This is a genomic window from Candidatus Villigracilis saccharophilus, from assembly GCF_016711665.1.
The window spans coordinates 1-43,191 of the sequence record NZ_JADJSO010000012.1; the positions used below are offsets into that span (position 1 = coordinate 1).

General features: G+C 50.8%; 42 protein-coding genes and 4 pseudogenes. 32 read left to right on the forward strand and 14 right to left on the reverse strand.

The genetic code is table 11. From position 1 onward, the window contains the following. Positions 1-296: 296 nt before the first annotated feature. A pseudogene (gene glmS, locus IPL17_RS04785) lies at positions 297-2,143 on the forward strand (glutamine--fructose-6-phosphate transaminase (isomerizing)). Between the two features lie 118 nt (positions 2,144-2,261). Continuing rightward, positions 2,262-2,672, forward strand: a pseudogene (locus tag IPL17_RS04790) (cytidine/deoxycytidylate deaminase family protein); the annotation flags it as partial. Between the two features lie 72 nt (positions 2,673-2,744). Here IPL17_RS04790 and IPL17_RS04795 read toward each other — a convergent pair. After that, on the reverse strand, positions 2,745-3,374 hold the full coding sequence (locus IPL17_RS04795; protein ID WP_345305937.1) for an ArsR family transcriptional regulator: 630 nt from the start codon (positions 3,372-3,374) through the stop codon (positions 2,745-2,747). 205 nt (positions 3,375-3,579) lie between these two features. Between IPL17_RS04795 and iscX the strand changes: the two genes are divergently transcribed. From iscX to IPL17_RS04855, 12 genes and pseudogenes are all read left to right on the forward strand, one after another. Then, positions 3,580-3,789 carry a Fe-S cluster assembly protein IscX gene (iscX, locus tag IPL17_RS04800; RefSeq protein ID WP_345305938.1) on the forward strand — a complete coding sequence of 70 codons (210 nt, stop codon included), beginning with the start codon at positions 3,580-3,582 and terminating at the stop codon, positions 3,787-3,789. A 24-nt stretch (positions 3,790-3,813) separates the two neighbouring features. Then, on the forward strand, positions 3,814-4,410 hold the full coding sequence (gene nuoB / locus IPL17_RS04805) for an NADH-quinone oxidoreductase subunit NuoB (RefSeq protein WP_345305978.1): 597 nt from the start codon (positions 3,814-3,816) through the stop codon (positions 4,408-4,410). Then, positions 4,410-4,706, forward strand: coding sequence for an NADH-quinone oxidoreductase subunit C (locus IPL17_RS04810; RefSeq protein ID WP_345305939.1), 297 nt, complete (start codon positions 4,410-4,412; stop codon positions 4,704-4,706). Before nuoB ends, IPL17_RS04810 begins: the two co-directional genes overlap by 1 nt. A 5-nt stretch (positions 4,707-4,711) precedes the next feature. Continuing rightward, positions 4,712-4,786, forward strand: a pseudogene (locus IPL17_RS04815) (NADH-quinone oxidoreductase subunit C); the annotation flags it as partial. 15 nt (positions 4,787-4,801) lie between these two features. Further along, positions 4,802-4,981, forward strand: a complete 180-nt coding sequence (locus tag IPL17_RS04820) for a hypothetical protein (protein ID WP_345305940.1) — start codon at positions 4,802-4,804, stop codon at positions 4,979-4,981. A 64-nt stretch (positions 4,982-5,045) separates the two neighbouring features. Next, positions 5,046-6,148, forward strand: a pseudogene (locus tag IPL17_RS04825) (NADH-quinone oxidoreductase subunit D). 15 nt (positions 6,149-6,163) lie between these two features. Then, positions 6,164-6,811: a 4Fe-4S binding protein gene (locus IPL17_RS04830; RefSeq protein WP_345305941.1), complete on the forward strand. Its 648-nt coding sequence runs from the start codon at positions 6,164-6,166 to the stop codon at positions 6,809-6,811. Between the two features lie 104 nt (positions 6,812-6,915). Further along, positions 6,916-7,989 carry an Mrp/NBP35 family ATP-binding protein gene (locus IPL17_RS04835; RefSeq protein WP_345305942.1) on the forward strand — a complete coding sequence of 358 codons (1,074 nt, stop codon included), beginning with the start codon at positions 6,916-6,918 and terminating at the stop codon, positions 7,987-7,989. Positions 7,990-8,097: 108 nt separating this feature from the next. Beyond that, positions 8,098-8,352 (forward strand): hypothetical protein, encoded by a 255-nt coding sequence (locus tag IPL17_RS04840; RefSeq protein ID WP_345305943.1) that lies wholly within the window; start codon positions 8,098-8,100, stop codon positions 8,350-8,352. Between the two features lie 36 nt (positions 8,353-8,388). Next, entirely contained in the window at positions 8,389-9,330 is a 942-nt protein-coding gene (gene ricT / locus IPL17_RS04845) for a regulatory iron-sulfur-containing complex subunit RicT (protein WP_345305944.1), read from the forward strand. After that, positions 9,314-10,042, forward strand: a complete 729-nt coding sequence (locus IPL17_RS04850) for a PIG-L deacetylase family protein (RefSeq protein WP_345305945.1) — start codon at positions 9,314-9,316, stop codon at positions 10,040-10,042. The genes ricT and IPL17_RS04850 overlap by 17 nt, the downstream gene beginning before the upstream one ends. Continuing rightward, positions 10,042-10,656, forward strand: a complete 615-nt coding sequence (locus IPL17_RS04855) for a hypothetical protein (protein WP_345305946.1) — start codon at positions 10,042-10,044, stop codon at positions 10,654-10,656. Before IPL17_RS04850 ends, IPL17_RS04855 begins: the two co-directional genes overlap by 1 nt. A 117-nt stretch (positions 10,657-10,773) precedes the next feature. On the opposite strand, the gene IPL17_RS04860 is transcribed toward IPL17_RS04855, so the two are convergent. Genes IPL17_RS04860 through IPL17_RS04870 form a run of 3 tightly spaced genes read right to left on the reverse strand, consistent with a single transcriptional unit; the run spans position 10,774 to position 12,919 of the window. After that, positions 10,774-11,580, reverse strand: coding sequence for an NAD-dependent deacylase (locus IPL17_RS04860; protein WP_345305947.1), 807 nt, complete (start codon positions 11,578-11,580; stop codon positions 10,774-10,776). Continuing rightward, on the reverse strand, positions 11,523-12,224 hold the full coding sequence (locus IPL17_RS04865) for a hypothetical protein (protein ID WP_345305948.1): 702 nt from the start codon (positions 12,222-12,224) through the stop codon (positions 11,523-11,525). The genes IPL17_RS04860 and IPL17_RS04865 overlap by 58 nt, the downstream gene beginning before the upstream one ends. Then, positions 12,221-12,919 carry a hypothetical protein gene (locus IPL17_RS04870; RefSeq protein WP_345305949.1) on the reverse strand — a complete coding sequence of 233 codons (699 nt, stop codon included), beginning with the start codon at positions 12,917-12,919 and terminating at the stop codon, positions 12,221-12,223. The genes IPL17_RS04865 and IPL17_RS04870 overlap by 4 nt, the downstream gene beginning before the upstream one ends. Positions 12,920-12,976: 57 nt before the next feature. Between IPL17_RS04870 and IPL17_RS04875 the strand changes: the two genes are divergently transcribed. The 4 genes from IPL17_RS04875 to IPL17_RS04890 are packed head-to-tail and all read left to right on the forward strand — an operon-like array spanning position 12,977 to position 16,419. Further along, positions 12,977-13,963 (forward strand): ATP-binding cassette domain-containing protein, encoded by a 987-nt coding sequence (locus IPL17_RS04875; RefSeq protein ID WP_345305950.1) that lies wholly within the window; start codon positions 12,977-12,979, stop codon positions 13,961-13,963. Positions 13,964-13,977: 14 nt separating this feature from the next. Next, positions 13,978-14,808 (forward strand): DUF2785 domain-containing protein, encoded by an 831-nt coding sequence (locus IPL17_RS04880; RefSeq protein WP_345305951.1) that lies wholly within the window; start codon positions 13,978-13,980, stop codon positions 14,806-14,808. 33 nt (positions 14,809-14,841) lie between these two features. Further along, positions 14,842-15,636: an ABC-2 family transporter protein gene (locus IPL17_RS04885; protein ID WP_345305952.1), complete on the forward strand. Its 795-nt coding sequence runs from the start codon at positions 14,842-14,844 to the stop codon at positions 15,634-15,636. Beyond that, positions 15,637-16,419 (forward strand): ABC-2 family transporter protein, encoded by a 783-nt coding sequence (locus IPL17_RS04890; RefSeq protein ID WP_345305953.1) that lies wholly within the window; start codon positions 15,637-15,639, stop codon positions 16,417-16,419. It abuts the gene before it with no gap. A gap of 58 nt (positions 16,420-16,477) precedes the next feature. Here the strand turns inward: IPL17_RS04890 and IPL17_RS04895 are convergent, their stop codons facing one another. From IPL17_RS04895 to IPL17_RS04905, 3 genes are read right to left on the reverse strand one after another with little or no spacing between them, the layout of a single operon-like run. Next, the gene (locus tag IPL17_RS04895; RefSeq protein ID WP_345305954.1) at positions 16,478-17,263 is read right to left on the reverse strand and encodes an ABC-2 family transporter protein; all 786 of its coding nucleotides are present in this window, start codon (positions 17,261-17,263) and stop codon (positions 16,478-16,480) included. Positions 17,264-17,267: 4 nt separating this feature from the next. Further along, positions 17,268-18,071, reverse strand: a complete 804-nt coding sequence (locus tag IPL17_RS04900) for an ABC-2 family transporter protein (protein WP_345305955.1) — start codon at positions 18,069-18,071, stop codon at positions 17,268-17,270. After that, positions 18,068-19,051, reverse strand: coding sequence for an ATP-binding cassette domain-containing protein (locus IPL17_RS04905; RefSeq protein WP_345305956.1), 984 nt, complete (start codon positions 19,049-19,051; stop codon positions 18,068-18,070). Before IPL17_RS04905 ends, IPL17_RS04900 begins: the two co-directional genes overlap by 4 nt. A 356-nt stretch (positions 19,052-19,407) precedes the next feature. Between IPL17_RS04905 and rpsO the strand changes: the two genes are divergently transcribed. The 5 genes from rpsO to IPL17_RS04930 all read left to right on the forward strand — a co-directional run bounded on the left by rpsO (position 19,408) and on the right by IPL17_RS04930 (position 24,060). Further along, complete coding sequence (gene rpsO / locus IPL17_RS04910; RefSeq protein WP_345305957.1) at positions 19,408-19,680, forward strand: 30S ribosomal protein S15; 273 nt, start codon at positions 19,408-19,410, stop codon at positions 19,678-19,680. A 209-nt stretch (positions 19,681-19,889) separates the two neighbouring features. After that, the gene (locus tag IPL17_RS04915) at positions 19,890-22,148 is read left to right on the forward strand and encodes a polyribonucleotide nucleotidyltransferase (RefSeq protein WP_345305958.1); all 2,259 of its coding nucleotides are present in this window, start codon (positions 19,890-19,892) and stop codon (positions 22,146-22,148) included. 76 nt (positions 22,149-22,224) lie between these two features. Further along, positions 22,225-22,758, forward strand: a complete 534-nt coding sequence (locus IPL17_RS04920) for a GNAT family N-acetyltransferase (RefSeq protein ID WP_345305959.1) — start codon at positions 22,225-22,227, stop codon at positions 22,756-22,758. Next, positions 22,755-23,291, forward strand: a complete 537-nt coding sequence (locus tag IPL17_RS04925) for a DUF1697 domain-containing protein (protein WP_345305960.1) — start codon at positions 22,755-22,757, stop codon at positions 23,289-23,291. Before IPL17_RS04920 ends, IPL17_RS04925 begins: the two co-directional genes overlap by 4 nt. 25 nt (positions 23,292-23,316) lie before the next feature. Then, entirely contained in the window at positions 23,317-24,060 is a 744-nt protein-coding gene (locus IPL17_RS04930; RefSeq protein ID WP_345305961.1) for a GNAT family N-acetyltransferase, read from the forward strand. Positions 24,061-24,075: 15 nt separating this feature from the next. Here the strand turns inward: IPL17_RS04930 and IPL17_RS04935 are convergent, their stop codons facing one another. The 6 genes from IPL17_RS04935 to IPL17_RS04960 form a co-directional block, all read right to left on the reverse strand. Continuing rightward, entirely contained in the window at positions 24,076-24,837 is a 762-nt protein-coding gene (locus IPL17_RS04935; RefSeq protein WP_345305962.1) for a hypothetical protein, read from the reverse strand. Positions 24,838-24,910: 73 nt separating this feature from the next. After that, positions 24,911-25,669 carry a triose-phosphate isomerase gene (gene tpiA, locus IPL17_RS04940; protein ID WP_345305963.1) on the reverse strand — a complete coding sequence of 253 codons (759 nt, stop codon included), beginning with the start codon at positions 25,667-25,669 and terminating at the stop codon, positions 24,911-24,913. Positions 25,670-25,677: 8 nt separating this feature from the next. Next, complete coding sequence (locus IPL17_RS04945; protein ID WP_345305964.1) at positions 25,678-27,480, reverse strand: protein kinase; 1,803 nt, start codon at positions 27,478-27,480, stop codon at positions 25,678-25,680. A gap of 145 nt (positions 27,481-27,625) precedes the next feature. Further along, positions 27,626-28,798: a phosphoglycerate kinase gene (locus IPL17_RS04950; protein WP_345305965.1), complete on the reverse strand. Its 1,173-nt coding sequence runs from the start codon at positions 28,796-28,798 to the stop codon at positions 27,626-27,628. A 76-nt stretch (positions 28,799-28,874) separates the two neighbouring features. Then, positions 28,875-29,882 (reverse strand): type I glyceraldehyde-3-phosphate dehydrogenase, encoded by a 1,008-nt coding sequence (gene gap / locus IPL17_RS04955; RefSeq protein ID WP_345305966.1) that lies wholly within the window; start codon positions 29,880-29,882, stop codon positions 28,875-28,877. 91 nt (positions 29,883-29,973) lie between these two features. After that, a complete protein-coding gene (locus IPL17_RS04960; protein WP_345305967.1) occupies positions 29,974-31,290 on the reverse strand; it encodes a gluconeogenesis factor YvcK family protein in 1,317 nt (438 codons plus the stop codon). Positions 31,291-31,380: 90 nt separating this feature from the next. On the opposite strand from IPL17_RS04960, the gene IPL17_RS04965 reads away from it, so the two are divergent. Together IPL17_RS04965 and IPL17_RS04970 are read left to right on the forward strand one after the other, a co-directional pair. After that, on the forward strand, positions 31,381-32,316 hold the full coding sequence (locus tag IPL17_RS04965) for an ROK family protein (protein ID WP_345305968.1): 936 nt from the start codon (positions 31,381-31,383) through the stop codon (positions 32,314-32,316). Between the two features lie 52 nt (positions 32,317-32,368). After that, the gene (locus IPL17_RS04970) at positions 32,369-33,691 is read left to right on the forward strand and encodes an acetyl ornithine aminotransferase family protein (RefSeq protein ID WP_345305969.1); all 1,323 of its coding nucleotides are present in this window, start codon (positions 32,369-32,371) and stop codon (positions 33,689-33,691) included. Positions 33,692-33,967: 276 nt separating this feature from the next. Here the strand turns inward: IPL17_RS04970 and IPL17_RS04975 are convergent, their stop codons facing one another. Then, positions 33,968-35,119, reverse strand: coding sequence for an aminotransferase class V-fold PLP-dependent enzyme (locus IPL17_RS04975; protein ID WP_345305970.1), 1,152 nt, complete (start codon positions 35,117-35,119; stop codon positions 33,968-33,970). A gap of 62 nt (positions 35,120-35,181) precedes the next feature. Between IPL17_RS04975 and IPL17_RS04980 the strand changes: the two genes are divergently transcribed. From IPL17_RS04980 to IPL17_RS05010, 7 genes are all read left to right on the forward strand, one after another. After that, positions 35,182-36,432, forward strand: a complete 1,251-nt coding sequence (locus tag IPL17_RS04980; protein WP_345305971.1) for an MFS transporter — start codon at positions 35,182-35,184, stop codon at positions 36,430-36,432. A gap of 58 nt (positions 36,433-36,490) precedes the next feature. Next, positions 36,491-36,952 carry an SsrA-binding protein SmpB gene (smpB, locus tag IPL17_RS04985; protein WP_345305972.1) on the forward strand — a complete coding sequence of 154 codons (462 nt, stop codon included), beginning with the start codon at positions 36,491-36,493 and terminating at the stop codon, positions 36,950-36,952. A gap of 79 nt (positions 36,953-37,031) precedes the next feature. Then, positions 37,032-37,814 carry a hypothetical protein gene (locus IPL17_RS04990; protein ID WP_345305973.1) on the forward strand — a complete coding sequence of 261 codons (783 nt, stop codon included), beginning with the start codon at positions 37,032-37,034 and terminating at the stop codon, positions 37,812-37,814. 103 nt (positions 37,815-37,917) lie between these two features. Then, the gene (locus IPL17_RS04995; RefSeq protein WP_345305974.1) at positions 37,918-39,015 is read left to right on the forward strand and encodes a helix-turn-helix domain-containing protein; all 1,098 of its coding nucleotides are present in this window, start codon (positions 37,918-37,920) and stop codon (positions 39,013-39,015) included. 154 nt (positions 39,016-39,169) lie between these two features. Continuing rightward, complete coding sequence (locus tag IPL17_RS05000; RefSeq protein WP_345305975.1) at positions 39,170-40,540, forward strand: MFS transporter; 1,371 nt, start codon at positions 39,170-39,172, stop codon at positions 40,538-40,540. Continuing rightward, positions 40,537-41,940, forward strand: coding sequence for a sulfatase (locus IPL17_RS05005; protein ID WP_345305976.1), 1,404 nt, complete (start codon positions 40,537-40,539; stop codon positions 41,938-41,940). The genes IPL17_RS05000 and IPL17_RS05005 overlap by 4 nt, the downstream gene beginning before the upstream one ends. A gap of 12 nt (positions 41,941-41,952) precedes the next feature. After that, the coding region (locus IPL17_RS05010; protein ID WP_345305977.1) for a sulfatase-like hydrolase/transferase at positions 41,953-43,191 on the forward strand (1,239 nt) is incomplete at its 3' end.

The window sequence follows — 43,191 nt, forward strand, 5'->3', positions numbered from 1 at the left end:
ACAGGTTTTGGAAACCTGTCAGGTCTCAAGAAAAATCGAAAGATCAGCGGAAGCCTTCCCGGGTACGCCATACCCGTCATTCTTTCCCTCCAAAGAAAAATTTTGCCTACAAAACCCACGTGAGCGACCGCGCGGTCAAAAGGCAATGGGACGGCAAAAATTACAACAATGTCGTTGCGAGGAGGATACTCTCCCTGACGCGGCAACCTCATTATTATTAATCTGGAGGTTGCTTCGGGCGAAAAGCAAGAGCGCCTTCGCAATGAAAAAATCTAACAATCGGAGGACTCCCTATTATGTGTGGAATCGTCGGATATGTCGGCCCGCGTGACGCGGTGTCGATCATCCTCAATGGCCTGAAAAGGCTTGAATACCGCGGCTACGACTCGGCTGGAGTGGCTGTCATTAATGGAAACCAGATCGATGTGCGGAGAGACGCGGGCAAGTTGTCGCAATTAATTGACCTGGTGGGAAAATCGCCATTAACTGGCGCACCTGGAATAGGTCATACGCGCTGGGCAACACACGGCGCGCCTTCTGCGCGTAACGCGCATCCGCATGTCGGCAGCACGGGCAAAGTCGTCGTAGTGCATAACGGCATCGTGGAAAATTTCCTTGAGATCAAAGATAAAATGGTCGCCGAGGGGCGTCAATTTCCTTTCAGAAACCGACACGGAAACCATCGTGCACCTGGCTGAGCATCATCAAGCCGCGGATGCGAAAGGTGATTTTGTAGAAGCGGCACGGCGTACCTTCAAACAGATCGAAGGCGCGAACGTGGTCCTGCTCATGTCGGTGGATGACCCGGATAAGATCGTGACCGCGCGCATCGGCAACGCGGGCGGCGTGGTGATCGGGCTGGGCGAAGGCGAGAACTTTATCGCCTCAGACATCCCCGCCATTTTGGAGCACACCCGCAAAGTGATATTTTTAGTCGCGCCAAATGGCGATCGTCACGCGCGACAGCGTATGCATCGAAACACTCGAGGGCGTGGAAGTCAAACCAGAAATCCACACGATCGCATGGGACGCGGTCGCCGCTGAAAAAGGCGAATACCGCCACTTCATGCAAAAGGAAATCCACGAACAGGTGCGCGCACTGACAGACACACTCGCGGGCCGCGTGGACTTCAAGGAAGGCCGCATCCGCCTGCCCGAGCTAAATCTCACACCCGAACTCGCGAAACGCATTCAGCGCATCTACATCACCGCCTGCGGCACCGCCGCATACGCGGGCATGGTCGGAAAGTATCTGATCGAAAAGATCGCACGCATCCCCGTGGAAGTGGTGATCGGTTCAGAGTTCCGCTACAGCGACCCGATCGTGGACGAAAACACGGTCATCCTGGCCATCTCACAATCCGGTGAAACCGCGGATACTCTGGCTGCCATGGAAGAAGGACGGCGCAAAGGCGGTATCATCTGGAGCATCGTCAACGCGATCGGATCACAGGCGATTCGCGTGGCGAATGGATATATCGCGATGCAAACGGGACCTGAAATTGGTGTGGCATCCACGAAGGCATTTACAGCGCCGTTAGTGGATCAATATATGCTCGCAATCCTGCTGGCAGACATGCGCGGAACGATCGATGAAAAGACCCGCAAAGAATTGGTCGCAGACCTGCGGCTTGTCCCCGACCTCGCGGGGCGTGTTCTGGATAGAGAACCGGAAGTAGAAAAAGTTGCCCACGCTTTGAAGGACATAAAAGACTGTCTTTATCTTGGGCGCGGGATCAACATGCCCATCGCCTACGAAGGCGCGCTAAAGCTCAAAGAGATCTCATATATTCACGCGGAAGGTTACCCCTGCGGGAGAATGAAACACGGTCCCATCGCCTTGATCGACAAGGAGATGCCGGTGCTGTGCATCGCTCCCAAGGACCCGTGGCATGAGAAAATGATCTCACAGATACAACAAGCGAAAGCGCGCGACGGCATTGTCATCGCGGTCGCCACAGAAGGTGATGAACTTGTCAAAGGCATGGCTGACCATGTGCTGTGGATTCCCGAAGCGCCATGGATGCTCTCCCCGATCCTGACCGTGCTCCCATTGCAGTTACTCGCCTATCACATCGCCGCCATCCGCGGACTGGATGTTGACCAGCCAAGAAATTTAGCAAAGAGTGTGACGGTGGAGTAAATCATGTCATTGCGAGGAGGGCATTTGCTCTTTCCGACGAAGCAATCCTTTATTATTTGGAGGCTGCTTCTGCAAAGAACAAGTGCGCCTCGCAGCGACATAATTATACGGAGGAAGCATGCGCCCAGATTGGGATTCCTATTTCATGAAAATCGCATACGCTGTATCGGAGCGAAGCACCTGTGACCGGGCCTTTGTGGGCAGCGTGATCGTGCTTGACAAACGTATCCTTACAACAGGATTCAACGGCTCGCCCGCCGGACAGGATCACTGCGACGAGATCGGGCATCTCATGGTGGATGGACACTGCGTCCGTACGATCCACGCGGAAACAAATGCCATCATCCAGGCCGCGCTGCATGGAGTCTCCACCAAAGGCTCCACCTGCTATGTGACGCATTTGCCGTGCATCAACTGCACCAAGGTGCTGATCAATGCCGGCATCGCGCGCATCGTTTATAGCACAGCCTACCGTACAGACGAAAACGCGATGAATTTTCTCAACGCCGCAAATATTGAGGTGGTGCAAAAGGAATTCAACACGCCTAAACCTAAGGCGGACCTGCGGGATTTTCAACTGACTTCCGCAGGTCCTACAGCCTCACCCAACCCGAAATACAAACGGACACAATCCGCGCGCACTTGATTCGCTTTTGGTAAATTGCGCAATCGGTCTTCCCAGTGATATTTCCAACATAGCCGAATCCATTTTGCACAGCTCGGGGTGAGTTTCAATGATCTTTGCAAATGGACATCTCCCAAAAATTATCCGTGGACCTTCCGCGGCGGCCTCCCAACGCGACTGATAATGCATCTCATTTAATTTATCGACAAGCAAGGACAATCGCTTTGACATAGGTTGATTTGAAAATCCAACCAAACCCTGTGATCGAGCAATGCCTTCCCCTATTGATTCCATATTGACCTTGGCACCTAACAATGCATCCGCCAGAACGGACAAGTTATCTCCCAGCGCAGATTGCGACAGCGAATACATTTTTTCAGGCCTGCCGCGTCCGCCGCGCTGATGAACAGAAGTCACTTCAAGGCGGCCATCAAAAGTCAATATGCCAAGGTGATGGCGCACATTCGGCGCGGACATTTTCAGCGCGCGCGCGATCTCACGCGCAGATGCGGCGCGGGTCTTTTTCAGGTGAGCGAGAACTTTTTGACGGGCTGTGAGCATGAGTGTTCCTTTGTGTGCGCCGACTGACGGATTGCGGAAGTCCACAAATGTCCGCCAAGTGCGCGCACCTTGCGGAAGCGGAAAATTTATTTCGAAACAGAATCAGATAACAGTCAAAAAAGATGCATTTTTGTCATTCAGTGGCCATGATTATACTCACTTCTTTATTTTTGAAAACATATTTTTGCATAATTCCGTTGACTTATCCTCTTCTCCTGCTATAATTCGCATTTGTGATGAAAAATACCAAATGAGTTTAAACTGGGAATCAACCTACGCGATCGCTTTAGAGTTACGCCGTCAGCATCCAAAAATCAATATTGAAGAAGTATCGTTACAGCAAATTTATCAATGGACAATACAACTTAGTGAATTTGAGGATGACCTGTCGCTCGTGAACGACGACATCCTTTACGCAATCTACCAAGACTGGTTCGAGGAGAACATTCATGGAAAATGAAAGTTAAGTTTACCGAACTACAGCATCCCTGAAGATATTCAAAATGTTGTAGCCATCACAACGCTGGACCGCCTGTACAACTGGGGACGGCGTTCATCCGTCTGGCCGTTGATGTTCGGTCTGGCGTGCTGCGCCATCGAAATGATCGCAGCGCAAACCGCGCGCTACGATATGGCACGCTTCGGCATGGAAGTCATGCGCCCCACCCCGCGTCAGGCCGACATGATGCTGGTGTCCGGCACGGTGACGAAGAAAATGCTTCCTTCAATTATCCGCTTGTACAACCAGATGCCCGAACCAAAATATGTTGTGGCAATGGGCGCATGCGCATCAAGCGGCGGCCCATTCAAAGAGGGCTATAACGTGGTCGCTGGTATTGATAAATTCCTGCCCGTTGATGTGTACATCCCCGGCTGTCCTCCCACTCCGCAGGCGCTGATCGCAGGCATGATCAAACTGCAGGAAAAGATCGACAAGCAATCCATCAAGAGCGTCACCTGGTACAACAAGGAAAAGAAGGATGGCAATTATGTACCCATGCCGATCCTCGGACCTGACTTGATCGATGTGCGCCGCAACGCGGAAATTAAACAAGTTTCCGCACAAAAGGAGAGTGCATAATGGCAGCGCCTCTCACTACGACCGTTGATCTGGTCACCCGCTTCCCGGGCATTGTCAGCGCTGATACACGCCCCGGCTACACAGGCTTCATCGTCAACAAAGAGAATCTCGTCGAAGTGGCAACCGCCGTCCGCGACGAATTTGGTTTTGATTTATTGACCGCCGCCACCGCAGTGGACTATCTCGCCGAAAACAAAATGGAAATGGTCTATCACGCCTTCAAAACAACAGGCGGCGCTGGATTGATTTTCAAAGTGCAGGTGGAACGCGTCGACCCGATCGAGTCCCTTCACTGATCGAGATCTGGCCCGGCGTTGATTTTCAAGAACGTGAAGCCTGGGATCTATACGGAATCAAATTCACGGGTCACCCCGACCTGCGCCGCATTTTGATGTGGGAAGGCTTTGAAGGCCACCCGCTCCGCAAGGATTGGAAAGAACCCTTCTTTGAAGAGGAAGTCAAACCGTTCAAGAGCCGCTGGCCTGACGGGCAGCATACTTTCGCAGAAAATAAAAACCCATTCCGCGACAATCTCAATTTCCCCAAAGATTTTGACCCTGAAAAAATATGAGGTCAGGGAAGAAGATCTTTATATGTCGCTTGAACGCGACACCATGAAAGATATTGACGGCAACATGAAGACCGAGCACATCGTGGTCAACATGGGACCGCATCACCCGTCCACGCATGGCGTGCTGCGCGTGGCAGTCCAGTTGGACGGCGAGACCATTATCGGCCTCAAACCGGTCATGGGCTACCTGCACCGCAATCACGACAAGATCGGTGAGCGCAACACATACCTACAGAACATCCCCTACACGGACCGTCTCGATTATTTCAACTCGATGAGCAACAACTTCGGTTACTGCACCACAGTTGAAAAATTGATGAAGATCCCCGTGGCCGAGCGCGCGGAATATATCCGCGTGATCATGGCGGAACTGAGCCGCATCCAGAACCACTTGATCTTCATCGGCATGTTAATGAACGATCTCGGCACCATGTATACGCCTTCGCTGTACGCCTTTGAAGAACGCGAATTGGTGCTCGATATTTTTGAAGCCGTCTCTGGCGCGCGCATGATGTGCAACTACTTCCGCTTTGGCGGCGTGGTGCGTGATATTCCTGATTTTGCGATGCAGAAGATCAAAGACCTGGTCTTTGACCGCCTGCCCGCCAAGACCGATGAAATGGAACGCTTCCTCAACGAGAATGAAATTTTGGTGGCGCGCTTGAAGGGCATCCATGTCTTGAACGCAGAAGACGCCATCAAATACTCCGTCACAGGTCCTGTGTTACGCGCCACTGGTGTTCCATATGACCTGCGCCGCGCCGACCCATATTCAATCTATGACCGCTTCGACTTCGATGTGGCCGTGCGTCACAATGGCGACATGATGGATAACTATCTGATCCGCTTTGACGAGATCAGACAATCGCTCAGAATTCTGGAGCAGGCGATCAAGCAGATCCCCCAAGGGCCGATCAACTCGCAGAAAGCCGCGTACCAGGTTCGGTCCCGGCAGGTGAAGCGTATGGCCGCATCGAGTCACCGAAAGGCGAATTGGGATTCTACATGGTTTCGAACGGCAAGCCAAATCCATACCGTTATCATGTGCGTCCGGCATCTTTCGTCAATCTTCAATGCGTCGAAAGCATGTGCCGCGGCACAAAGATCGCTGACTTCGTTGCCTTGCTTGCCATGCTCGATATCGTCATGGGCGAGTTGGATCGCTAACAGGAGAACTTAAACATGTATGGAAAAGGTATTCTTAAAGGATTAAGCGTCACCTGGAAGCGATTCTGGGATACATATACCGAAGACATCTCGTGGATGCTGCGCGGTAAGAAGCGCTACAACACAGTCGAAGGTGTGGCACACCGCTCCAGCAAAGATACAAAAGGCATCTTCACGGTGCAGTATCCTGAAGAGCAATTGATCGTGCCGGAAGAGTTTCGTTATGTGCCGTTTCTGGTTTACGATGAAGGCACGGATGGCAAGAAGGAAGTGCGCTGTACCTCATGCGGAATTTGCGCGAAGGTTTGCCCGCCGCAATGCATCTGGATCGTGCGCACGAACGATCCCTCCACGGGCCGGCCTGTTCCCGTTCCGACGGATTTCTTCGTTGATATGGACATCTGCATGAACTGCGGTTTCTGCGCGGAATATTGTCCGTTCGACGCGATCAAGATGGATCATGAGTTTGACATTGCATCCTACCAACGCAATGTATACAACCTGGAAAAATTGATGAAACCCGCATCGTACTACGCAGGCATCCGCCCCGAGAACTACACCCGCGAAGAAGACGCTCGCAAAGCCAAGGAAGCCGCCAAAGCCGCCAAGGCTGAAGCAAATGCCGCAGCCGCATATTTAGTCGTCGAGGGCGCCTTTTATTAGCCCGACACCGCGCGCCAGTGCACAGGAAACCATGTTTACCTGTCCACTTAGGTTTGAAGAACACCCTCCTCGCAACGACATCATATTTTTAATAGGTAACCTAAATGACAATCACAAAAGAAGCCGTATTAGCCGCGTTGAGTAAAGTGCAGGAACCTGAGCTGCATCAGGACCTCGTCACCCTGAACATGATCCGCAATTTGGAGATCGAGGGCGACAAAGTCTCATTTACAGTTATGCTCACCACCCCTGCCTGCCCCCTGCGCGGACGCATTGACAAGGAAGTTAGAGAAGCCGTAATGACCGTTGACGGTGTAAAAACCATCGAAGTCAAAATGGATTCAGACGTACCGAATGATGGCCGTATGCGCGGACTGGTCAACATGCCCATCCGCAACGCAATTGCGATCGGCTCTGGAAAAGGAGGCGTTGGCAAGTCCACTGTTTCAGTCAACATCGCAGTTGCGCTGGCTCAAAGCGGAGCGCGCGTCGGCTTGATGGATGCGGATATTTACGGTCCCAATACCCCCACCATGCTCGGCGTGGACAAACTCCCCAACCCTGACGGACAAAGACTTATCCCTGCAGAAGCCTATGGGATCAAAATGATCTCCATGGGACTGCTCGTCAAACCTGGTCAGCCCCTCATCTGGCGCGGACCGATGCTCAACTCTGCCATCCGTCAATTCCTTGGCGATGTAGAATGGGGCGAACTGGATTACCTCATCATTGACCTTCCGCCCGGCACAGGTGATGCGGCCTTGTCACTCGCGCAGGCTTTGCCATTGAGCGGCGCAGTCATTGTGACATTACCGCAACTGGTCTCACTGGAAGATGCCAGCCGCGGCTTGAATATGTTCAAGCAACTGGAAGTGCCGATCCTTGGCGTCGTTGAGAACATGTCCTATCTTGACCTGCCCGATGGCACGCGTATGGATCTCTTCGGCTCAGGCGGCGGTGAAATGCTCGCAAGAGAAACCAACACGACTTTCCTCGGCAAAATACCGATAGACCAAAACGTCCGCATTGGTGGAGACACCGGTAAACCGATCGTTGCCTCATTCCCCGAGTCGGCGGTCGCCAAATCACTGCAAGAGATCTCGCAAAAAATCGCGGCCAGAGTCAGCGTAGCAGCCATGACCGCCAGCAACGCCCTGCCGATCAATATTGTTGAATGAAGTAACTGGTAAAAAAACCAGACCTGATGGGAGCAGGTGTTCCTGTCAGGTCTGGTTTGATGATTCTATAAACCAGCCAACTCACTCCATACTCCGAGGAGATAAATCATGCCCGGCATATTCTCACCCCTTGAACACTACCTGCGCGGATTAGCCGCCCAGCAATTAGAGATCACAATTAATTTTGATGACGCTGAAAATATATTGAACAGCAAATTACCGTCATTGGCATATCAAAATTACGCATGGTGGGCAAATCAAGACGAGAATAGACTGGCAGAGACCCAGCCCTGGCTGGAAACCGGCTGGCGCGTCGAAACCGTCAACTTCCAGGACAAATGGGTCCGTTTCGTCAGAGTATAAGTCTCCAATCCCTTTCCCTACGGTATAATTGCGCCCATGCAAACTAACATTATTGGTGTTCGATTTACAAAAATCGGTAAAATTTACCACTTCGACTCGACCGATCTCCCCGACTTAAAGCCGGGCGAGCATGTCATTGTAGACACATCACGCGGCAAACATCTCGGTGAAGTTGTCCAAGTTCTGGCTGAGACTCCCCCTCAACCTGAAGGCGGATGGAAATCTGTGGAGCGGCGCGCCAATCCGCGCGACTTACTGCTCCAGCAATCCTGGCAAGCCAAACAAACCGAAGCCATGATCAACTGCCGCGCGCGCGCGTCCGAACTTCGTCTGCGGGACGTAAAGATCGTGACAGCCGAATATAACTATGACGGGTCGCGCCTCGCTTTCCTCTTCAGCACGGAAAGCGAAGAGAAGGCCGAGCTCAAGTCCCTCAAAAAAGATATGAGCAACCTCTATCCGAACACGCATGTTGAAATGCGCCAGATCGGTCCGCGGGATGTCGCCAAATTCCTGGGTGGCATGGGCGCGTGCGGAATTGAAACCCGCTGCTGCTCAAAATTCCTAACCGACTTCTCTCCCATTTCGATCAAGATGGCCAAGGAGCAGGGCATCTCGCTCACGCCAAATGAGATCACCGGCATGTGCGGCCGCCTGCGCTGCTGTCTTATCTATGAATACGAGCAATACGTGGAAGCGCGCAAGACCCTGCCCAAACGCAACAAGCGCGTGGTCACACCCAAAGGCGAGGGCAAGGTCATTGACCTGATCCCGATGAGCGACAAGGTTGTTGTGCTGATCGAAAGCGGAACGGACCGCCCTCAACACATGACCTTCTCACGCGAAGAGATCGAACCGTGGGACGAACTCGAAGCCCTGCGGCGCAAATCCCAGGCTCCCTGTGACCGTCACGAAGGCGGCGGATGCACCTGCGGAAAAGCCAGCCCGCTCAAGAAAAACAATGACCGAAATAACTGATACCTGGGAATCCCCACAAAAAATTCTGGTGATTCTGGCTCACCCCGATGACCCGGAATTTTTTTGCGGAGCCACGCTAGCGCGTTGGGCACGCGCAGGGCATGAGATCACCTATCTGCTGCTGACTTGCGGCGACAAAGGATTTAATCCCGCCACTCACCCTGAAATGACTCCAGAAAATTTATGCGCTCTCAGACCCGATGAACAAAACAACGCGGCCAGCATCATCGGAGCAAAAGCGGTTCATTTTCTGGACCGTGAGGATGGGTACGTCGTCGCAGACTTAAAGCTGCGCCGTGACATTGTGCGCGAGATCCGCAGGCACCAGCCCGACATCCTCGTCACCTGCGACCCGCAAACTTTATTCGCAACATACGGGATCAACCATCCCGATCACCGCTATTGCGGACAGGCAGTGCTGGACGCAGTGTTCCCAGCCGCCGGCAATATCGCATACTTCCCGGAATTGCTTATCGAAGGTTTTGAACCGCATATGCCAAAAGAAGTATGGTGCTCCCTTACCAATCAACCCAACACTGCAATCGATGTGACTGAAACGTGGGACATCAAACTCAAAGCAGTTCTTGAGCACAAGACGCAGGTTCAAGATGCTGAGAAACTCGTTGAGAGATTTAAGTCCCGTCGAACAGAAGACAGCACAGAAGAGAATCCGCGGTATGAAGAAAAGTTCAGGGTGGTAAAGTACGGCTAATGACCGCGCAAATCTCTGACAGCATCTGGATAAATGAAGAAAATTTTTCCGTTGTTGGCGTTAACGGCAACGACCTGTTCATTCCTCAAGCCTGGGGAATCAATCCAGTCGCAACCGTATCTTCCTGCTGGCGGGGTTATGTCTGTCAATACAAAATCCAATCCAATAAATTGCTCCTGGATAACCTACAGGTATCCTTTGGAATTTATGAAAACAATGGAATACGGCAGGCGTTTGTTCCACAGACAAGCCCGGCCATTAACGGGGTTATTCCGAATGCTCCCGGAGGGGATTATCCATTATTCAATAATATTTACGAAAACCTAGGTCTTGAAATTAATTTTTCAGGGGGAATACTGGCGGGAAACGGTTTTATTCAGGCATTGTATGTTCACATGGGCTTTCACCCCGCCTGGAAATATCACCATGTCCATGAATTAATTTTGGAAAAGGGCAATACACAGGAAATACGGGATGTAAGCGGTGTAATTGAAAAGATCAGAAACAAAATGATCGAACACCCTCTTGCAGCCGATATTTCAGAATCCAGCCAGCGGGATTTTGAATCCTGGATAGAAAAATCTTTCAGGCTCAATTACAACTTGAATCAATGAACGCCACTGTGAAACAAACCGGCAAGCTTGTTGAATTATTTGAAGTTCCATGACTGCTGTCCACAGGATGTTCGCGCTAAATACGCAGGGATGGAATATAAAACTCTGGGAACATTTTCAGACTTGAATGGAAATATCCCAAACCGCTTTCACCAACGCGGGTAATATTTCGCCAGATTTTCCATGAAAGACGAAATCAGCCCTGGGGGTCAGCGGAGTCGGCTCGGCGTTGATCTCAATGACCACAGATCCATTCTCGCGTGCGGCGAGTGCCAGCGCGGCGGCAGGATGCACCACTCCCGAAGTCCCGATCGAAAAAAAGACCTGCGCCCTGCGCGATGCCGTCACTGCGGATTCCAACTCAAGCCGTGGAAGGGATTCACCAAACCAGACAACGTCGGGGCGCAGCAATCCGTCACATTCATCACAACGCGGGACAGAATCCAGGTCGCTCCCCCATGTTTCTGTAAACCGGCCGCAGACCGCGCATCGTACGCGCAGGATATTTCCGTGCAATTCCAGGACATTTTTGGTTCCAGCCAGTTGATGCAGGCCGTCCACATTTTGAGTGATGAGCGTAAATTCCGGGAATTTTTTTTCCATCTCGGTTAGTGAGTAATGGCCCAGATTGGGTCGTACTGCTTTGACAGCCTCACGGCGGAAGGCGTACCAATCCCAAACCAGTTTGGGGTCGCGTTCAAATGCGTCAGGGGTAGCCAGGTCCTCGGGACGGTACTGCGCCCATAGCCCGGATTGAGTGTCTCTAAAAGTGCGGAGTCCGCTCTCTTGTGAGACGCCAGCGCCTGTCAAGGCAGAGACACGCTCAACCCTCCTCAAGAATAAGATCAAGTCAGACGGAAATTCCATCAGGGTTTCAACACAGTGGGGGTTATCGTCAGTGATGGAGTTGGTGTCAGGATACATTCGACCATTGCCAGAGATTCTTTAAAGATTGCGGTCCGTCCAATTTCACGCGCGCTGGAAGTGCTGGCAATCAATTGATATTGAACCCAGGTGTTCCGGAATATTTCGAAACCTTTGATCTCCTGAGGGGTGAGATCATGGGTAAATGTGCCGGCCCCGATGGTTTGCATGGTGATCCGAGTCCATTCACCCAGCGTACCTTCACGTTTACTTTTGAAGCGCACGAACAGATCAACAATGTCTGAATTAACAGGATCGGAGACCTGCGCGGTAATTTTTATCGTCCCAGGCTGGCATTGACCCGATTTATAAAACTCCGTTCCAAAAACCGTAACCGTCAAGAAGCCTTCCATTTGCAAGGTGGGTGTGCCCGTGTTGGGAGTGATCAACGCAAGCGGGGTCACACTAACCACAGGCGTATCAGTGATGATCTGCGTGGGTGTGGGAGATTTTAGCCCGACCTGCGTCGGAGTGAGGGTAAAAGTAACCGTTGGTGTAACAGGCGTGACAGTCGGCCTTGGCGTATATGTGTTCGTTGAGGGGAGCTGCGGCGTGGGAGTTCCAGCCGTACCAAACGACAACGCACCCAGAGAGCAGGACATGGACAAGACTGCGCAGGTGAGAAGAAAGTATATTTTTTTCATGGTTTTGGCGTTACGATCGGGCAGCCCTTTAAAGGCTCAAGACACATACAAGGCGACATGGCGGCAGCCTCGGTATAAATTTTTGTGCGGCCAACCTCTTCTCCTTTATTATTCGTGGCCACCAACTGCACCCTGACCCATGAATTTTTATAGTGATTATGCCCCTCGATCTCGTTCGCGCGCAAATTGTAGGAGAATGTTCCATCACGATAATTGAACATGACGTCACCCGTCGTCCACGGAGTGTAATCCTCTTCCTTTGCAGATTTCACTTGAACGAAGATGACAACGCTTACAACTTCATCCGGGTCCAAAACTTTTGCAGTGACCTTGGATCTATTTGGTTTACAGCTTCCCCAAAAGATCTTACTCTCCGAGATATCCACAGACAAAAACCCTGGACCTGGAAGGGATGATGTGGCGGTTGGGACCGGTGTGATCGTATTGATGCCCGCAATGATCGGGATCGGCACAAATGTGGCTGTCGGAAAATTTGGATCCTGGGTTGGGAAATGCACGATCGTTGGCGAAGGTGTGATGGATGGTGTGAGCGAAGCGCTCGGCGTAATGCTCGCTGTAAATACCGCAGTTGAAGTTTCCACAGGCAAGGGCACATCCGTTGTTCGGGATAATGAAACGCCCGAACAGGCTTGTAAAAAAATCATCAACACCATCATCAATTGGGACCTGCGCATACGCTACCTCTTTCACGCTATAATATTGCGAAAACTCTGCACCCATTTTACAACAACATGACATCAATTGAAGTAGTAAACCTGCAAAAAACATTCCAGACCAAACGCAAAGCCGCGGGGTTGAGCGGGTCGTTGCGTGCGCTGATCAAGCCTGAGTATAGTTCCATCGAAGCAGTTCACAGCCTATCGTTCAGGATGGATGCGGGAGAACTGCTCGGATTCATCGGTCCGAACGGCGCAGGAAAATCCACCACCATAAAAATACTGACGGGCATTCTGCATCCAAGCGGCGGCGACGCGAAAGTGCTGGGATTTACTCCGTGGAGCGAAAGACAAAAACTTGCTTATCAGATCGGCACGGTCTTTGGGCAGCGCCCCCAGCTTTGGTATCACCTGCCCGCCATGGACACCTTTTTGCTGTTCGGGAAAATCTACGAGCTGGACGACCGCGAGACCAGGAAGCGCATTGATTACCTATCAGATGCGTTTGAGATCAGGGACCTGCTGGATGTGCCGGTGCGGAAACTTTCGCTTGGACAGCGCATGCGCTGTGAAGTGGCCGCCTCGCTGCTGCACCGCCCGAAACTGCTCCTGCTCGATGAACCATCCATCGGTTTGGATGTAGTTGCAAAACAGCATATCCGTGACGCGATCAAGCGCATGAATCAAGAGGAGGGTGTTGGTGTGCTGCTCACCTCCCACGACGCGGGTGACCTGGAAGCCTTGTGCAAACGCGTCATCATCATCAACCACGGACAGATCGTGTACGAAGACAAGGTCTCAAACTTGAAGCGTAACTTCCTGACCACAAAATTGGTTCAAGTTCGTTACGCGCTGGAAGTTCCGAAGGATTTCTCGATTGCCGGCGTGGAGACGTTAAAGGTTGGGCATTATGGTGTGAAATTAAAATTTGATACACTGCAAACCCCTGTTGATGCCGTCATCTCGCATCTTTCGGAGGCTGGCGATATTATGGACATCACTATTTCCGACCCGCCGCTTGAAGAAGTGATCTCTAATATTTATCAGGAAGCAAACGCGTAGAAGGAATATTCAGCATGGACAAAGAATTTTGGACAGAGATACAAAAAAATCAATATGAAATTCCCGCAGGTCATACCCTCGCCGGATTGACACGTGAACTATTCTCGTACCTCGGCTCAACAGACCCGCAATTGCGCGATGAAATTGGATACACAGTCTTCGCAAACTGGCTTAAACAGGATCGTTATTCTGTTGAGGAGCTACGCGGATATATCAAGGAATTGCTGGCAAACCTTCACATTCGAATAGGCGAGATCGAAAGCGACTCCATCTTTCTGCGCACCTTCTCCATTCTCTTTCTGGCTGAGATCATCCACAACGATAACAAAAAAAGCCTGCTCGACAAATCGGATATTGCTTTCGTTCTCGAGCAAGGCCTATGGTACATCACCGCTGAAAAAGATCCGCGTGGATATATTCCCATTAAAGGATGGGCGCACGCTCTCGCCCACAGCGCTGACTTAATGCTGGTGCTTGGGCGCAACCGGCACCTTAAAGAGCCAGATTTTCTGAACATTCTGAACGCAATTTCAGAGAAGATCATCCACTCGACAAATTACATTTATATTCATGGCGAAGATGAAAGACTCGCCAGTGCGGTTAATCAGATTTTACGCCGGGACCAGATCCCAGTGGAAAATATCAAGGCATGGGCGGGCTCATTCACCGCGCAAGACTGGGCGGGCGCTTATACCGACGAAGACCGCAACCGGGCTTTTCAGAATACACGCAATCTTTTGCGAAGCATCTATTTGGAATTAATGCAATCAGAACAAGGCAGTTCCAAACAAGTTGAGTTTGAATCAATTTTCCTTGAAGCGCTACAGAACTTAAAACCATTTTAGAAGGCACACGCACCAGTCTGCCTACGCGAAGCCATGAAAACGATCTCAAAATACTGGTCCATCTTTCAGATCACACTGATCAACTCACTCGCCTACCCCGGTGAACTGGCCGGGCGCAGTTTGATGATCATCCCCTTCATGTGGATCTTTTATCAACTGTGGAAAGTCACCTTCAGCGCAGCAGGTGTTGAGTCTATGAATGGCCTGACCCTGCGCGATACACTTTGGTATCTCATGCTGGCAGAGACCATTGAACTGGGCCGCCCGCCGATTGCCCGCACCATGTCTGAAAATGTTAAAGACGGTTCCATCGCGTACATCCTCAACAAACCGTATGACTTTTTACTTTATCAATTCAGCACCGCCATGGGCGAGACTATTTTCCGCGCCATGCTCAACGCCGTCTTTGGCGGGCTGACCGTACTCTGGCTGGTCGGCGCGCCTGAGCACCCCGAAGGATTCTTAATTGCATTACCCGCCATCCTGGGCGCATGGGTTTTACACTTCTGCATCAACGCCATGATCGGTCTTTCTGCGTTTATCATTGAAGATGTGTCCGCCTTCACATGGATATATCAAAAGCTGGCCTTTATCTTTGGCGGCATGTTAATTCCGCTGGATTTTTATCCGCAGTGGCTGCAAACCTTCGCAAAATTCCTGCCCTTCTCCAGCGCGATCTATGGACCTGCGCGTTTATTCGTTACACCAACCACGCAGATATTTATCAATGTCATGACCCTGCAACTTGGTTGGATCATCGTATTAATTTTTTTACTGACCGTTGCCTATCGCCGCGGGTTGACTCAATTAACGGTAAACGGTGGATAAATGACAGAACTCAAGATCCTGCTTGCCATCTGGAAAACAAATCTACTATCCGCCATGGAATACCGCGCCGCGTTCCTGACCCAGGTCATCGGCATGCTCGCGAACAATTTCATTTACTTCGCGATCTGGATCATCTTCTTCGATAAATTCAAGGATGTGCGCGGCTGGGGCGTGAACGATATGTATGTCACATTCGGCGTGCTGGCAAGCGCATTCGGCATCGTCAGCCTGCTGTTCGGCAACGCCTTCACTTTGAGCGACATCATCTCAAAAGGCAGGCTTGATTATTATCTTTCCCTGCCGCGTCCCGTTCTTCTGCACACCGTTTCCAGCCGAACCATCGCAAGCGGATTGGGGGATTTTATCTACGGGTTTATCAGTTACGGCATGTCAGGATATTTCTCGTGGGACGGACTCGTCCGCTACGTTCTAGCCATGCTATTGGCCGCCACTGTTTTCGGGGCATTCCTGATCCTGACGCAGAGTCTCGCCTTCTGGTTCGGCACGATGTCTAATTTAAGTGGTTTGATGCTCAACGCCATGCTGACTTTCGGCATTTATCCGATCACGCTCTTTGACAGTTACGCCAAACTGATCCTGTTCACCCTCATCCCCGCCGCGTTAATGGGCGCCGTACCCGCGGAATTCATCCGCGCTTTCTCATGGCAGGTATTGGGAGAGTTATTATTAGGCGCAACTGGCTTCCTTGCGCTGGCGATATTTATATTTCACAAGGGGTTGCGGCGCTATGAGAGTGGAAGCGCGATTCAAATCGAGATTTAATAACCTCAATAGCTATAATAAAAATGGCAGTCACCTTAAAAGTGACTGTCATTTTTATTTAAGAAGACGCTCCTGAATAATTACTTAATCCCAACCGCCATAGTCCGCGCGAGAGGATGACAAACAAGAGGGTCATACCAAAGGCAAACAGCAAACTCGTTCCGCTGAGGCGGTTGGTCAATGCTTCGGCAGGGACGGTCACAGCAAAAGCGACGGGAACCAAAAAGGTCAAGCCTGTGCGAAGCCAATCGGGATAGATACCCACAGGCCAGCGGCCCGCGGCATATAGTCCTTCAAAGAGATTGCTGATCTCCTGAACACGAATGACCCAAAATGAAATGGATGTAACCATCAGCCAGACGCAATACAGCATGACCCCGCCCATAACCAAGGCCGCGAGAAACCCAAGAAGCTGCAATATACCCAATGCACCTTTCAGTTGAACAAAAGCGATACTGATCACAACCATCCCAACAATGACATCCACCAACTGCCAGAAGCGGAACTCACGCACACTGACAAGGGTTTGCGCGTCGGCGGGTTTGGTCAGTGCGAAATCCAATGTACCGTTGCGGACATCATCCATCAGGCGTTCCATGTTCGGTTGAATAACGGAGCGGATCACACCTCCCATCAGCAAGTGAACTCCCATCACAGCGAGCAGCTCAGGGCGGGACCAGCCCGCAAGCGTAGTCACCTGCCCAAATACAAGCGAGAGACCGATCAGTCCCGTGGCGACCGAGATAAACGATTGAAGAAGTTGGATGAAGAAATTGATGCGGTATTGCATCTCATTCAATACACCGATCCGCAGATAGGTAAGAGCAAGTTTTATTGGGTTCATAAGGCTATCCTCCCACCGCGGAATACTGCTTGATGGCAAAACTCCAGATCAGGTTGAGCATGACGACGCCTGTTGCGATCCACAGCACCTGCATTCCGAAACCTGACCAAAGCTGGGCATCGGTCATATTGCCGACGAGCACTTCAATCGGAAAGAAAAATGTCCATTTGAATGGCAGGTAATTTGAAAGATTCTGCACCCAGGCAGGCATGATGGTCATTGGCACGAGGCGGCCAGAGAGGATCAGTTCAAGACCGAAGTACAACTCAAAGATGGCACTGACGCGCGTAGTCCAAAAGGTGATCATACCCAGCAGCGAAAGCAGCATGGTGCGGATCAGATAGGCGCTCCAGATGGCAAGAAAGAATACAACGACCTCCATCAAACGGATATCAAAAGTTGGTTTGAATATCCATGAAAGAATGGCAGCCAATGGCAGCCAGAGCAGGATGACCACAAACTTCCAGCCCGCGAAGAAGGCGACGTCAGCATGGATGGGGTGGATCGGACGCATCAACTCCATCGAAAGCCGCCCTTCACGAATGCGCCATTCCCACCCATATGGGGTGAAGACAATGTTCATGTTGCGCACCAAAGTCCAGATGATGTAATATGCCGCGAACGCGCCCACGGTGTACCCACCTGCGGAGCCGCCTTCCTGTTTCGCGATGGTAGTCCACACGACCAGATAGATTACCGGCTCAGTAATCATGCCTATCATATAAAAATAATTCGCCACACTATATTGGATTTGTTCCAGAATGGAAATCCGCATCATGGCTAAATAAAAATCAATATAACGTCTCATTTAGCCTCCTCGCTGGAGGTGAAGACGCTGTCAATCACATCGTCAATTGGAGTATCTTCCACGGTCAGATCATCCACCTGCAGGTCGGAAAGCAGATTCGCTGTGACTTGGGAAGTCTTCGATTTGGCGACGCGCAAGGTGATGCGCGAACCGTCACGGGTAAGCACTTCCCCGTATTGAGACAGGTCAACTTCAGGGTTCGGCAGAGTGACACCGAGAGTCTTGAAAGATGAAAATTGAGTGACGAGCGTACTCAACTCTCCGTCAAAAAGAGTCCGCCCATGATGAATCACGATGACGCGCTTGCATAGGGCTTCCACATCCGCCATGTAGTGACTGGTGAGCAGGACGGTCGCGCCCCAACGCTGGTTGTATTCCTTGATGAATGTGCGGATGCGGCGCTGCATGGTGACATCCAAACCAATGGTCGGCTCGTCGAGGAAAAGCACTTTGGGACGATGAAGCAGAGCGCCAACGATCTCCATCTTCATGCGCTCGCCCAGCGAGAGATTGCGGATGGGTTTATTGACCAGATCCTTTAATTCCAACAGGTCAATAAAGTCATCACGGGTCTTTTTAAATTCAGACATGGGGACGCCATAGATCGCACGCTGTAGTTCAAACGAGTCGATGGCGGGCAGATCCCAGGACAGTTGATTGCGGTTGCCCATGACCAACGCCACCTGACGCAGATAGTCATGGGAACGCTTGGTCGGCTCATAACCCAAAACATTCACTGAGCCTGAGGTTGGGTGTAAAAGTCCGCTCAAGACTTTGAGTGTGGTGGTCTTTCCAGCGCCATTCGGACCAAGAAAGCCGACGACTTCGCCCGGTTCAATGCTAAAAGAGACATTATCCACCGCTTTGACTGTGCGATATTTACGGTTGAACAGGCTGATCACAGCCGCTTTCATCCCGCCTTCACGCTCGGGGACATTGTAATGTTTTGATAAGTTGGAAACTGAAATAGCAGGGGTCACAAGAATTCTCCTAATTTGACGGAACAATAGGCGGTTAAATGAAAAACCGCAGGGCGCGCCTGCGGTACATGCAGAAAAGCATGAAGAGTCTAAAATAACTCGCTCGGAGGCGCACAAAGTTCAAAGTGTGAGGTAAATTTTTCTTTCATCGAAGCAGCCTCCTTTCAGTGGGATAAGTTTGACAAGTTTAGCACAGATGGAATTTGGAGGCAAGATTTTTCTGGTATAATCTCGCCCGTGACTGGTCCTGCCCTACGGTCAAGTTCTCTTGAGAGAACTAAAGCTGTGGACACGGAGACCTGCGTAGCGCGGTGTTCGCACCGCCCAAAAAATCTAAAAGAAAGGAAGCACACGTCATGCCGCTTGCAAAAGAAGTCAAGACCAAGGCGATCGAAGATTTTCATCGCCACGACAAGGATACCGGCTCCCCTGAAGTTCAGATCGCCATCCTGACCAATCGCATCACTCAGCTCACCGAGCATTTGCGAAGCAACAAGCAGGATCAATCCTGCCGCCGTGGTTTGCTCAAACTGGTCGGTCAACGCCGCCGATTGCTCACGTACTTGCGCTCAAGCAACTACCAGAACTATCTAAACGTAACCGAACGATTGTCACTCCGCCGTAAGTAGTTAGTGAAAGACCCTAAAGGTCGCGAGACTTTTAGGGTCTTTTTAAACCCTCACCTACCTGCCCATCAAGGCGAGGAGGAAAATCCCGCAGTCAGGAATTGAATAGCGCGAACAACAATGGTTGTTCCCACTCTTCAGTCCCTGACCAACTGGCGGGTAATATTTATAAGGGCGGCTCGCGAGCCGCCCCAACAGGAGACAAAAAAATAATGAAACCCGAATTAAAACGCTATTCAGCCGTTGTAGGCACGCGCACTTTCACCTTTGAGACAGGCACATTGGCCGCTCAAGCAGGCGGCGCGGTCACCTTCGGCGTGGAAGATTCGATCGTATTCGCCGCAGCCACCATGGGCGGCGTACGCGAAGGAATTGACTTCTTCCCACTTTCCGTTGACTACGAAGAGCGCATGTATGCCGGCGGCAAGATCCCCGGCTCCTTCTTCCGACGCGAAGGCCGCGCCTCCACCGATTCCATCCTTGTGGCACGACTGACAGACCGCCCCCTGCGCCCGCTCTTTGCACATGGCATGCGAAACGAAGTGCAAGTTATCATGTACTCATTCTCAGCCGATGGCATCAACCCGCTGGATATTCTCGCGATCAATGCTGCTTCTGCCGCGATCATGATCTCGGATATCCCCTGGGCTGGACCGGTGGCCGCTGTCCGTGTGGGACGCGTCAACGGTGAGTTCGTGCTCAACCCCACCTTTGAGGAAATGAACGCTTCAGACCTGGACCTGAGAATTGCCGGCACCAAAGATGCGATCCTCATGGTGGAATGCGGCGCCAACGAAATCCCCGAAGATGTCATGGTCGCCGCCCTTGAATTGGGACATCAGTCCATGCAGCCGATCATTGAATTGCAACTCAAGATGCAGGCTGAAATTGGCAAGCTCAAGCGCGAAGCCACCATCACGACTGCGAACGAAGAATTGCAGAAGAAAGTATTCGAATCAGTCAACGCCAAGATGAACGAATTGCTTGACAAGCCGTTGAGCAAAGGCGAATTCTACGGCGGCATGGACGAATTACAAGCCGCAGTCGTTGCTGAAATGTGCATCGAAGGCGATACAACCGCTCCCGCCGCAAAAGATGTGAAATCTGCATTTAGCGAAGCCGAGCACAAGATCGTGCGTGAAAGAATCCTGGGCATGGGCAAGCGTCCCGATGGCCGCACCCCGACCGAAATCCGCCCGATCTGGTGCGAAGTGGGACTCTCCCCTCGCGCACACGGCACTGGTCTTTTCACACGCGGCGAGACACAAGTATTATCCTTTGCAACACTCGGAACGTTGGGTGAAGCACAGGAACTCGATAATTTATCCCCAGAGAAAAATAAACGCTACATGCACCACTACAGCTTCCCGCCTTTCTCCACAGGCGAGGTCAAAATGCTGCGTGGACAAAGCAGGCGCGAGGTCGGGCATGGTGCGCTCGCAGAACGTGCGCTCGAACCCGTCATCCCAGCTGAAGAATCCTTCCCATACGCCATCCGCGTTGTGTCCGAAGCGTTATCCTCCAACGGCTCAACTTCGATGGGCTCAGTCTGCGGTTCGACTTTGGCATTGATGGATGCGGGCGTGCCAATCAAGGCACCTGTATCCGGCGTCGCCATGGGACTTATCACAGACGAAACTGGCCGCTATCAAATCTTGACCGATATTCAGGGAACCGAAGATCATCTCGGCGACATGGATTTCAAAGTCGCAGGAACTGCCGCTGGTATCACCGCCTTGCAAATGGACATCAAGATCAGCGGCTTGAGCACGCAAATGATGAAGGAAGCGCTGGCGCAGGCTCACACTGCCCGCATGTCGATCATGGAAAAGATGCTCGAAGCCCTGCCCGAAGCACGCGCGGAATTGAAACCGCATGCTCCGCGCATCATCACCGTCAAGATCCCGATCGACAAGATCGGCGCGCTCATTGGTCCCGGCGGCAAGAATATCCGCGCGTTACAGGAAGAGACCCATACCAAGATCGACATTCAGGAAGACGGTACGGTTTACATCGCCTCGACCGACAGTGTCGGCGCCAAGATCGCCCAGGAACGGGTAGCGGGCTTGACCGAGTCGGTGGTAATTGGAAATATCTATACCGGCAAGGTAGTGCGCACTGAAGCCTTTGGGGCGTTTGTAAATCTCCTGCCCGGCATCGACGGGCTCGTACACATTTCACAACTCGCAAGCGAACGCGTGAATGCTGTCGAGGATGTTTGTGTTCTCGGCGATGAATTGACCGTGATGGTCACGGACGTTGACCCGCAAGGTAAGATCCGCCTGTCACGCCAGGCTGTACTTGAAGGCTGGTCGGCTGAAGAAGCCCGTGAAAAAGACAAGGGTGGACGCAGTGGCGGCGGTGGGAGTCGCGGCGGAGACCGGGGTGGACGCGGCGGCGACAGAGGCGGACGCGGCGGAGATCGGGGTGGACGCAGCGGCGGAGGGGATCGCGGCGGAAATCGAAGATAAAGTTTACACAGCAAGCTCCGAGTTTCTATGAACTCGGAGCTTTTTTAAATGCTATAATTTCGTAATTGAAAGCAATATGAACATCGAATGTCTCACTTCCGAAAGCACAATAAAGCTGCTTCCAAATCTGACCTCTCTCGTACAGGACGCGGTTGCAAATGGCGCGTCCATCGGATTTCTCACTCCCCTCACCGAGGAAGACGCATCTACGTATTGGCGGGACGTTGCATCCGCGCTGAAAACCCCTTTCCGGATTCTGCTCATTGCAAAAATAGATCAGGAAATCATAGGTACGGTTCAATTGAACCTGGCAAATCACCCAAATGCGAGCCATCGAGCCGAGATAACAAAGCTCATTGTTCTTGCATCGCATCGAGGAAGAGGCGTGGGTCATGCGCTTATGAACGCGATCGAGGAAGAAGCCCGGCGAACAGGACGAACCACATTAATTCTCGACACAAGAGCAGGCGATCCTTCAGAACGCTTGTACGCCAACTTGGGCTATACGCAAGCAGGTGTAATTCCAGAATATGCACGAAGCACAGACGGGTCACTGCACACAACCGTATTTATGTACAAACTTCTAAACTATGAAAAGGTTAATCGATGACAAAGCACATTGCGTTCCTGCGCGCCATCAACGTCGGCGGTCACACTGTCAAAATGGATCACCTGCGCCAGCTATTTGAGTCGCTTGGATTTTCCAACGTGGAAACCTTTATTGCCAGCGGAAATGTCATCTTTGAGGCAAAAGCGGGAAGTACCAAGGCGCTTGAAAAGAAGATCGAAGCATGTCTGCGCGAAGCGTTGGAATATGAAGTGGCGACCTTCATCCGCACCGATACAGAGGTAGTGGAGATCGCAAAACACAAACCCTTTCCACAGTCCCAACTGGATGCGGCAGGCGCGCTCAACATCGGCTTCCTGGCTGACCCGCTGGATGATGCCGCAAAGCAAAAGTTGATGTCACTGCGAACCAACATTGACGACTTTCACATCCACGGGCGCGAGATCTATTGGCTGTGCAAAAAGAAACAGAGCGAATCCAAGGTTTCAAACGCGACAATTGAAAAGGCGCTGGCGGTCAAATCAACCTTGAGGGGTGTGAATACGATCAAGAAGCTGGCGGAAAAGTACGCATAAACTCTTGCAGGATAAACTCAAGATCATGGACAAAGATACAATGAACATAGATACATTCGAAAATACCATTTACAGGAATTGGACGGGGTACTTCGGTTGTCCAATCGAAACTGCACAACAAAGTGGAACCACCCTGTTACCAGAAAGTAAATATGATGGCGACAATGTCATCGCGCTTTGGCATATCGGAAAGCACACGTTTGCACAACTTGACCCCGCCTATTATTCGCAGTTAGAAAAATTAACTGAGGAATTACCTGCAAACACTTCTCTGACAGGCGATTTGATCCAAACAAGCTGGGGAAGTGAGCGGATCCTTTCATGGGATATTGGGTTGGCATATTATCTATTCCCCCCGCACCTGCCAGCGTATCTTCCTGACCAGCCGTTCATTCTGCGTCAATTGAGCGAGGCTGACACGAACGCCATGTCCGTGTTACATGCCGCAAATACGCCCGAAGATGTTGATGAGGGTTTTGTAGAAGTCACACACCAGGTCGCCTTTGGGGTCTTTTTCGGAGAACAGCTGGTCGCAGCAGCAAGCGGGTATGAACGAACGGGCTTTCTCGACATTGGCGTGTTGACTCATCCAGATTTTCGCAAGAAGGGGTTAGGAAAAGCCGTCGTGGGCGGATTATGCGAGTGGGCAAATCAGCACAATATCATCGCACAATACCGGCACAATATCACCAACGCCGGCTCGCAAAATGTCGCCAGAAGTTTAAATTTCAAATTGTATTTTAAATCTGAGGGGATCTTCCTGAAATAGGGAAACAATCCCTTATTACCTTTTCACATCCACACCCGTGACTTTTGCAAGTATTTTATGCACAATAAATGCGGGGATAAGAAAAACAATGTGCAAAACCACGCTTGCACTGAACAGTTCAGCCACATTTGAGAGAAAGCCATTAACGAGCGGCGTCAGATTTGTAAGCATCCACGCGCCGGCGCCGGCAAAAACCGCAAGCCCAAGCAGCCCGACCACCCAAATCCCAAGTGGAAACCAGGCGTGACTGTCAGATTCCGACGGCATCATGGTGCTGGAAACCGCAAAGGCAAGGTATAGCCATAGGTAAAAATCATTTACAGTTGGCAGAACCCCAACCGCCATATAAAACAAGTTTAGCTGGCCATTTTGTAAAAACTTCCAAAGTGTACCCAATTGCAGGTGGTCGCTGCCGACATAAGCGACGAATACGCTGCCGGCGATCAATGGAGCAAGTCCGATCAAAGAATCTCGAAATATATCCGTTTGTTCGGTTTCGACATACCCCATTTGCAAACGCCCATTCGGAAGCGCTTTCGGGAGCAATGAAAACCGTCCGGTCCGCACACGCAACAACTTCGCCATTAGAAAATGACTCAATTCATGCATGGCAACACCGGGAAGGAAGAGGATAGAGAACAAGCCGATCGTTAATTCCGCATTGCGCGTGAGGATCAGCAAAACAGCTTGTATCTCACGATGCAAAAGCCGCTGGAGAAATACCAGCGGCAAAAGCGTCAGAATAAACCAGAATACGCCAGCGAATGAAGTCAACATAAATATGAATAATTGGGGGAATGTAGATGATAGTCCATGGTTGATGGTTTACACCCATTATTATTTTGTGCGATTACCCCGCCGCCGCTCTTGTGATCGCCGCGAACTCATCCAATTTCAGACTGGCTCCGCCAACGAGCGCGCCGTCGATATCAGGTTGACCAAAAAATTCAGCCGCGTTGGATGAAGTAACAGAGCCGCCATATAACACGCGGATAGCCTGTGCTGTTTCCAACCCGAACAACTCAGTCAGGGCGGGACGAATCACATCCTTGACCACCGCGTTCGCTTCAAGGCCGTTGGAAGCTTTGCCTGTCCCGATCGCCCAGACCGGTTCGTATGCCACCACAATGCGCGGCGCAAAGTCAGGAGAGACATCCCTGAGACTCTGACTTGTCTGACGGGAAACAACCTCACGAGTCAGCTTTGATTCGTATTGATCCAAAGTCTCGCCAACACAAACGATCGGCGTCAAATCGTATTTTTGGGCGGAGATCAACTTTCGATTAACAATCTCATCGCTTTCATTGAAATAAGCGCGCCTTTCGGAGTGACCAAGAATAACATAACCGCACAACTCTTTCACCATAGCCGGCGAAACCTCGCCGGTAAACGCACCTTTTTCCTCCCAATGCATATTCTGCGCACCAAGACCAATATCTGAATCCCCAATCAATGCAGAAGCGGTCTGTAACGACACGAAAGGCGGGCATATAATTTTTTCCACGCCGGTGATCGCGCTTATTTTTTCACTCAATTGAGAAACCAGGTCGCGCGTCTCGGCGATGGTTTTGTTCATTTTCCAATTTCCTGCAACAAATGGTTTTCGCATATTTTTTCCTATTGTATTTTTTTGAGATAATTTTCGGCCATAAAACGGATCCACTGCGGTGCGCCGAGATCCGAAGAGAGCGAAAGAAAAATATTCTTCGCGTCAGTTTGACTGCCCGATTTCATTTCAATTTCAGCCTTTAATAAAAATACTTCATACATATCGGGTTTTAGTTTTTCAGCATTAGCCAGTTGAGATCTGGATTCGTTCAAATCGCCATTGAACAGGGCGTATCGTCCGCGGGCAATGTACCCCAGCGGCAGATTGACATTATCAATACGCTCAAAGAAGACAAAAAGCGGCATATCCTTTTTCTCTGAGGCTTTATATACAGCTTCGCGGAAATCGTTTTCCAACTCAATTGGCAGGCCTTGAGCGCGGTACGTTGGAACCAGACGTAAATACATGCCCGCCGCCGGCACCCAGGCTTCACGCCTCTTAAATTCCTCCGCAGCCTTCAAAAGAAATTCCTTATTGTTTGGGCCGGCCAAATTTGCCGCCTGCGCAAGTTCATCGATCGCCGGGCGGACTTCATTCGCATCCCACAAGGCAAGCGCAAGCTGCAAATGTGCAAAAGGATCGCCAGGGTTCTTGTTTACCAATTCCTGCGCCGCTGTCACTTGCGGTGAGCTATTTACCTTTGGCGTCGGCAATTGAGCGCCTGGGGTACGTCCGCCAGGCAAGTCTGGCAATGGTTTCGTCGGTTGAGGTGGCTGGGTTGAGACCACAGGGTTAGGTACAATAACCGTTGGGGTCAAAGCGGACTGGTTTTTATACCTCATGACTGCAAAAAATGCGACCGTCAGACAAAGGATCGATATAAGCCCGACGCCCACCCACATCCATGGCGAACGTTTCTTTGACGCACTTTTAACTGTCTCTGTTTCTTTAACTGAAACTGCCTGTTGAGTTTTGACAGCCGTCGGCTCACTCTTATAACCTGCTGAACGCATGGTAATGGAGGTTCCCTGCATCGGCACTCCCGCCTCCGTCCACGCATTCTTAAAAGCGCTTACCATCTCCGCAACCGATTCAAAACGGTCAAGGCGGTTTTTGGCAAGTGCTTTCAACAAGACCCGTTGAACAGGTTCAGGCACATTGGGGTTGACCTTCATTGGCAAAGGCAGCGGGGTATAAATATGATCATGAATAATTGAGAACGGCGTATCCGCGCTGAATGGGACCTGCCCAACCACCATCTCATACAACATGACACCAAAGGAATAAATATCAGTGCCCGCGTCCAGTTCTTTGATGCCCATCGCTTGCTCGGGCGAAATATATTGCGGCGTACCCATGATCGAATCTGACGACATGGTGGATTCGCCCGCCTGCGCGATGCGAGCAAGGCCAAAATCAGCAAGATACATCACCCCATCCACGGCGATCATCACATTGGACGGTTTTATATCTCGATGCAAAATTCCCTGGCGATGCGCATACCCCAAAGCAGAGCCAATCGAATTTACCACCTCTTCAATTTCCTTTGACGTCAACGGTCCTTGCTGCAAACGAGCCTTGAGTGTATCCCCCTCGATATATTTCATCACAAGAAATGGGCGCGCCTCATGTTCGGCATAATCATATACAGGAACAATATTGGGATGTTCCAGCTTTGCCACCACGCGCGCCTCGCGTTGAAAACGAGCGGTAAAAGTTTGATCTTCATTAAACGCCTGGTGCAAAACCTTCAAGGCAACATAACGGTCAAGCGCAGCGTGATAGGCTTTATAAACAGTTGCCATACCGCCCTGCCCGAGCTGCCCTATGATCCGATAAGGACCTATGTTTTCACCAATGGTAAATGACATGCATGGTCTCCGCTTACTTTGGATTTTCCCGATTATAGCCGAGTGAAGTTAATTTCAGTCATCCATTGCAAAACTGTCTGTAAACTGAAATGATAGGAAGTCATTATTATAAAATTCAGCGCGGACTTTTGTCCGCGCTGTTTGTTCATTTATCCAGCAAGGCCGCGACACCTGGCAGTTCTTTTCCTTCAAGGAATTCAAGCGACGCACCGCCGCCTGTGGAAACATGGGTCATCTGTTTTGCGACACCTGCTTTCTTGACCGCACTGGCAGAGTCACCGCCGCCAATGACTGTGATCGCGCCAGAATCGGCCAACATGCGCGCGAGAGCAAAGGTGCCCTCGGCAAACTTCGGCATCTCGAACACACCGACAGGGCCGTTCCAAACGACCAGCTTGACGCCTGCCAATGAAGTTTTATACAGCTCCAATGTCTTCGGTCCCACATCCAACATGCGCCAGCCTGCAGGGATCTTATCCACGTCAACGATCTGAGTATTGGCCTCCGCGTCGAACTTATCCGCGATGATCGCATCCACAGGAAGGATCAATTTATCGCTTGATTTTTCCATAATTGATTTTGCCAATTCCAAGGACTCCGCTTCAACAAGACTATCCTGCATATTGAGCCCCTGCGAAGCAAGAAAGGTGTTCGCCATCCCGCCGCCGATAATCAACTTGTCACACTTTGAAAGCAGTGTTTCAACGACCAAAATCTTATCGCTGATCTTCGCGCCACCCAGAATTGCGATGTAAGGGTGTTCGGGATTTGCAACTGCACGGCCAAGATATTCAAGTTCCTGTTCCATCAGGAAACCAGAGACAGCGGGCAGGAAGCGTGCGATCCCTTCGGTGGACGAATGTGCGCGATGAGCAGAGCCGAACGCATCGTTGACATACACATCACCGAGCGCTGCCATTTGTTTGGCGAGATCGAGGTCGTTCTTTTCTTCACCTTTGTGGAAGCGGGTATTTTCCAACATTAATACTTCGCCCGCTTTTAATTCCCTGGCCATTTTTTCAACTTCCGGACCAACGCAGTCGGGAGCCATTTGAACTGGAGTCCCCAACAACGCAGCCAATGCTTCCGAAGCAGCACGCAGGCTAAATTCAGCGTCAGGACCGCCTTTTGGTCGTCCCAAATGACTCATCAAAAGCAATGAAGCTCCCTGATCCAAAACATATTTAATGGTCGGCAGAGCGGCCTTGATACGTTTGTCATCGGTGACTTTGCCGTCCGCCATAGGCACATTAAAATCCACGCGCATAAGCACGCGCTTATTTTTAAGGTCAATATCTTTTACTGTTTTTTTGTTCATGGTCTTGTCTCTTACTGCCAGTCAAATAGTCGCCTGGTCTTTTTGCTTTCAGACCAGGCGACTATGGACAATCAGACTAAAGGTTCTTCCCCATCAACGCGACGAGGTCCGCAGTGCGACAGGCGTAACCCCATTCGTTATCATACCAGGCAACAACTTTGATCAGGTTACCGAGAACGATGGTATCAACTGCGCTAAAGACACTTGAGAAGGATGTGCCGCGCAGGTCGGTGGAGACGAGTTCTTCATCGGTCACATCGAGAATGCCCTTCATCGAGCCATTGGCATATTCAAGCATTGCGGCGCGGATCTCTTCGATGGAGGCTTCCTTGTTCAGGATGGCGGTAAAGTCAACGACTGAAACTGTGGGCGTGGGAATACGGAAAGCCATGCCTGCGAATTTGCCTTTGAGTTCGGGAATGACCAAACCAACTGCCTTTGCCGCGCCTGTTGAAGACGGGACAATATTCTGTGCGGCGCCGCGGGCATCACGCAGATCCTTTGCGCCGACATCCTGTAATTTCTGTGAGCCGGTGTAGGCATGGACAGTGGTGAGCAAGCCGCGGTCAATACCAAATTTATCATTAAGCACCTTGGCGACCGGCGCGAGGCCGTTCGTGGTGCAGGACGCATTGGAAACAATATGATGTTTCTGAGCATCATATTTATCATCGTTGACGCCCAAAACAATGGTAATGTCTTCGTTCTTGGCGGGAGCGGAAATGATGACTTTCTTCGCACCGCCAGATTCGATGTGAGCCTTGGCCTTGGTGGCATCGGTGAAGAAACCGGTCGATTCGATCACGATATCCGCACCCATGTCAGCCCACTTGATGGCTGATGGATCTTTTTCTGCTGTGACCTTAACTGTTTTGCCGTCAACGATTATATTGCCATCTTTGACTTCAACACTGCTGGCGAAATTCCCATAGGTCGAATCGTGTTTTAGCAAATGCGCGTTTGTTGCAGAATCGAACAGATCATTCACCGCCACAACATCGATCTCTGGGAAACGAGCCTTCAAGGTGCGAAAGGCAAGACGGCCAATGCGGCCAAAACCATTAATACCAACTTTTACTGTCATTTTAATTTCTCCTTAAATAATTTATTATTGATTGTGAATTTTAGCACAATATTATTATTCTAACATAAAACTCGCCCAATTATAGCACCTGCTATACTCCGCGCTCACGCAGCGGTCCGGTGCGTTCGTTAAAAACATCCATAACCGCTTGCGCAAGTTTTACAGAGTCGTGCCGCCAGGGATGTCCATCATCAACAAGGTCGGCACAATAGACACGGGAGTCCAAAAGAGTTTTGTCGTCGACTCGCACCCATTTTGAAGCGCCGATCTCGCCATTATAATTATCGTTACATAAAATGATATCAAACAGGTCTTCGCCAATGTGATCTTCCAATGCGCGGATGTGGTCAGCGCAGGTGAATGAATCTGTTTCACCAGGCTGTGTGGCAATATTGCAAACGTAAATTTTTATCGCGCGGCTTATTTGCATGGAAGAGAGCAGGTCATGCACAAGCAAGTTTGGCAGGAGACTCGTGTACAGACTGCCAGGCCCGACCACGATCACATCTGCATTTAAAATGGCCTTGATAACGGGCGGGAAAGCTGAAGCATTATCCGGTTCCAACCATACCCGACGGACTCGTCCCGCTACTGACGGAATCTTGCTCTCCCCTTCCACGCGGATCTGATTTTGGGAATGCAGCAACTCCACGCTGGCCACCAATTTAACATCATGCAATGTAGATGGAAGCACACGGCCATTCACTGAAAGCACGCGGCCCGATTCGACCACCGCATCTTCAAAACTACCTGTGATATCCGCAAGCGCTGTGATGAAAAGATTCCCAAACGAATGGCCATCAAGATCAGGTGACCCGCTAAAACGATATTGGAAAAGTTGCGTCAGCATATCCTCGTCATTGGAGAGCGCGGCAAGACAGTTACGAATATCACCAGGCGGAAGAATGCCAAGACTTTCCCGCAACCTTCCGGAGGAACCGCCATCGTCTGCAACGGTGACAACCGCAGTAAGATTGCCTGTGTGCATTTTAAGACCACGCAACAAGGTGGCCAGTCCATGACCACCGCCGATCGCAACAGCACGGGGTCCGCGCTCACGGCGGCGAAAATCAGTCAACTGGTCAAACACATCAGAGCCGGGGCGAATGAACGGTCTTAGCAATGAACGATTAAGCTGATAGATGCCATAAGTGACGATGCCCACTCCCAATCCGCCAAAAATGAGCGCGCGCCATACCCGCGGGATAAATCGCAAGGAGGCATATGAAAGCAACAAGAGCAGGATCGGATTGGACGAGTCGGTTCTGTACAGATCTATAACAATAACAGCAAAACCCAATCCCAATAACGTAATGCCAAGTGTTACAAAGACAAACCAACGCTTAATACCCAGCCCTGGACGAAACCAACGCGGAATATCGCGCAACGTTTGCCAAAAATTTTCCAAGAATTTGGAGCGCATAAAAAGATAATAGCAGGGTTGAAACGATGAGTCAATTCCAGCAGTCGTGGAAAAGCTTACGGTATAATTGCGCTTATGCGCACAATCGTTGCAATTGATGTAGGCGGAACCCAGCTCCGAGCCGCCGCTTACCAACACGATCAACTCGAACCGCTTACCCATAACCGGATTGAAACCAAAGCCAAAGAGCCAAATGCTTTTGGGCGGCTGATCGATCTAATTGAAGGGATCTGGCCGAAGAACATGAAAGTGGACGCGATCGGCGTGTCGTCTCCGGGACCGGTCGACCCGCATAATGGCATTGTGATTATGACGCCCAACATTAAAGAGTGGCATGATTTCCCGATTACAGCAAAATTGTCAGAGCATTTTGGAGTTCCTGCATATCTGGAAAATGATGCAAATCTAGCCGCTCTTGGAGAATGGAAATTTGGGGCAGGGCGCGGACATCATAATGTGCTGTATTTGACCGTGAGTACCGGGGTTGGGGGCGGCGTAATCATTGAAGACCGCCTCCTGCAGGGATTTCACGGACTGGCAGCTGAACTTGGACATACCACGGTACAGGCAAATGGTCCGCTATGCGGCTGCGGACAGCCCGGTCATCTTGAGGCTTTCTCTTCAGGAACTGGAATCGAGCGTTTCGTGGCAGAACAGCTCAAGGCCGGGCGGGAATCGATCCTTCCTGTTGATAAAAAGAATTCAGCCTACACGATAGCCAAAGCCGCAAAACAAGGCGACGCCTTATCCATCGAGGCGTATCAGATCGCCGGAACTTATTTGGGGATCGGTGTGGCAAATTTTCTGCACGCATTCGACCCCTCCATTGTGATCTTTGGAGGGGGAGTTTCCCAGAGCGGACCGTTGTTATTCGATTCGTTCAATGAAAGCTTGAAGCAAAGAGTCTTTCACCCCCGCTACCTTGAAGAGCTGGTAATTGCGCGAGCCGAATTGGGCGATAACTCAGGACTGCTTGGCGCGCGCGCATTAGCTGAATTTAAGTTACAGTAATAATGTCACTACAAATAGCCTTGCAGTGACTTAAATGTTATAAGGAGACTGTATGACACAATCTAGTTTACCCGGGCCAAAAGCCAGGGCAATGATCAAGCGAGACCATAAGGTGATTTCGCCTTCTTATCCGCGGGGATATCCGTTCGTAATGGATCACGGTAAAGGCAGTGAAGTTTGGGATGTGGATGGCAATCGATTTTTAGATTTCATGGGCGGAATCGCAGTCGTGTCAACCGGGTATTCTCACCCGAAGGTGGTGAAAGCTGTACAGGAACAGGCTGAAAAATTCCTGCATATTTCGTCCGACTTTTACCACGAAAATTGGGTCAGACTAGCTGAGAAACTGGATGAGATCGCGCCTTTCAAAGAGGATGCACTCTCTTTCATGACAAATTCAGGCACTGAAGCTGTGGAGACGGCGATCAAACTGGCGCGTTATCACACCAAACGCACGAACTTCATCGGATTCACCGGCGCATTCCACGGCCGCACAATGGGCGCGGTGACATTTACAGCCAGCAAGGCAAAATATCATGGCGGTTTCTATCCATTAATGAACGGCGTTACCCATGCGCCATTCCCAAACCCGTACAGACCTGTTTTGGAGCGCCGTAAAGGCGAAGATTACGGCGAGGCCACGGTCCGTTACATTGAAGAAGAGATCCTCAACCAGATCATGCCCCCAAAGGACGTAGCCGGCATATTGGTCGAGTCGATTCAAGGCGAAGGTGGATATCTCATCCCGCCGGATGGTTTCTTCCCAGCCCTGCGGAAATTATGCAGCAAGCATGGCATTCTGCTGATCGTGGATGAAGTGCAGTCTGGCATGGGACGCACCGGCAAATGGTGGGCGATCGAGCATTTCGGTGTTGAACCAGACATGCTGACGTCTGCAAAGGGCATTGCCTCCGGACTGCCTCTTGGAGCCTGCATCGCACGTAAATCTGTCATGGATTGGGAGATCGGCACACATGGCAACACTTATGGTGGGAATCCCATCTCCTGTGCGGCATCCCTGGCGACCATTGACTTGATCGAAACCGAATTCATGAAGAACGCTGAAGTCGTTGGCGCATACGCGCTCGAAGCGCTAAAAGAAATGCAGATGAGGCACCCCAGCATTGGAGAAGTGCGCGGCAAGGGTCTGATGATCGGCGTGGAATTTGTAAAAAATCGAGAAACCAAAGAGCCAGCGAAAGAACTTACCGATCGCGTCGTGGACATTGGATTTGAACGCGGCCTATTGATGCTTTCCTGCGGAAAAAGCGTGATCAGAATTGCACCTCCCCTCTCGATGAGCAGAAGTGAGATGGATGAAGGCTTAAAGTTATTCGAAGAAGCTCTAACGATCGCTGAAAAAGAATTGGCGTAGAAATGAATTATGAAAAAGCCGAGTTCATTGTGAACTCGGCTTTTTCATATATACTCATAACTTTTGTATATTTTGTAAAAATCGTAATCGTCAAAGATGACTGATCATTTTTTGAACCGCGTAAAGAAAATTTGGGCGATGCTCCTTGTCTCAGAGGCATTTCGTGCTGTGGACAGAGGTAAGAGGTTTTTATTCAAGCTTTATCAAACGAATAGACAATGGTAATAAAATTTTAAACACTTTCACCACACCAGATATCAAATAACCTTATTAAAACTATGATTTGATCGATACCAATTTAGACAAGGCGAATAATAGTCGATCGATATCCGCTTCGGTGTTATATCCCTGCACAGAGATACGGATCAATTTTTTGTCCTGCCATTCGATCAGCGGTATTTCAATCCGATATTCATCGTACAAACGTATTTTCAGCGCAGGTAGATCCGTATCAATTGGCAGTTGGGCGGCCGCCAGTTGGGCGAACCAGTCATCCGACCTAGCATGAAGCGGGGCGAGTCCTGTCAATTCGCAGATTCGTCCTTGCGCATCCCTAACCAGTTTATGACATTCGCTCCTGACGTTAACCCAATCATGGTCCTTTTGAAATTTGATGGCTGCAGGAACCGATAAGAAGGCGGCGACATCGCGCGTGCCCCACCATTCATGATGATCCACAAAGGTGGAATTGCCCGGCGTAATAGATTCGTATCCCCACGAAACAACAAGGGGCTTTAGCAAGTTCTGCATTTCCGGGCGCGCATATAAAAATCCCGCCCCTTTTGGGGCACACAACCACTTGTGCAAATTACCACCGTAAAAATCTGCGCCGAAGGAATCAAGTTTAAGAGAAAGCTGGCCGGGCACATGCGCGCCGTCAATCACAGTAATGATGCCCGCCTGCCGCGCGCGCTGGATAATTTCGTCCAGGGGAAAAATAACAGCAGTCGGCGAGGTAATGTGGCTGAGAAAAATAACCCGCGTGCGCGGGGTAACAGCCGACCAAAACGAGTCTATGAAGGCTTCTCGTGAAACGAGGGAAACGGGTTGATTGATGTATGTGAAGCCGTGCTCCTTCGCCAGGAAACGCCATGTGCGATCCATCGCGCCGTATTCGTGATCACTGGCCAGAACTTCATCGCCCGCGCCCAGGCCCAGCGAACGGGCAACAATATTCATGGAGACAGTCACATTTTGGGTATAGACGAGATTATCAGCATGGGTGCCGAGATATTCGCCAAGCACCGCACGGGATTCGGCCATCAACCCATTGAAGCGCCTGCCCAGAAATTCAACGGGTTGTCGTTCAAGCTCTAACTGCCAGCGCTGATATTCCTCGAAGACTGGTCTCGGGGTCGCGCCGAACGAGCCGTGATTTAGAAAGGTGACAGATGGGTCGAGCAAAAAATATGTGTTTAAGTTATTCATCCCTCAATGGTAAATCCAAAACTCAAAATCGCCAATCGTAAATCGTAGTTATAATCATTTCCATGCGCTTCAACTTGTTCCGTCAATCAGATGTTCCCGAAAAATATCGATCCAACTTCTGGCATTTATATTCTGATATTGCCTGGTTCGGTGTATTGAGCGGTACGGCCGTGAACTTCCTCAATGTGTACGCCACGCGTCTCGGCGCCAGCGGGTTGCAGATCGGTCTGCTGGCTGCGATGGCTGCAATCGTAAATCTCTTTCTAGCCATTCCGGCCGGCCGCTGGATCGAAAAACAGCACACTGGGCGCGCAGTATTTTGGTCATCCATCGTATTCCGCATCGGCTATGTTTTGTGGATCCCACTGCCCTGGCTCTTCAACGCGCAAGGCCAGATCTGGACGCTCATCGTTCTCGCATTCCTCATGGCAATTCCACTCACCCCTCTTGGCGTCGGCTTCAACGCCCTCTTCGCGGAATCGGTCCCAGATCGATTCCGGGCGCAAGTGGCTGGCACGCGCAATATCACATTCGCGATCACATATATGGTGACATCTTTCGGCGCAGGCATCCTCTTGAAAAACATGCCTTTCGAGGCCGGCTACACTGCCATATTTGCGATCGGGGCATTCGGCGCGGCAATGAGCAGTTACCATATATACCATGTCATCCCTTTGGAAGAATCCCTCCCGCGTCCTTCCATACCGCAGCCTGCTCCAACGCCCCAAACAGACTCCCCCCGCGGCATCAAGTCCGCGCTGCGCCTGGATATTTGGAGCACGCCCTTTCGCAACATCCTGCTCGCTTTGTTCTTCTTCCATCTGGCGCAGTACCTGACGACACCGATCTATCCGCTCTACAATGTGCGCATCCTGCATTTGAACGACAGCAACATCGGGACAGGCACGGCACTTTTCTATCTAATGGTGCTGATCGGCTCCACACAGTTGAGGCGCGCTACTCAGCACTTTGGAAATAAAAAAGTGACAGCCTGGGGAGCGGCGGGGACCGCGCTGTATCCGTTCATGCTCGCGGCCGCCCACACAGTCTGGCATTACTATGTTTTGTCTTTCCTCGGCGGATTTCTGTTCGCCATGGTCAATGGCGCGTACATCAACTACATGCTTGAATATATCCCCGCCAATGACCGTCCATCCCACCTGGCCTGGTACAGCATCATTCTAAACATCGCCATTCTTGCCAGTTCGCTCGCCGGGCCATCGATTGCACAGGTGATCGGCCTGACCAATGCGCTGATCCTCTTCGGCGTGCTGCGCATCCTTGCAGGTTTCGCAATTCTCAAATGGGGGTAGGCATAAGAAATATCTGACAGGTTTTATAAACCTGTCAGGCTTATGCTAAAATCAACTTGTGACAGAAAATATAAAAATAATCGCAACCAATCGCAAGGCAAGTTTTGAATATTTCCTCATGGAAAAATTTGAGGCGGGACTTGTTCTGCAGGGATCGGAGATCAAATCCATCCGCGCGGGACAGATCAGCATCCAAGAATCATTCGTGGATGTCCCGAATGGACGGGAAGCCTGGCTCGTGGAAGCGCACATCGCGCCATACGAACAGGCGGGAACCCACTTTAATCATGAGCCAAAACGTAAGCGGAAATTACTCCTGCACAAAAAACAGATCCTTGAGATATGGAATGAGATCCGCATCAAAGGCATGACGGTTGTTCCCACGCGCGTCTACCTCAAAGACGGGCGTGCCAAGATCGAGATCGCGCTGGCAAAAGGTAAAAAAGCCTATGATAAACGCGCCACCATTGCAAAGCGGGACGAGGCGCGCGGTCAGGAAAGAGCCACAAGAGTTAGATAGCAATTCGTCTGAAGGTCGGTTAATCATTGATCGGTTCGCTTAGATAAAAAAATTGTCGGACAATCGACAAGGAGTCTACATGCCCCCTTCCACCATTGGCGGGATCAATTTATTACCTGAAGCTGAAAAACGCGCGATCTATTCACGTTATATTCCCGCCTCCCTCTTGGAAAAATTTCACCTGCCGCCTCTTACTTCTGCGGCGGGCTACAACCTGCTGCAATTCCGCTTTGCCACCGGTTCAACCGATGTGGAAATGCGTCTTTTTCACGAAATGGATTTTCCAGACCCGATCTTCTACGCGCATCTGACAGACACGTTGAATGGACAGATCCATATTTTGCTATACATCCTCAACGACCCGTCAGCCCCGCGTTTTGATGTGGACAAAATGCCTGACGGCTCACCCACTAAATTCGGGACGCTGCGCAGAAATATTGAGGCAGAGAGATCCGCTCTCGAAGCCGGGCTGGCTCCAGGTCAGATACGGCGCGGATTAAGATTGCTGGGCCAGGCCATCGAAACTTTCGAAGGCTTTGTTTCAGCGCTCGGACACGACATGTATTTTGTCGAGCCGTTGTACTACCACAACGCGGTCATCTTTGAACGCTATGGCTTTCGCTACCAAATGGGCAAACGCCTGATGGACAGCATCCATGCCGGTTTTCAAGCCGGCGGTGACCTAATGTCAGCTCTTGATGGATCCAATCCATTCCGACAACCCGACGCGGCAGATACAATACGCAAGCGCTCGTGGGCGATCCATGACGGAATTCTCGGAGAACCTTTTACCAATGTGACGATGTATAAAAGGGTGGGAATTTCCGCTGGCATCAACACTACGCCAAATTGCAAATGGTAAAAATTTTTTACCTGTCATATAAAACTTCCCACGGGCTTATGCGAATCAACATGGGGTATAAGAATGATTTTTTGAGACGCTGTTTAGCATCACCTCTTACACGATGAATTTTTTAGCGAGTTCCGCCTCGATTGTCATTGCAATTGCCGCCGTGTTGACCTTCTACACGGCGCTTTTACATCTCACACGCAAGAATAAGAGACGCTCCTTCCTGTTTCGGGTGGTACGTGACCTGTTGGTTGGATTACAAACCCTGCAGCTTTATTTTGTAACCCAAGACCTTCATTTGCAGTATCCCTTTTTGCTGTATCTGTTCGTAACGTTATTGTTCCTTTCTGGTCCGCTCAATTACATCCGCTACTTTATGTTCTTCTACCCGGGTGGACAAATCCCCGCACGCATCAAAGTTCAGATCCTGCCTGCAGTAGTCGTCTTTCTCGGGGAGACCTGGTTCTATTTTGTGAATCAAGCCCAAAGTCAGGCAGTGATCCGCGATGTATTTTCCAACCCAACGCGGTATGCCGCTTCGTACCTCATCCTCGCAGGTGTCATCGTTTCCCTCATCCAATACGGAATGTTACTGCGGCTGGAAACGCGCTTCGTAAACAGCGAGTCGACTCGCGAACCTGTGCTCATCTCCAGCGCGATCGTGATCCTGTATATGGTAAACATGCTCCTGATCGCGGCGGGATTCATCACTGCCAACCGTGTTGTGATGAATTTTGGTATTCTGTTCATTGGCATTGCAGGGATCGTCTATCTGCTGTTCGAGAACCGCTACCCTGACTTTTATCAACTGGTGGCGCGAGAACAAAAACAGGAGCGCTACAAGAAGTCGCTCATTCAAGGCCTGAGTCGCGACAAGATCATTGCCCGCCTGCGTGAATTAATGGAAGAGGAAAAAATATATCGTCAGTTCGACTTGAAACTGGATGAGGTGGCAGCAATGTTGTTCATCACCCCACACCAGCTTTCGGAATTTATCAATGACCTGCTCGGGATGAATTTCGCAAGTTACATCAACCAGTACCGCGTGGAAGAGGCGAAGTCGATTTTGGTGAACAAGCCCGAAGAAAGCACGCTCGCCGTCGGCTTTCAGGTGGGATTTGGTTCCAAGCAATCTTTCAATACAATTTTCAAACAACAAACGGGGACAACTCCTTCGGGGTACAGAAAACAGACGATGGACAACAGGCCGTAGACCGTAATTGCCCCCCTATCGTCCGTACTTCACTAACCGTCTACTGTCCACGGCCCAAACAGTCTAGATTTATAATTTTTGACGACAAGAATTCACCTTCCTGCTATGGTTTTAGATACGCTTACAAAACCGATACGCAAAAGGAAGGTACACCTTGGATCAAAAACTATCCGCTGGCTATAAGTTCCGTTTTGCCCTGGCTGAGTTGGGTTTCACAACCCTGCGCGCAGCCATGGATTTTTTCCTGCTCTTCTACTACACCGACGTGGCGGGCATCAGCCCTGCGCTGGTAGGAAGCGCCCTCCTCGTAGCCAAGTTAACCTGGGACGCGATCAATGACCCGCTGTTTGGATATTGGTCGGACCGAACCCGCTCGCGCTTTGGCCGCCGTCGAATTTATATGCTGATCGCAGCTGTCCCCATTGCAATTGGCAGCTGGATTCAACTTTCCCTGCCGCATGGGTTGACTGGCCTCACCGCTTTTTTTGCCGTAATGCTTACTTTCTGGCTGAAAGATACTTTTGTGACCATGGCGGTCGTTCCCTACGCGTCATTGATCGCCGAAGTGACTCACGATTATCAGGAACGCTCAAGCCTCGCGTTATACAAAAGCGTCAACGCCGTTGTTGGATACATCCTCGGCGCAGGTCTTGTCACTGTGTTGGTGGGATTGTTCATGGGCATGGGACTGAGCCGCGCAGGGGCATGGAGCGGAACAGGCGCAACATTTGGCGCGATCGCAATGACCATGCTGCTCATCACCACCTTCTCCATCAAAGAAACTACACAACTAAAAGAAGAACCCACCGACATGCATGTATGGCAGGCGGTGAAATTGTGTTTCAAGAACAAACCCTTCGTCATCCTGATGGTCATTTTTATGCTGGGCGGATTTGCCTTCACCGTACAGGCAGCATTGCTTCCATACCTCATTCAATATCAACTCGGCATGGCAAGCCAACTCACTTTTATCATGATCGGCTCGCTCATCATGACAGGCTTGTTCTCCGTCCCTGCAAAATTACTCGCAGACAAAATCGATAAAGGTCCCACCTACGCCCTAGGATTAACTCTCGCGTCCATCACCTTTTTACTGGCCTTCTTTTTCCTGCCGCATCATCCCACTCCCTGGGTTTATGTCGTCGCTGTCGTGCTCGGCATCAGCTTTTCAACGCAATGGGTTTTGCCGTACGCCATGATGCCCGACGTCATTGAATACGACGAGAAGATGACGGGCAAACGCCGCGAAGGCATTTACTACGGCATCTCCAACTTCCTGACCAAATTCGCCTACGCCCTCGGCGTCGCTGTCCCTGGCTGGGCGCTGCAATGGTCTGGGTACATCCCCAACGCGGCGCAGACCGAAACAGCATTATTCGGCATCCGATTTTTCTACGCGGTCATTCCCGCAGTAGCGATGCTGATCTGCGTTCCGATCCTCTATCGCTACCCGATCACACGAAACTCGCATGACGCACTGCGGAAGGAGATCGCCGCCTCACTCGACCCCAAGGCCGGTCAATGAACCCTGAACATGCTCCACGCCCGAACATTGTCATCATCAACTGTGATGATCTTGGCTACGGTGACCTTTCCTCGTTTGGCAGTGAATCAATCCAAACACCCAATATAGATAAACTTGCGGAAGGCGGTGTGAAGTTTGACTCTTTTTATGCCTGCAATTCGCTCTGCACCCCGTCACGCTTCGGGCTGCTGACAGGAAGGTATCCGGAGCGGGCAGGAGTAGGATCGCTCTTGCTTGCCAAACATATCGGTCCCCGAACCACCGCCGTAGACAATGCGAACTGGTGGGCCAAATTCAATGACCAATATTTCAGATGGTGGTTTGTCAGCTACCTGTCGAAATTACATTTCTGGGATTTCGGGACTCTCCCTGAATTGCGCGGCATCCCTGAGGAAGAGATTACCATTGGTCAAGCACTGCAAACCGTTGGATACCGCACAGGGCTGGTAGGGAAATGGCACTTGGGAGAATTCCCGGTCTATCCCGAATACAATCCGCTTCGGCATGGATTTGATTATTTCTACGGCGTGCCGCACGCCAACAACATGAGAGATTTTGCTCTGTATCGAAACGAAGAATGTCTCTCACCAGATTTCACTGAAATGGACCAACTCACCGGCCTGTACACCCGCGAAGCCGTGCAATTTATCCACGAATCCAAAGACAAGCCTTTCTTTCTCTACTTCGCCCACACGTACCCGCACACACCTCAATACGCATCGAAAAACTTCAGAGGCAAATCGATGGGCGGCTTATACGGTGACTGTGTCGAAGAGATCGACTGGAGCGTGGCAGAAGTCATGCGTGCGCTGGAAGAGAATGGCGTAGCAGACAACACACTCGTAATCTTTACCAGCGACAACGGTCCTGGATACTGCGGCAGTCCCGGAGGGTTGCGCGGACGCAAGGGGCAAAGTTATGAAGGCGGCTTCCGCGTCCCAATGATCGCCCACTGGCCAAAGGGAATCACAGCTAAGAGTATCTGCTCGGAACCAGCTATGAATATAGATCTATTTCCAACTATGCTATCGCTGGCTGGGGTGGATCTGCCCGAAGACCGCGTCATCGATGGCAAGAACATCCTCAGCTTGCTGACCAGCAATGGAAAGCGTGACCCGAATGATTGTCTCTTCTTTTATCACAACAAGGAACTGGAAGCAGTCCGCATGGGAAAGTGGAAATACATCCGCGATATTGACACCATGGCGTGGCCCATCCCTCTGGATAAGCATTGGAAATCGGAGAATAGTCTTGAGGCCCCCTGGTTATACAACCTCGAGCTTGACCCCGGGGAGAGTTACAACTTAAGGCGCGAGCATCCAGATATCGTGGAAGCGATGGAAGCTATCTTCCAAAAATGGCAGAAAAGCATGAAAGAGAATCTTGGCGGTTGGAAATAAAAAGAGCTGACAATGAGTGACAAAAAGCAATCCACATCCAAACGCAATAACCAGCCGAATATCATCATTATCAACTGTGATGACCTCGGCTACGGCGACCTGCCGCCCTACGACAATACGCTGATGAACACGCCGCATATTAATCAACTGGCGCAAGGCGGCGTGAAGTTCACTTCTTTCTATGCCTGTAATTCGCTGTGTACTCCATCCCGTTTTGGCTTGCTGACGGGACGTTACCCCGAACGCGCAGGGCTGGGATGGGTACTCGGCGCAAAACGGGCGGGACACCGCCCGCCCGTTGATTCACGCCTGGAGGATTTCTGGGGCAAGCTGCGCTGGGAAATGGCAAAGTTTCTCACTCGACTTGGGTTGATGGACTACAACAACGAGCCGAAACCGCGCGGCATCCCTGAAAAGGAAGTTACCATCGCGAGGGCATTGAAGAACGTCGGCTACAAAACCTGCATGGTCGGGAAATGGCATCTCGGCGAGTTTCCCATTTACTCGGAATATCATCCCCTGCGCTTCGGCTTTGACCACTTCTTCGGCGTGCCGCACAGCAATGATATGAAAGACTTCGCGTTGTATCGGGACAATGAATGCCTGTCACCTGACTTCACAGAGATGGACAAACTGACAGGCCTATACACCCGTGAAGCCATAGAGTTCATCGAGCAAAACAACGAGGCACCATTCTTTCTGTACTTTGCCCACACCTATCCACACCAGCCTTTGCACGCCTCGGAAAATTTCCGCGGCAAATCCAAAGGCGGACTGTACGGCGACACCATCGAAGAAATCGATTGGAGTCTCGGCCAGTTGGTCAAGACCCTGAAAGAAAATGGACAGTGGGAGAACACCCTCGTCATCTTCACCAGCGATAACGGCGCCTGGTACAACGGCAGCGCGGGCAAGTTCCGCGGGCGCAAGGGGCAAAGTTATGAAGGCGGCTATCGCATCCCGATGATCGCGCATTGGCCTGAAAAAATTCCACAAGGCACGGTCTGCGACTCTCCCGCCATGAACATTGACTGGTTCCCAACCTGCCTTGCACTCGCTGGCGTGGAACTTCCCAACGACCGCGTCATTGATGGCAAGGACATCAGCGGACTGCCCTGGCTTTACGATGTCGAATCCGACCCACAGGAGAGTTACAACCTCAAGGACAACCACCCAGACGTCATCGAGGAAATGAAGTGCAAATTCCACGAATGGGAATCGCAGATGAAAAAAAATCGCGAAGGCTGGAAA

Excerpts from the sequence above, each read along its gene's own strand:
- IPL17_RS04950 (WP_345305965.1), bottom strand. The coding sequence starts at position 28,798 with ATGAACAAAAAAACAGTAAAAGATATTGACCTTAAAAATAAGCGCGTG.
- IPL17_RS04850 (WP_345305945.1), top strand. The coding sequence starts at position 9,314 with ATGACCGAAATAACTGATACCTGGGAATCCCCACAAAAAATTCTGGTG.
- iscX (WP_345305938.1), top strand. The coding sequence starts at position 3,580 with ATGAGTTTAAACTGGGAATCAACCTACGCGATCGCTTTAGAGTTACGC.
- IPL17_RS04975 (WP_345305970.1), bottom strand. The coding sequence starts at position 35,119 with ATGAATAACTTAAACACATATTTTTTGCTCGACCCATCTGTCACCTTT.
- IPL17_RS04990 (WP_345305973.1), top strand. The coding sequence starts at position 37,032 with ATGCCCCCTTCCACCATTGGCGGGATCAATTTATTACCTGAAGCTGAA.
- IPL17_RS04885 (WP_345305952.1), top strand. The coding sequence starts at position 14,842 with ATGAAAACGATCTCAAAATACTGGTCCATCTTTCAGATCACACTGATC.
- IPL17_RS04875 (WP_345305950.1), top strand. The coding sequence starts at position 12,977 with ATGACATCAATTGAAGTAGTAAACCTGCAAAAAACATTCCAGACCAAA.
- IPL17_RS04915 (WP_345305958.1), top strand. The coding sequence starts at position 19,890 with ATGAAACCCGAATTAAAACGCTATTCAGCCGTTGTAGGCACGCGCACT.
- IPL17_RS04900 (WP_345305955.1), bottom strand. The coding sequence starts at position 18,071 with ATGAGACGTTATATTGATTTTTATTTAGCCATGATGCGGATTTCCATT.
- tpiA (WP_345305963.1), bottom strand. The coding sequence starts at position 25,669 with ATGCGAAAACCATTTGTTGCAGGAAATTGGAAAATGAACAAAACCATC.
- IPL17_RS04830 (WP_345305941.1), top strand. The coding sequence starts at position 6,164 with ATGTATGGAAAAGGTATTCTTAAAGGATTAAGCGTCACCTGGAAGCGA.
- IPL17_RS04930 (WP_345305961.1), top strand. The coding sequence starts at position 23,317 with ATGGACAAAGATACAATGAACATAGATACATTCGAAAATACCATTTAC.
- IPL17_RS04820 (WP_345305940.1), top strand. The coding sequence starts at position 4,802 with ATGTGGGAAGGCTTTGAAGGCCACCCGCTCCGCAAGGATTGGAAAGAA.
- IPL17_RS04855 (WP_345305946.1), top strand. The coding sequence starts at position 10,042 with ATGACCGCGCAAATCTCTGACAGCATCTGGATAAATGAAGAAAATTTT.
- gap (WP_345305966.1), bottom strand. The coding sequence starts at position 29,882 with ATGACAGTAAAAGTTGGTATTAATGGTTTTGGCCGCATTGGCCGTCTT.
- IPL17_RS04920 (WP_345305959.1), top strand. The coding sequence starts at position 22,225 with ATGAACATCGAATGTCTCACTTCCGAAAGCACAATAAAGCTGCTTCCA.
- rpsO (WP_345305957.1), top strand. The coding sequence starts at position 19,408 with ATGCCGCTTGCAAAAGAAGTCAAGACCAAGGCGATCGAAGATTTTCAT.
- IPL17_RS04880 (WP_345305951.1), top strand. The coding sequence starts at position 13,978 with ATGGACAAAGAATTTTGGACAGAGATACAAAAAAATCAATATGAAATT.
- IPL17_RS04810 (WP_345305939.1), top strand. The coding sequence starts at position 4,410 with ATGGCAGCGCCTCTCACTACGACCGTTGATCTGGTCACCCGCTTCCCG.
- IPL17_RS04925 (WP_345305960.1), top strand. The coding sequence starts at position 22,755 with ATGACAAAGCACATTGCGTTCCTGCGCGCCATCAACGTCGGCGGTCAC.
- IPL17_RS04840 (WP_345305943.1), top strand. The coding sequence starts at position 8,098 with ATGCCCGGCATATTCTCACCCCTTGAACACTACCTGCGCGGATTAGCC.
- IPL17_RS04935 (WP_345305962.1), bottom strand. The coding sequence starts at position 24,837 with ATGTTGACTTCATTCGCTGGCGTATTCTGGTTTATTCTGACGCTTTTG.
- IPL17_RS04835 (WP_345305942.1), top strand. The coding sequence starts at position 6,916 with ATGACAATCACAAAAGAAGCCGTATTAGCCGCGTTGAGTAAAGTGCAG.
- IPL17_RS04970 (WP_345305969.1), top strand. The coding sequence starts at position 32,369 with ATGACACAATCTAGTTTACCCGGGCCAAAAGCCAGGGCAATGATCAAG.
- IPL17_RS05005 (WP_345305976.1), top strand. The coding sequence starts at position 40,537 with ATGAACCCTGAACATGCTCCACGCCCGAACATTGTCATCATCAACTGT.
- IPL17_RS04860 (WP_345305947.1), bottom strand. The coding sequence starts at position 11,580 with ATGTATCCTGACACCAACTCCATCACTGACGATAACCCCCACTGTGTT.
- IPL17_RS04865 (WP_345305948.1), bottom strand. The coding sequence starts at position 12,224 with ATGAAAAAAATATACTTTCTTCTCACCTGCGCAGTCTTGTCCATGTCC.
- IPL17_RS04870 (WP_345305949.1), bottom strand. The coding sequence starts at position 12,919 with ATGCGCAGGTCCCAATTGATGATGGTGTTGATGATTTTTTTACAAGCC.
- IPL17_RS04965 (WP_345305968.1), top strand. The coding sequence starts at position 31,381 with ATGCGCACAATCGTTGCAATTGATGTAGGCGGAACCCAGCTCCGAGCC.
- IPL17_RS04995 (WP_345305974.1), top strand. The coding sequence starts at position 37,918 with ATGAATTTTTTAGCGAGTTCCGCCTCGATTGTCATTGCAATTGCCGCC.
- IPL17_RS04890 (WP_345305953.1), top strand. The coding sequence starts at position 15,637 with ATGACAGAACTCAAGATCCTGCTTGCCATCTGGAAAACAAATCTACTA.
- IPL17_RS04980 (WP_345305971.1), top strand. The coding sequence starts at position 35,182 with ATGCGCTTCAACTTGTTCCGTCAATCAGATGTTCCCGAAAAATATCGA.
- ricT (WP_345305944.1), top strand. The coding sequence starts at position 8,389 with ATGCAAACTAACATTATTGGTGTTCGATTTACAAAAATCGGTAAAATT.
- IPL17_RS04895 (WP_345305954.1), bottom strand. The coding sequence starts at position 17,263 with ATGAACCCAATAAAACTTGCTCTTACCTATCTGCGGATCGGTGTATTG.
- IPL17_RS04945 (WP_345305964.1), bottom strand. The coding sequence starts at position 27,480 with ATGTCATTTACCATTGGTGAAAACATAGGTCCTTATCGGATCATAGGG.